51 protein-coding genes (2 of these 51 cut by a window edge) are annotated in these 56,648 nt (G+C 65.5%); 28 read left to right on the top strand and 23 right to left on the bottom strand.

What is annotated here, in order from left to right:
* The 4 genes in view from ACYQ00_RS15850 to phnW are tightly spaced (at most 38 nt apart) and all read left to right on the top strand, a layout consistent with a single transcriptional unit that may run on beyond the window.
* Positions 1-98 carry the final stretch of a putative 2-aminoethylphosphonate ABC transporter permease subunit gene (locus tag ACYQ00_RS15850; RefSeq protein ID WP_460033074.1) on the top strand. Its footprint begins 1,696 nt before the window's first position, so 98 of the gene's 1,794 nt are visible here — the last part of the coding sequence; the start codon falls outside the window, past its left edge; it ends in the stop codon at positions 96-98.
* A complete protein-coding gene (phnX, locus tag ACYQ00_RS15845; RefSeq protein WP_460033073.1) occupies positions 95-925 on the top strand; it encodes a phosphonoacetaldehyde hydrolase in 831 nt (276 codons plus the stop codon). The genes ACYQ00_RS15850 and phnX overlap by 4 nt, the downstream gene beginning before the upstream one ends.
* A 15-nt stretch (positions 926-940) precedes the next feature.
* A complete protein-coding gene (gene pbfA, locus ACYQ00_RS15840; RefSeq protein WP_460033072.1) occupies positions 941-2,314 on the top strand; it encodes a (R)-1-hydroxy-2-aminoethylphosphonate ammonia-lyase in 1,374 nt (457 codons plus the stop codon).
* A gap of 38 nt (positions 2,315-2,352) precedes the next feature.
* Complete coding sequence (phnW, locus tag ACYQ00_RS15835) at positions 2,353-3,492, top strand: 2-aminoethylphosphonate--pyruvate transaminase (protein WP_460033071.1); 1,140 nt, start codon at positions 2,353-2,355, stop codon at positions 3,490-3,492.
* Between the two features lie 85 nt (positions 3,493-3,577).
* Here phnW and ACYQ00_RS15830 read toward each other — a convergent pair whose 3' ends face one another.
* A complete protein-coding gene (locus ACYQ00_RS15830) occupies positions 3,578-4,612 on the bottom strand; it encodes an AIM24 family protein (RefSeq protein WP_460033070.1) in 1,035 nt (344 codons plus the stop codon).
* Between the two features lie 37 nt (positions 4,613-4,649).
* Positions 4,650-5,384 carry a DUF533 domain-containing protein gene (locus ACYQ00_RS15825; RefSeq protein ID WP_460033069.1) on the bottom strand — a complete coding sequence of 245 codons (735 nt, stop codon included), beginning with the start codon at positions 5,382-5,384 and terminating at the stop codon, positions 4,650-4,652.
* 118 nt (positions 5,385-5,502) lie between these two features.
* Here ACYQ00_RS15825 and ACYQ00_RS15820 point away from each other — a divergent pair, with 118 nt between their 5' ends.
* The 4 genes from ACYQ00_RS15820 (at position 5,503) to ACYQ00_RS15805 (ending at position 9,173) form a co-directional block, all read left to right on the top strand.
* Positions 5,503-6,342, top strand: coding sequence for a hypothetical protein (locus ACYQ00_RS15820; RefSeq protein WP_460033068.1), 840 nt, complete (start codon positions 5,503-5,505; stop codon positions 6,340-6,342).
* Between the two features lie 6 nt (positions 6,343-6,348).
* Positions 6,349-7,731 (top strand): protoporphyrinogen/coproporphyrinogen oxidase, encoded by a 1,383-nt coding sequence (locus ACYQ00_RS15815; protein ID WP_460033067.1) that lies wholly within the window; start codon positions 6,349-6,351, stop codon positions 7,729-7,731.
* A 2-nt stretch (positions 7,732-7,733) separates the two neighbouring features.
* A complete protein-coding gene (locus ACYQ00_RS15810; protein ID WP_460033066.1) occupies positions 7,734-8,810 on the top strand; it encodes a M24 family metallopeptidase in 1,077 nt (358 codons plus the stop codon).
* 108 nt (positions 8,811-8,918) lie between these two features.
* Positions 8,919-9,173, top strand: a complete 255-nt coding sequence (locus ACYQ00_RS15805) for a DUF4911 domain-containing protein (protein ID WP_460033065.1) — start codon at positions 8,919-8,921, stop codon at positions 9,171-9,173.
* Positions 9,174-9,176: 3 nt separating this feature from the next.
* On the opposite strand, the gene ACYQ00_RS15800 is transcribed toward ACYQ00_RS15805, so the two are convergent.
* The gene (locus ACYQ00_RS15800) at positions 9,177-9,896 is read right to left on the bottom strand and encodes a M48 family metallopeptidase (protein ID WP_460033064.1); all 720 of its coding nucleotides are present in this window, start codon (positions 9,894-9,896) and stop codon (positions 9,177-9,179) included.
* A 97-nt stretch (positions 9,897-9,993) separates the two neighbouring features.
* On the opposite strand from ACYQ00_RS15800, the gene ACYQ00_RS15795 reads away from it, so the two are divergent.
* The 5 genes from ACYQ00_RS15795 to ACYQ00_RS15775 all read left to right on the top strand — a co-directional run bounded on the left by ACYQ00_RS15795 (position 9,994) and on the right by ACYQ00_RS15775 (position 17,145).
* Positions 9,994-10,587 carry an LOG family protein gene (locus ACYQ00_RS15795; RefSeq protein ID WP_460033063.1) on the top strand — a complete coding sequence of 198 codons (594 nt, stop codon included), beginning with the start codon at positions 9,994-9,996 and terminating at the stop codon, positions 10,585-10,587.
* A 141-nt stretch (positions 10,588-10,728) separates the two neighbouring features.
* Positions 10,729-13,026 (top strand): putative bifunctional diguanylate cyclase/phosphodiesterase, encoded by a 2,298-nt coding sequence (locus tag ACYQ00_RS15790; protein WP_460033062.1) that lies wholly within the window; start codon positions 10,729-10,731, stop codon positions 13,024-13,026.
* A gap of 45 nt (positions 13,027-13,071) precedes the next feature.
* Positions 13,072-15,447 (top strand): GGDEF domain-containing protein, encoded by a 2,376-nt coding sequence (locus ACYQ00_RS15785; RefSeq protein ID WP_460033061.1) that lies wholly within the window; start codon positions 13,072-13,074, stop codon positions 15,445-15,447.
* 89 nt (positions 15,448-15,536) lie between these two features.
* Entirely contained in the window at positions 15,537-15,971 is a 435-nt protein-coding gene (locus tag ACYQ00_RS15780; RefSeq protein WP_460033060.1) for a hypothetical protein, read from the top strand.
* 25 nt (positions 15,972-15,996) lie between these two features.
* Positions 15,997-17,145: a two-component system sensor histidine kinase NtrB gene (locus ACYQ00_RS15775; RefSeq protein WP_460033059.1), complete on the top strand. Its 1,149-nt coding sequence runs from the start codon at positions 15,997-15,999 to the stop codon at positions 17,143-17,145.
* On the opposite strand, the gene phnE (ACYQ00_RS15770) is transcribed toward ACYQ00_RS15775, so the two are convergent.
* The 5 genes from phnE (ACYQ00_RS15770) to ACYQ00_RS15750 all read right to left on the bottom strand — a co-directional run bounded on the left by phnE (ACYQ00_RS15770) (position 17,138) and on the right by ACYQ00_RS15750 (position 21,542).
* Positions 17,138-17,953: a phosphonate ABC transporter, permease protein PhnE gene (gene phnE / locus ACYQ00_RS15770; protein ID WP_460033058.1), complete on the bottom strand. Its 816-nt coding sequence runs from the start codon at positions 17,951-17,953 to the stop codon at positions 17,138-17,140. The two genes, ACYQ00_RS15775 and phnE (ACYQ00_RS15770), sit on opposite strands and share 8 nt — an antisense overlap.
* Positions 17,953-18,768, bottom strand: coding sequence for a phosphonate ABC transporter, permease protein PhnE (gene phnE, locus ACYQ00_RS15765; RefSeq protein WP_460033057.1), 816 nt, complete (start codon positions 18,766-18,768; stop codon positions 17,953-17,955). Before phnE (ACYQ00_RS15765) ends, phnE (ACYQ00_RS15770) begins: the two co-directional genes overlap by 1 nt.
* A 62-nt stretch (positions 18,769-18,830) precedes the next feature.
* Positions 18,831-19,676, bottom strand: coding sequence for a phosphonate ABC transporter ATP-binding protein (gene phnC / locus ACYQ00_RS15760; protein WP_460033056.1), 846 nt, complete (start codon positions 19,674-19,676; stop codon positions 18,831-18,833).
* 11 nt (positions 19,677-19,687) lie between these two features.
* Positions 19,688-20,662: a phosphate/phosphite/phosphonate ABC transporter substrate-binding protein gene (phnD, locus tag ACYQ00_RS15755; protein WP_460033055.1), complete on the bottom strand. Its 975-nt coding sequence runs from the start codon at positions 20,660-20,662 to the stop codon at positions 19,688-19,690.
* A gap of 292 nt (positions 20,663-20,954) precedes the next feature.
* Positions 20,955-21,542 (bottom strand): arylesterase, encoded by a 588-nt coding sequence (locus ACYQ00_RS15750; protein ID WP_460033054.1) that lies wholly within the window; start codon positions 21,540-21,542, stop codon positions 20,955-20,957.
* 85 nt (positions 21,543-21,627) lie between these two features.
* Between ACYQ00_RS15750 and ACYQ00_RS15745 the strand changes: the two genes are divergently transcribed.
* Both ACYQ00_RS15745 and ACYQ00_RS15740 read left to right on the top strand, forming a co-directional pair.
* The gene (locus ACYQ00_RS15745; protein ID WP_460033053.1) at positions 21,628-22,362 is read left to right on the top strand and encodes an ABC transporter ATP-binding protein; all 735 of its coding nucleotides are present in this window, start codon (positions 21,628-21,630) and stop codon (positions 22,360-22,362) included.
* Positions 22,359-24,971, top strand: a complete 2,613-nt coding sequence (locus ACYQ00_RS15740; protein WP_460033052.1) for an ABC transporter permease — start codon at positions 22,359-22,361, stop codon at positions 24,969-24,971. The genes ACYQ00_RS15745 and ACYQ00_RS15740 overlap by 4 nt, the downstream gene beginning before the upstream one ends.
* A gap of 62 nt (positions 24,972-25,033) precedes the next feature.
* On the opposite strand, the gene ACYQ00_RS15735 is transcribed toward ACYQ00_RS15740, so the two are convergent.
* The 8 genes from ACYQ00_RS15735 to ACYQ00_RS15700 all read right to left on the bottom strand — a co-directional run bounded on the left by ACYQ00_RS15735 (position 25,034) and on the right by ACYQ00_RS15700 (position 31,525).
* Entirely contained in the window at positions 25,034-25,510 is a 477-nt protein-coding gene (locus ACYQ00_RS15735) for a response regulator (RefSeq protein ID WP_460033051.1), read from the bottom strand.
* Between the two features lie 20 nt (positions 25,511-25,530).
* On the bottom strand, positions 25,531-26,187 hold the full coding sequence (locus ACYQ00_RS15730; RefSeq protein ID WP_460033050.1) for a hypothetical protein: 657 nt from the start codon (positions 26,185-26,187) through the stop codon (positions 25,531-25,533).
* Between the two features lie 58 nt (positions 26,188-26,245).
* Positions 26,246-26,638, bottom strand: a complete 393-nt coding sequence (locus tag ACYQ00_RS15725) for a response regulator (protein ID WP_460033049.1) — start codon at positions 26,636-26,638, stop codon at positions 26,246-26,248.
* Positions 26,635-28,374, bottom strand: coding sequence for a sensor histidine kinase (locus tag ACYQ00_RS15720; RefSeq protein WP_460033048.1), 1,740 nt, complete (start codon positions 28,372-28,374; stop codon positions 26,635-26,637). Before ACYQ00_RS15720 ends, ACYQ00_RS15725 begins: the two co-directional genes overlap by 4 nt.
* A complete protein-coding gene (locus ACYQ00_RS15715) occupies positions 28,371-28,850 on the bottom strand; it encodes a NifB/NifX family molybdenum-iron cluster-binding protein (protein WP_460033047.1) in 480 nt (159 codons plus the stop codon). The genes ACYQ00_RS15720 and ACYQ00_RS15715 overlap by 4 nt, the downstream gene beginning before the upstream one ends.
* Entirely contained in the window at positions 28,843-30,102 is a 1,260-nt protein-coding gene (locus ACYQ00_RS15710; protein WP_460033046.1) for a sigma 54-interacting transcriptional regulator, read from the bottom strand. Before ACYQ00_RS15710 ends, ACYQ00_RS15715 begins: the two co-directional genes overlap by 8 nt.
* A gap of 73 nt (positions 30,103-30,175) precedes the next feature.
* On the bottom strand, positions 30,176-30,589 hold the full coding sequence (locus ACYQ00_RS15705) for a DUF1634 domain-containing protein (protein WP_460033045.1): 414 nt from the start codon (positions 30,587-30,589) through the stop codon (positions 30,176-30,178).
* Between the two features lie 36 nt (positions 30,590-30,625).
* Positions 30,626-31,525: a sulfite exporter TauE/SafE family protein gene (locus ACYQ00_RS15700; RefSeq protein WP_460033179.1), complete on the bottom strand. Its 900-nt coding sequence runs from the start codon at positions 31,523-31,525 to the stop codon at positions 30,626-30,628.
* A gap of 451 nt (positions 31,526-31,976) precedes the next feature.
* On the opposite strand from ACYQ00_RS15700, the gene ACYQ00_RS15695 reads away from it, so the two are divergent.
* Positions 31,977-33,005 carry a sigma-54 interaction domain-containing protein gene (locus ACYQ00_RS15695; protein WP_460033044.1) on the top strand — a complete coding sequence of 343 codons (1,029 nt, stop codon included), beginning with the start codon at positions 31,977-31,979 and terminating at the stop codon, positions 33,003-33,005.
* Positions 33,006-33,200: 195 nt separating this feature from the next.
* On the opposite strand, the gene ACYQ00_RS15690 is transcribed toward ACYQ00_RS15695, so the two are convergent.
* Both ACYQ00_RS15690 and ACYQ00_RS15685 read right to left on the bottom strand, forming a co-directional pair.
* The gene (locus ACYQ00_RS15690; protein WP_460033043.1) at positions 33,201-36,323 is read right to left on the bottom strand and encodes an efflux RND transporter permease subunit; all 3,123 of its coding nucleotides are present in this window, start codon (positions 36,321-36,323) and stop codon (positions 33,201-33,203) included.
* Positions 36,324-36,457: 134 nt separating this feature from the next.
* On the bottom strand, positions 36,458-37,720 hold the full coding sequence (locus ACYQ00_RS15685; protein WP_460033042.1) for an efflux RND transporter periplasmic adaptor subunit: 1,263 nt from the start codon (positions 37,718-37,720) through the stop codon (positions 36,458-36,460).
* Between the two features lie 165 nt (positions 37,721-37,885).
* On the opposite strand from ACYQ00_RS15685, the gene ACYQ00_RS15680 reads away from it, so the two are divergent.
* Entirely contained in the window at positions 37,886-40,645 is a 2,760-nt protein-coding gene (locus ACYQ00_RS15680; RefSeq protein ID WP_460033041.1) for an ABC transporter substrate binding protein, read from the top strand.
* 115 nt (positions 40,646-40,760) lie between these two features.
* On the opposite strand, the gene ACYQ00_RS15675 is transcribed toward ACYQ00_RS15680, so the two are convergent.
* From ACYQ00_RS15675 to ACYQ00_RS15665, 3 genes are read right to left on the bottom strand one after another with little or no spacing between them, the layout of a single operon-like run.
* The gene (locus tag ACYQ00_RS15675; protein WP_460033040.1) at positions 40,761-42,962 is read right to left on the bottom strand and encodes a CHASE2 domain-containing protein; all 2,202 of its coding nucleotides are present in this window, start codon (positions 42,960-42,962) and stop codon (positions 40,761-40,763) included.
* A gap of 21 nt (positions 42,963-42,983) precedes the next feature.
* Positions 42,984-43,973 carry a M48 family metalloprotease gene (locus tag ACYQ00_RS15670; protein WP_460033039.1) on the bottom strand — a complete coding sequence of 330 codons (990 nt, stop codon included), beginning with the start codon at positions 43,971-43,973 and terminating at the stop codon, positions 42,984-42,986.
* Positions 43,973-44,449 carry an SH3 domain-containing protein gene (locus tag ACYQ00_RS15665; protein ID WP_460033038.1) on the bottom strand — a complete coding sequence of 159 codons (477 nt, stop codon included), beginning with the start codon at positions 44,447-44,449 and terminating at the stop codon, positions 43,973-43,975. The genes ACYQ00_RS15670 and ACYQ00_RS15665 overlap by 1 nt, the downstream gene beginning before the upstream one ends.
* A 153-nt stretch (positions 44,450-44,602) precedes the next feature.
* Between ACYQ00_RS15665 and ACYQ00_RS15660 the strand changes: the two genes are divergently transcribed.
* Both ACYQ00_RS15660 and ACYQ00_RS15655 read left to right on the top strand, forming a co-directional pair.
* Positions 44,603-45,028, top strand: a complete 426-nt coding sequence (locus ACYQ00_RS15660) for a hypothetical protein (RefSeq protein ID WP_460033037.1) — start codon at positions 44,603-44,605, stop codon at positions 45,026-45,028.
* The gene (locus ACYQ00_RS15655) at positions 45,025-46,716 is read left to right on the top strand and encodes a hypothetical protein (protein ID WP_460033036.1); all 1,692 of its coding nucleotides are present in this window, start codon (positions 45,025-45,027) and stop codon (positions 46,714-46,716) included. Before ACYQ00_RS15660 ends, ACYQ00_RS15655 begins: the two co-directional genes overlap by 4 nt.
* 64 nt (positions 46,717-46,780) lie before the next feature.
* Here ACYQ00_RS15655 and ACYQ00_RS15650 read toward each other — a convergent pair whose 3' ends face one another.
* Positions 46,781-47,398 carry a DUF445 domain-containing protein gene (locus ACYQ00_RS15650; protein ID WP_460033035.1) on the bottom strand — a complete coding sequence of 206 codons (618 nt, stop codon included), beginning with the start codon at positions 47,396-47,398 and terminating at the stop codon, positions 46,781-46,783.
* 67 nt (positions 47,399-47,465) lie between these two features.
* On the opposite strand from ACYQ00_RS15650, the gene ACYQ00_RS15645 reads away from it, so the two are divergent.
* From ACYQ00_RS15645 to ACYQ00_RS15605, 9 genes are read left to right on the top strand one after another with little or no spacing between them, the layout of a single operon-like run.
* Complete coding sequence (locus tag ACYQ00_RS15645) at positions 47,466-47,735, top strand: hypothetical protein (RefSeq protein ID WP_460033034.1); 270 nt, start codon at positions 47,466-47,468, stop codon at positions 47,733-47,735.
* Positions 47,726-47,998 carry a DUF493 family protein gene (locus tag ACYQ00_RS15640; RefSeq protein WP_460033033.1) on the top strand — a complete coding sequence of 91 codons (273 nt, stop codon included), beginning with the start codon at positions 47,726-47,728 and terminating at the stop codon, positions 47,996-47,998. Before ACYQ00_RS15645 ends, ACYQ00_RS15640 begins: the two co-directional genes overlap by 10 nt.
* A gap of 1 nt (position 47,999) precedes the next feature.
* Positions 48,000-49,430, top strand: a complete 1,431-nt coding sequence (locus tag ACYQ00_RS15635; RefSeq protein WP_460033032.1) for a cobyrinic acid a,c-diamide synthase CobB — start codon at positions 48,000-48,002, stop codon at positions 49,428-49,430.
* Between the two features lie 15 nt (positions 49,431-49,445).
* Entirely contained in the window at positions 49,446-50,096 is a 651-nt protein-coding gene (locus ACYQ00_RS15630) for a precorrin-8X methylmutase (RefSeq protein WP_460033031.1), read from the top strand.
* Between the two features lie 2 nt (positions 50,097-50,098).
* Positions 50,099-51,199, top strand: a complete 1,101-nt coding sequence (locus tag ACYQ00_RS15625) for an FUSC family protein (protein ID WP_460033030.1) — start codon at positions 50,099-50,101, stop codon at positions 51,197-51,199.
* Complete coding sequence (cbiD, locus tag ACYQ00_RS15620; RefSeq protein WP_460033029.1) at positions 51,196-52,428, top strand: cobalt-precorrin-5B (C(1))-methyltransferase CbiD; 1,233 nt, start codon at positions 51,196-51,198, stop codon at positions 52,426-52,428. The genes ACYQ00_RS15625 and cbiD overlap by 4 nt, the downstream gene beginning before the upstream one ends.
* On the top strand, positions 52,429-53,640 hold the full coding sequence (cbiE, locus tag ACYQ00_RS15615; protein WP_460033028.1) for a precorrin-6y C5,15-methyltransferase (decarboxylating) subunit CbiE: 1,212 nt from the start codon (positions 52,429-52,431) through the stop codon (positions 53,638-53,640).
* Between the two features lie 14 nt (positions 53,641-53,654).
* Positions 53,655-54,440: a precorrin-4 C(11)-methyltransferase gene (cobM, locus tag ACYQ00_RS15610; RefSeq protein WP_460033027.1), complete on the top strand. Its 786-nt coding sequence runs from the start codon at positions 53,655-53,657 to the stop codon at positions 54,438-54,440.
* Positions 54,428-54,823, top strand: coding sequence for a secondary thiamine-phosphate synthase enzyme YjbQ (locus ACYQ00_RS15605; protein WP_460033026.1), 396 nt, complete (start codon positions 54,428-54,430; stop codon positions 54,821-54,823). Before cobM ends, ACYQ00_RS15605 begins: the two co-directional genes overlap by 13 nt.
* 64 nt (positions 54,824-54,887) lie before the next feature.
* Here ACYQ00_RS15605 and ACYQ00_RS15600 read toward each other — a convergent pair whose 3' ends face one another.
* Positions 54,888-56,648: the 3' portion of a HAMP domain-containing methyl-accepting chemotaxis protein gene (locus ACYQ00_RS15600; protein WP_460033025.1), read on the bottom strand. 12 nt of this gene lie beyond the right edge of the window; 1,761 of the gene's 1,773 nt are visible here — the last part of the coding sequence; its start codon lies beyond the right edge, outside the window; its stop codon occupies positions 54,888-54,890.

Genomic DNA, 56,648 nt, shown 5'->3' with positions numbered 1-56,648 from the left:
CCGTGAACATCCTCATCCGCACCCTGTACGTCCTGGCCAGCCGGGGCGTGCAAGCCCGCAGCCGCCGTTGGGCGCTGCGGCAATCCGGAGCCGCATGATGACCCGCCCTTACACTGGCCCCCTGAAAGCCGTGATCCTGGACTGGGCCGGCACCGCCGTGGACCATGGCTGCCTCGGCCCCATGGACGTCTTTGTCCAGGCCTTTGCCCGGCATGATATCCCGGTGAGCGTGGCCGAAGCCCGCATTCCCATGGGCCTGAAGAAGATCGACCATGTCCGCGCCGTGCTGGCCATGCCCGCCGTGGCCGAGCGGTTTGCCGAAATCAAGGGCCATCGCCCCACGGAACAGGACGTCCTGACCATCTATCAGGACACCGAAGCCATGATGGTTGCCGCCATCTCCGGCAATGCCCAGCTCATCCCCGGCCTTCTGGAGGCCGTGGCCGCCTTCCGGGCCATGGACCTGAAAATCGGCACCTCCACGGGCTATACTTCCTCAATGATGGAAATCCTCGTCCCCCTGGCCCGGGAACAAGGCTACACGCCGGATCTCGTCGTCTGCTCCACGGATGTCCCCGCCGGCCGGCCGCATCCCTACATGTGTTACAAGAACGCCCTGCTCCTGGAAGTCTATCCCCTGGAAGCCATGGTCAAAATCGGCGATACCCCCAGCGACGTCGAAGAAGGCCTGAACGCCGGCATGTGGACCATCGCCCTGACCCGCACCGGCAACGAGCTGGGCCTCTCTCTGGCCGAGCTCGCAGCCATGGAGCAGACCGCCCCCGAGGAGCTCGCCGCCCGCCAGACTGACATCGAAGCCCGCTTCCTCGCCCAGGGCGCGCATTACGCGGTCCCAAGCATCGCCGACTGCCCGCCCCTGCTGGAAGCCATCGCCCGCCGCCTCGCCGCCGGGGAACGCCCGTAACAGGGTGAACGCGGCATGAAGGCGCCCGAAATTGATCGCAGCGAAGGGGATGTGAACCTCTCGGACCGCCGCGCTCTCTGGCAGGAAGCCACGCTCTCCGACGCCGCGCGGGAGCTGTTGGCCCGGGATGCGGCCACGTTTCTGCATCAGTCCCTGTCCAGCCCCTGTCTGGATGTGCTGACCGGGGCGGAAGGCAGCGTCCTGATTTCGCACGACGGGCGCGAGATGTTGGATTTTCACGGCAATTCCGTGCACCAGGTCGGCCATGCCCATCCGCGGGTGCTGGAGGCCGTCAAAAATCAGCTGGATTCACTGGCCTTTTGCCCGCGCCGGTTCACTCATGCCGGAGCCGTGGCCCTGGCGGAACGACTGACCGGGATGATGGCCGCCGCCGACCCCCGCGGGGAGCGCTGGAAGCTCCTCCTCGCCCCCGGCGGCGCGCTGGCCGTGGGCATGGCCCTCAAGCTGGCCCGCATGGCCACCGGACGCTTCAAGTTCGTCTCCTGCTGGGGCGCGTTCCATGGGGCGTCCCTGGATGCCATTTCCGTGGGCGGGGAGGCTGTCTTCCGCCAGGGCGTCGGCCCGCTGCTCCCCAACTGCGGCCACGTGCCCGCGCCGGATCCCCGGCACTGCCTGCTCCGGCCCCATGGCGACTATCCTGACGGTGCCGACTGCGCCACCTGCGGCCTGGCCTGCGCTCGTTATCTGGAGGCCGTGTTCGAGCATGAAGGCGACGTGGCCGCGTTCATCGCCGAGCCCATGCGCTGCACCACGGTCTCCCCGCCTCCGCCGGGCTACTGGCCGGCCGTGCGTGAGATCTGTGACCGCCACGGCGTGCTGCTGATCTTTGACGAGATCCCCACCTGCCTGGGCCGCACCGGTCGTTTTTTCTGCTGGGAACACTGGGGCGCGGTCCCGGATCTGCTGCTCCTGGGCAAGGGCCTGGGCGGCGGCGTGGTTCCCCAGGCCGCCCTGCTGGCCCGCGCCAACCTGGACATCGCCGGCCACGCCGCCCTGGGCCATTACACCCACGAGAAGAGTCCCCTGGGTTGCGCGGCCGCCCTGGCCACCCTGGATATCCTCGCCGAAGACAATCTGGTGGCGCGCAGCCGGGCGTTGGGCCTACAGGCGTTGGAACGCCTCCGGGGCATGACCTGCCGCCTGCCCGGCGTGGTCGCCGCGCGCGGGCTGGGGCTACAGCTGGCCCTGGAGCTGGACACCGCTGCACGCGCCGAGGCCGTGCTCTACGATTGTCTGACCCAGGGCCTGTCCTTCAAAATCTCCGCCGGCACGGTGCTGACCCTGGCCCCGCCCCTGACCATTTCCGAAGCCGAGCTGACCCGCGCCCTGGACATCCTTGAGGCGAGCCTGACCCGCTGCAGCGCCTAGCTCCGACGCGCCACACCTTCCTTCCCGCGAGCAATGCCATGAGCACTCTTATGAAGCAGATGGAACTCGACTGCATCCCGGACAATCCCTACCTCCTGCTCACCCCCGGCCCGCTTTCCACCAGCAAACGCGTCCGCGCCGCCCTGTTTCGCGACTGGTGCACCTGGGATGACGACTACAACCACATCGTCCAGTCCATCCGCGCTTCCCTGACCGCCCTGGCCGGCGGCGGACCGGAGCGGCCAGACCTCACTGCCGTGCTCATGCAGGGCAGCGGAACCTTCAGCGTGGAGTCGGTCATCGGCTCGGCCGTGCCCCTGGGCGGCCGGCTGCTGGTGCTGGCCAACGGCGCCTATGGCCGGCGCATCGGGCAAATCGCCACCCGCATGGGCATCTCCCTGCTCGTGCAGGACGATGGCGAGTTGACCCCGCCGGATCAGGCCCGCCTGCGCCAGACCCTGACTGATGATCCAGCCATCACCCACGTGGCCGTGGTCCACTGCGAAACCACCACAGGCATGCTCAATCCCGTGGCGGACATCGGACGGATCGTCAAGGAATTCGGCAAGATTTACATCGTAGACGCCATGAGCAGCTTTGGTGGTATGCCCATGACCATGGATTCCATCCAGGCGGATTTTCTCATCTCCTCGGCCAACAAGTGCATCCAGGGCATTCCGGGATTCGGCTTTGTGGTGGCCCGACGGGAACCGCTGGAGGCCTGCGCCGGGCAGGCGCGGTCTCTCTCACTGGATCTGCATGCCCAGTGGCTGGAAATGGAGCACAAGGGCGGCAAATGGCGCTACACCTCGCCCACCCATGCCGTGCGCGCCTTTGCCGAGGCGCTGGCCGAACTGGAGGACGAGGGCGGCGTGGCGGCGCGGCACGCGCGGTATGTGGAGAACCAGCGCCTGCTCGTGGAGGGCATGGCGCGCCTGGGATTCCAGCCCCTGTTGCCGCGGCCCCTGCAGTCGCCGGTGATAACCGCCTTCCATTCGCCCAAGGTGCCAGGATACGACTTCCGCCGGTTTTACGAGTGCCTCAAGGCCGAAGGCTATGTGATCTACCCTGGAAAAGTGAGCGATGCAGACACATTCCGCATCGGTACCATCGGGCACGTCTTCCCGGCGGATGTGCGGGGCCTGCTGGCAGCAGTGGAGCGGACCATGGAGTGGTAATGCTACGCGAGGCTGGACACCAAAAAAACGGGAGCTGGCAAGCCGGCTCCCGTTTATGTGTTTTTCGGCTCTGTTGCGGCCGGTGTTAGCGTTTGTTGTCCCCGTCCAGCAGGTTGCCAATGGAGCCGAGGACCGACCCCTCCCCGCGGGAGCCGCCGCGCTGGGGGGCGGCCTGGAGCATGCGGCCGGCCAGCCGCGAGAACGGCAGGGACTGCAGCCAGACCCGGCCCGGCCCGCGCAGCACGGCAAAGAACAGGCCTTCGCCGCCAAAGAGCGCCGTCTTGATATTGCCAGCCTGCTGGATGTCGAAATCCACCTGCGGATCAAAGGCCACCACGCAGCCCGTGTCCACGTGCAGCACCTCGCCCGCGGCCAGATCGCGGAACACCACCGTGCCACCAGCATGGACAAAGGCCATGCCGTCGCCCTCCAGCTTTTGCATGATGAAGCCTTCGCCGCCAAAGAGGCCGGTCAGGATGCGCTTCTGGAAGTAAATCCCGATGGCCACGCCGCGGGCAGCGCAGAGGAAGCAGTCCTTCTGGCAAATGAGCGCCCCGCCGGCCTCGGCCAGATTCACGGGAATGATGTTCCCGGGATAGGGGGCGCCAAAGGCGGCCACGGTTTTCTCGTGCCCGCGGTTGGTAAAAATGGTCATGAACATGCTCTCGCCGGTGAGCATGCGCTTGCCCGCGCTCATGAGCTTGCCCATGAACCCGCTGCTGCCTCCTGCCGTGGAGGACGCGGCGGAGCCATCGCCGAAAATGGCCTGCATGTCCACAGCCGGGTCCTTGAACATCATGGCCCCGGCCTCGGCCACCACGGAATCGCCCGGGTCGAGCAGAATCTCCACAAACTGCATTTCCGCGCCCTTGATCTCGTATTCGACCTTGTCCGCCCCGCGGCCAAAGTGCATCCCTGGCGGCGGCGGTGCCACCGGGGCGAGCGGCGCGCCCGGGCCAGGGTCGGCCATCAGCTCGTCCACCTGCTCCATGGGCAGCCAGTCGGCAAAGCCCTCGCGCCAAGCATAGCCGGAGCAGTCTTCGCGGGCGCGGGCGCGGGCCTCCACCAGGCTCATGGGGCCTTCCTGGCTGCCGGCGTAGCTCACATACCAAAGGGACATGCGCGGTTCTCCTTGTGTGGCAGGGAAAAAATGCAACTCATTGCCGCTTCAGGGAGCGGGCGATGGAGGGGTCCAGATGCAGGCGGGCTGCCAGTTCATCCAAGAAGGCATGCTCGGCGGCGGTGTCGGCCACAATGGCCATGCAGGCCGCAGCGTACACGGCCTGGGCCGCCTCGGAGGTCGGGAGCTGGGAGGCCAGGGCCGCAATCTCCGCGGCGCTCTTGGGGGCGGCCAGCTCGCGGTGCAGAAAGGCCGTTTCCTCCGGAGTCAGCTGCAGGGAATCGAGCCCCTGAAAAATGGAGGTGCGCTCCTGACCATCCAGACTGCCATCGGCCCAGGCGGCGGCGATCATGGCCTGCAGGCAGACCACGGCCGCGGGGTCCGGAGCGGCAGGAGCGTCTGGCGACAAAGCCGAGGGTGAGACAGGCGGGGCACTTGGGCGGGCTGGTGACAGCGGTGGCGGCGGCGGTGCGGGAGGCAGGCCCTGCGCGGATGGTGCTGGCGGCACAGGCGGGCGGGACTGGACGCTCCCTCTGGACTGGAGGCTTTCTCCGGGTTCACCCTGCGTCTGCCCCAGGACATGCTCCGCAGCCTCCCAGGCCAGGCCAAGAAGCCCCAGGCCCAAGGCAGCCTTGGACGAAAAAAGGCCCCCTGCGGAGAACAAATCCCCCGCAGGCGCGTTTCCCTTGAGCCCCTGCCGAAGCAGACCGCCCAGGAGCTTTTCCGCATTGAACACGACGTCCTTCCTCCATCCCTTGCCGGCAGCATGCATACTATGATCTGCATTGTTAGCAGCGGTTCTGCAGTCTGTCCAGCACGTCTTCCATGCCGTACAACATAGACAGGACCATCTTTGCAGCGCTGCTATTGTGTGATAGAGTCCCCGCAACATGGCTAACTGTTCATCCATCACGGGTCTTTCCCCGGCCGCATCGTTTCTCCCGCTCGTCTGCGTGCTGGGAGACAACGCCTCTGCCCTGGCCGCCACACTGGAAGCCCTGCATCCCTCCCAGGAACAGGCCGCCTATCCGGTGCTGTTTTGCGGGCATTCCCTTGAACGCGCCCTGGAGTCCCTGCCAGTGCCCGGGCATGCAACCCTGGAGCTGCTGCCCACGCCCCTGGGGCGGACCATCGGGCGCACCTGGCTGGTCATGCATCCCCTGGTGCGCGCGGCGGAATGGGTCATCTTTCTGGATGCCGGCATGCTTCCGCCTCCCGACTGGCTGGGGCATCTGGCCGAGGCCGTGGCCGCCGCGCCGGACGCCCGCAGCTGGGGCTGCCGTGGCACCCGGTTTGGCGCGCTGGGGCTCGATCCCGGCCACCCTCCCCTGCCGGCATCGCCCGACCGTCTGGAAACCACCGCGTTTGCCCTGCGGGGAGTGGAGGAGGACATCTTTGGCCCCTGCGTGCATCCCTGCCTGACCATGCCCGGCGGCTGCCGGCTGTTCCGTGGCGACCGGCTGCAGGAGGATGGCGGCTGGAATCTGGCTTTTTCCGCTGGCTCAGGCCCTGCGGCCGACGTGGAGCGCGACCTGGTTCTGGCGCTGCGCCACGGCCGGCCGGCCTGCGCCTGCCAGCACTCCCTGTGCATCCCGGCCCATGGCGGCCATGCCGCCAGTGCCGACCCCCGCCCCGACGCCTTCAAGCTGGCCCACCGATTTTCCCCAGGGGAGCTGGAAACCCTTGCCATGCTCTCCCGAACATGCCACACGGCCCTGCCCGGAGAGTGAAGTTCTATGCATGTATCGCACCTGATCATCGGCGCGGGTCCCACGGGCCTGGGCGCCGGCTGGCGGCTCCACGAGCTCGGCGCACGGGATTTTCTCATCCTGGAGCGCGAGCCCCACGCCGGGGGCCTCTCGGCCAGCTTCACCGACGAGGCCGGCTTTACCTGGGATCTGGGCGGCCACGTCGTATTTTCCCACTACAAATATTTCGACCAGCTCCTGGACTCCCTCCTGGGTGAGGAGCAGCTCTGGCACGAGCGCATCGCCCGCGTGCGCATGGCCGACGGCTGGATCCCGTATCCCTTCCAGAACAATATCCGCTACCTGCCCAGGGAGCTGGCCTGGCGCTGCGTGGAAGGCCTGCTGCCAGGCCGGCGGCCCGAAACCCGGCCCGACAGTTTCAAGGACTGGATGCTCGCCGTGTTCGGCGAAGGCGTGACCGACCTGTTCATGCGGCCGTACAACTTCAAGGTCTGGGCCACGCCGGCCGAGCGCATGTCCTGGCAGTGGATCGGCGAGCGCGTCAGCATTGTGGATCTGGAACGTGTGGTCAAAAATATCATTCTGGAGCAGGATGACGTCAGCTGGGGGCCCAACAACAAATTCCGCTTTCCCCTGCACGGCGGCACTGGCGAGATCTACCGCCGGCTGGCCGCACGCATCGAAGACCGCATCCGCTACAAGCAGACCGTCGTCACCCTGGACACCGCCGCCCGCACCGTGCGCACCGCCGCAGGCGAGGTCATTACCTATGACCACCTGCTGAACACCGGGCCCCTGGATCTGCTGGTCCAGAAATGGCTGGCCGGCGCGCCGGCGGAGCTGGTGGAGGCTTCCAGACTGCTGGAACACAACGGCGTGGTGGTCTCGGGCATTGGCACAGACATCCCGACAGACACCCCGACAGGCGTCCCGACTGGCACCTCTTCTGACAACACCTGCTGGATGTACTTCCCCGAAGACAACTGCCCCTTCTACCGCGTCACCAACTTCCACAACTATTCCCCCAACAACGTCCCCGCGCGCGGGTTGCGCGGCCTGATGTGCGAGACGAGCTTCTCCGGCTACAAGCCGGAAACCCTGGAGATTGTCACCGCCACGGCCGAACAGGGCCTGCGCAACGTGGCCATGCTGGACCCCCACGCCGACATCCGCACCCGCTGGGAATCCGTGCTGCCCTATGGCTACCCCGTGCCCACCCTGGGCCGCGACCGGGCCCTGGCCGCCATCCAGCCCTGGCTGGAGGCCCGGCAGGTGTACTCCCGCGGACGCTTCGGCGGCTGGCGCTATGAGGTGGCCAACATGGACCACAGCCTGATGCAGGGCGTGGAATGGGCCGAACGCATGGTCCTGGGCACCATCGAAACCACTTACACCATCCCGGAACGCTGAACATGAACGCCGCCGAATTTGCCTCCCGCCGCGAGCGCCTGCGCCCGCTGCTGGCCGAAAAAGGCCTGGACGCCCTGCTCGTCACCTACGCTGCCAACCGCTTTTACCTTTCCGGCTTCGAGCAGTTCGACTGCCAGTGCAACGAAAGCTCCGGCTGGCTCCTCATCCGCCAGGATGGGCAGGACGCCCTCTTTACCGACCCGCGCTACGAGGACGAAGCCCTGCGGCACTGGCCCGCCAATGGTCTCGTCATCTACAAAGGCAATGAGCTGGAGCGGCTGCCCGATCTCGTCGCCTCCCGCCTGAACCCCGGCGATGTGGTGGGCGTGGAAGCGCACACCCTGAACTGGCACCAGGCCACGGAACTGGGCAAGGTCATGACCCTGCGCCCCGCCCAGGGGCTGGTGGAACGCCTGCGGCTCTACAAAAGCCCCGAGGAGCTTGAGGCGCTGCGCCGTGCCTGCGCCCTGAACCATGCCGTCATGGCCCGGCTGCCGGAGCTGCTCGTCCCCGGTAAGACCGAACGCGAACTGGCCTGGGAAATCGAGCAACTCTTTCGCGGCATGGGCGCGTCGGGCCTGTCCTTTGCCACCATTGTCGGCGTCAATGGCAACGCCGCCCTGCCCCACGCCCGGCCCGACGAAACCCGCATCGTGGATAACTGCCTCGTGCTCGTGGACACGGGCTGCCGCCTGAACCACTACTGCTCCGACCAGACCCGCACCTTCTGGGTGGGCGACACGCCCTCCCCGCGCTTCCTCGAAGTCATGGACCAGGTGCGCACGGCCCAGCAGAAGGCCCTGGACTGCATGGGGCCCGGCGTGCCGATGCTCGACGTCTACCTCGCCGCGCGCAACCATTTCGAATCCCTGGGTGTGGCCGACCGCTTCACCCACGGCCTGGGCCACGGCATCGGCCTGGAAACCCACGAAGCCCCCTCCCTGAACTCCCGCTCCACCGGCGTACTGGAGCCCGGCATGCTCGTCACCGTGGAGCCCGGCCTCTATTACCCCGAATGGGGCGGCATCCGCTGGGAATACATGGTGGCCATCACGGAAACCGGTATCGAAATCCTGTAATGGACCGCCAACCGGAGGGGGGGCCTTTTTGCGCGCCCCCTTCCTTCCCAACATACCCTTACCCGACTCAATCCACTGTACACACAGATTTTTTCCCCGGATTCCACCATGCACACCGCCCCCACCTCTCCCCGCTCGTGCCGCTGCTACCTGCGGCTGGCCGGCAAGGATGTGGCCATGGCCAAGTTCGAGCTGGAGGCCTTCGGGCATCTGGGGGTGCTGAGCGTCTTGGACCGCTGGGAGAGTGTGGCTGTGCTCAGTTACGCGCCGGGCATGGAGACCATGCTGGCGAAGTACCTGGAGGCGTTGGGGGAGCTGGTGCCCTTTGAGGTGCTGTACCGCTCGTCGCCGGCGTCTGCGTGAAGGCTACCAGGCCGCCCAGGCCGGGACATGCCGCCAGGATTCCTTGAGGGACTCGTCCAGGCGTTTGAAGTCCGGCTCGCGGGCGGCAACCTCGCGCCAGTAGGCCGGTGAGTGATTGCCGTGCAGGGCGTGGCACAGCTCATGGATGATGACGTACCGGACGGCCTCGCGGGGCAGGAAGAGCAGGCAGCAGTTCAGGGACACGCCGCCACGGCTCGAACGGCTGCCCCAGCGCGTCTTCTGCCGGCCCACGCGCACCCCGGTCACGGGAATCCCCAACTCCTCCGACACCTCCTGGCACCAGGGCACAAGATGCCGACGGCCGGCTTGCTGCAACCAGCCGCGCAACAGTTCCACGCAGCGTACGGCGTCGTCCACGCGTCCCCGAAACGCCAGGACACGCCCCACGCCGTCCTGGCGTTCGCGCAGGGTCAGGCGGCGGGGGTCGTCGGGCAGGCAGTCCACCCGATAGTCCCGGTCCACGGCGGCCAGGGTCACCCGATGGGGCAAGAGTGGCGCTTCAAAAAGCTGACCACGGGCCCGCAACTCGCGCAGGGCCTTGATGGCCCAGTCGGCCTGTTGCTCCACGGCCAGGCGGGCAAAGGCCGGGTCCACCCCGCGGGGCAGCACCACCGTGAGCCCTGCTCCGGGCGCGACTTTGAGCAGGATCCGCCGGGCCCGGGCGCTTTCCCGGATGGTGAAGGAGGGCAGGTCGTCACGCATGATGGCCCTTCCTACTCCCAGCCGCCCCTGGTGACAAGATGGTGGCAAATCCCCGGGGGGGCTTGACTGCAGCCGCCGAGAGGATCACAAGCCCCGCATGAACACCATTTCCTCCGTGTGCGTCTTCTGCGGCGCCAATCCAGGCAATTCCCCGAAATTCCTCGAATCTTCGAAGCAACTCGGCAGCTTGCTGGCCAGCCGCGGCATTACGCTGGTCTACGGCGGCGCCAGCATCGGCTGCATGGGCGCCGTGGCCAATGCGGCCCTGAACGCCGGTGGCAAGGTGACGGGGATTATCCCCAAGTCCTTGTGGGACAAGGAAATCGGACACCCTGGCCTGACTGAGCTGCTGGTGGTGGACTCCATGCACGAACGCAAGGCCGCCATGGCCGACCGCAGCGACGCCTTCATTGCCCTTCCAGGCGGCGCCGGCACCCTGGAAGAGTTCTTCGAGGTCCTGACCTGGTCCCAGCTGGGCTTCCACCACAAGCCATGCGGCCTGTTGAACGTGGACGGCTATTACGACCTGCTGAGCGCCTTTCTGGACCACACCGTGAGCCAGGGCTTTCTCAAGCAGCCGCATCGCGACATCGCCCTGATGGACGCCGACCCCGCAGCCCTGCTGGACGCCTTTGCCAGCTGGACCCCCCCGCGCACCGGCAAGTGGATTGAAAAGCCAGACCAGCTGTAGCGCTCCATAGGGATTTTCACCAGCAGCCGCGCCCATTAGGGCTTGTCACGCAGTTGTCATCATGCGGGCGTAGAGCAGGGGTGTCTTTTTACCTGCTGCGGGGCAAATGCCATGGTTGGTCTGCTGGGTGCGTTTTCCACAATGTCGGCGTCTGGCGCCGCGTTCTGGCTGCTGGCCGGGTGTGCGCTGCTGGGCCCGGCGGCCGGTGCGCTCCTGTGGCAAAAACGCCGCCTGCGCGCCAGCTTGCGCCGGGCGCACTCCAACCTCATGGCCCAGCACGTGGAGATCATCCGCCACCGTGAACAGCTGGATACCGTGCTCGGCGCCATGCGCAGCCTGGTGGTGGAAGTGGATGATCATGGCCGCATCCTGCGGCTGCATCCCACGGCTTTTCCGCACCGCACCTTGCTGCCCGACCGGACAGACCAGCTGGCCGGCCAGCCCCTGACCTCGCTGCTCCCCCTGGCCGACCCCGAGGCCCTGCCGCGCATGCTGGCTGTTTCCCGTCGCACCGCCACGCCGCAACAGGCCGAGCTGGAGGTGCTCCCTGAACGGACGGCCCTCGACGCGGAACGGCTGTGGTTCTTCGTCACCGTGTCAGCCATGGACGACTCGCGCCAGCTGCTGGCCGCCCGGGACATGACGGCCCTGCACGAAGCCCGGCGCGCCGTGGCCCGGCAGGAGCGCCTGCACGCCGCCCTGGTGGAGCACGCCGCGGATGGCGTGGCCGTGGTGGATGCCGAGGGGACCATCGCCTATCTCTCGCCCGGCGTGCACGCCGCCCTGGGCCTCAAGCATGAACAGCTGCAGGGGTTGAGCTTCGAGACCCTGCTTACCGAAGACGAACGCGAAGCTTTTTTGCGCCAGATGGCCGTGGTGCTGCCCGTACCGGGCAAGACCGCCCGGTTTGAGGCCAAGGCCCACAAGGCTGACGGCAGCACGGTGGTGTTCGAGATCCACGCAGCCAATCTGCTGCACGAGCCGGACGTGGCTGGCATCGTCCTCAATTGCCGGGACATCACCTGCCAGCGCCGGTATCAGGAAGAACTGCGGCGCCAGGCCTTCAGCGACCCCCTCACCGGTCTGGCCAACCGGGCCCTGTTCATGGACCGCCTGGGCCACGCCATGGCCCGCATGTCCCGCAAGGAGACTTACAGCTTTGCCGTTCTGGCCATTGACCTGGACCGCTTCAAACGCGTCAACGAAAGTCTGGGCCACGACAATGGGGACCAGCTCCTGCAGCGGGTGGCCCAGATTCTCAAGGGCTGCATGCGTCGGGTGGACACCCTGGCCCGCCTGCAGGGCGACGATTTTGTGGTCCTGCTGGATGAAATCGGGGACAAGCTGGAGGTCATCCGCGTGGCGGTGCGCATCCGCGCTGCCCTGGCCCAGCCCCTGATGGTGGAGGGCGTGGAGCTCTCCCTGCGTTCCAGCATCGGCATTGTGTATGGCGACACCGGCTGCACCTGCCCCGAACAAATCCTGCGCGACGCCGAAACCGCCCTGCGCTGGGCCAAAACCCACGGCGACGATGGCTACAAGGTCTTTCACGCCACCATGCACAAGCAGGCCATGGCCCAGCTGGAGATGGAGACAGACATTCGCAAGGGGCTGGAGCGCAACGAGTTTTATCTCAATTATCAGCCAATCGTGTCCCTGGATACCAACCTCGTGGTGGGCATGGAGGCGCTCTTGCGCTGGACGCATCCCCACCGCGGGGTCATCTCGCCCATGCAGTTCATCCCTGTGGCCGAGGAAAGCGGGCTCATCGTGCCCCTGGGCGAGCGGGTCCTGGAGCTGGCCCTGGCCCAGGCCGTGCGCGTGCGGGAAATTCTGGGCGAGCAGCCGTTTTATGTCTCCGTGAATCTTTCCCCCCGGCAGCTGGTGCAAAAAGAGCTGACCCAGATGGTCCGGCGGGCGCTGGAGCAGGCCGGCCTGCCTGCCAGCGTGCTCAAGCTGGAGGTGACGGAAAGTCTGGTCATGGACAATCCGGCCCAGGCCCGGGCCATCCTCAAGGAGCTGCAGTCCCTGGGCTGCCGACTGGCCATTGACGACTTCGGCACCGGGTATTCCTCCCTGAGCCACCTCTGCCAGTATCCTTTCGATACCCTCAAGATCGACCGCAGCTTCGTCTCGCTGCTGGAAGAATCCAACCTGCGCCACGAAGGCATCGTCCAGGCCATTTTGCACATGGCCCAGAGCCTGGAAATGCATGTGGTTGCCGAAGGCATCGAAACCCCTGAACAAATCGAAACTCTCACCCGCCTGGGCTGCCGCACCGGGCAGGGCTATTACTTTGCCACCCCCATGGACGCCGCGGCCCTTGAGGCGTTTTTGACCAAAACCGTCTGTGGCAAGCTGCCCGCCGATGCCATGGACCCTGCCGTTGAAAGCCCGGCGTCCTGTGCGCCCCTGCGCCGAACGCCCACTGCAGCCTGATCACCGTCCACCGCCGCCGGCCGCCGCCCAGCCAGGAGTCCGCCCATGCTCACCAGACGCCAGGCCCCCGTCTCCAGCGACGCGCAGTCCACCGACCACCCGCTGTTCGTTGCCACCCGCGCCGGACAGTCCGCCTCGGCCTGCAGTTTTGTCTCCCTGAATGCCCTGCATCAGCTGGAGCATGCCTCCCTGGCCGGTCCCGTGGGCGTGCTGTATGTGGACGTGGAGGATTTCTTCCTGCTGGTGGCCGGCCTGGGCGAGGATGCCGGCTACGCCCTGCTGGAATCCCTGCAGCATGAAACGCGCGACCGCTTTCACCTGCAGTATCCCGATGGCCGCATCCTGGCCATGGAGCCTGTGGGCGTGTCCGGTTTTGTGTTGTTTTTCCAGCAACTGGAAGACAATCCCCTCAAGGCGGTCAATGCCTTCGCCACCTTGCGCTTCACCCTGCAGGAGGCCATGCTCCTGCGCCATGCCCAGGCCCTCGGCCGGGAATTCACGGTGCTGGTGGGGCAGTCCTTCCTGCGTCGCCAGCATGGAGAAGCCCTGGACAAATGCCTCTTCCGCGCCTTTTGCGAGGCCCAGCGCATGGCCCACATCCGGCCGGATTCAGACCAATTCAGCCTGCACCGCGAGTTTGTCCGACTCATGGAAACCGGCGGTGTGGCCCTGCTGTTTCAGCCGGTCATCGACTTCACTTCCGGCGAGACCCTGGGCTGGGAGGCCCTGACCCGCGGCCCGGTGGATGGCCCGCTGTTCGACGCCGCCACCCTCTTCCGCTTTGCCCTGGAAGCAGGAGAGGTGGCCGCCCTGGACCGCCTCTGCCGCCGCAAGGCCATCCAGCGGTTTGCCGCCAGCAAGCCCGCCCTGGCCGGGGAACACAAACTGTTCCTGAACGTCCACGCCGCCTCCCTGCAGCAGCATGCTGAAATTTTTGAGGAATCCTTCACCACACTCAAGCAGCATGGCCTTTCCCCGCGCGACGTGGTCTTTGAACTGAGCGAACGGCAGTGCCAGAAGGATCCGGACCTGCTCCTGCGCAAGCTGGAAACCTGCCGCGAATACGGCTTCCGCGTGGCCCTGGACGACGTGGGCGCGGGCAACACCAGCCTGCAGCTTTTGTCCATGTCCCGCCCGGATTTCATCAAGGTGGACATCTCCCTGACCGCAGGCATCGACGCCAACCCCTTCAAGCGGGTGATGGTCGAAACCCTGGTGCTTCTGGCCGGCAAGTTCGGCGGTGCGGTGCTGGCGGAGGGCGTGGAAACCGAGACGGAGTTCTCCAGTCTGGTGTCCATGGGCGTCACCGCCGGGCAGGGCTATCTGTTCTGCAAGCCCGTGCCGCAGTTCGAAGCGCCCCAGGTCTGCATTCCGGCCCGGGCCAGTCTGCAGGACGTGGGTCGGGCGAATATCCAGTGCTCCACCCCCATCCGCGAGCTGGTGCAGGAGGCCGTCACCGCCCCGCCCCACGCGTTGGTCAAGGACATCAAGGAACAGTTGCTGCATGCAGCCGAAGAAAAAGGCCCCATTTCCAGTCTGGTGGTCGTCTCCCGCGAGACGCCCCTGGGGCTTATCATGGGCTACAGCCTGGACCGCAAACTCGGCACCCGCTACGGCGTCTCCCTCTACTACCAGCGTTCCATCGAACGCATCATGGACCCCGCCCCCCTGATCACCGACGGCGGCCTGCCCCTGGAAGACGTGGCCAAGGCCGCCATGGGCCGGCCTCAGGAACAGATTTATGACGATATCATCGTCACCGAGGGCGGCCGGCTGGCCGGCGTGGTCTCGGTCCAGCGCATGCTGGACACCCTGACCCAGGTGCAGGTGGAGCTGGCCAAGGGCTCCAACCCCCTGACCGGCCTGCCCGGCAACGTGGCCATTGAGCAGGAGATCGAGCGCCGCATCCGCCAGCAGGCCCCCTCCAGCCTGCTCTACGTGGACCTGGACAATTTCAAGGTCTACAATGACGTCTATGGCTTCAACAACGGCGACCGCATCATCATGACCACGGCCAAGACCCTCAAGGACGCCGTGCAGCAACATGGCCGGCCCGAGGACTTCATCGGCCACATTGGCGGGGACGATTTTCTGATCATCGCCCGGCCCGAGCGCGCCGGCGCCATCGCCGACGCCGCGGCCGCCAACTTCGGCCAGGTCGTGCTGGAGCATTATACCGACGAGGACAAAGCCAAAGGCTACATCGAAGCCAAGGGGCGCGATGGCCAGCCCGGCCGGTTCCCCCTGGTTTCGGCCTCCATCGGCATTCTGGACATTGCCTTCGACGCGCCCTTCACCCTGGCCGAGCTGGGCCAGCGCGCGGCGGAAATCAAGAAATTCGCCAAGTCCAAACCCGGCAACTCCGTGGTCCGCGACCGCCGGCCGGCCGTGGGCTCCCTGGCCAACGCCAGCCGCAGCTGACGCGCCCTGCGGGACGGGCAGGACGCTACAGGCAGGATCATGATGACGCCCCCCGGGGACTGGTGTATGCTGCCGGCAGGAGACGTACCATGATCCCTTGCTACATCTGCAACGCCCCCATTGGCAGCGGCTGGCTCTGCGGCCCGCCTCCGGCTGCCGCCGGGCACAAGCTCGGCCTGTGCCCAGAGCACGACACCCCGGCCAACAGGGAACTCGTCCTCACCGCCTGGGAGGCCGCCATCCAGCGCGCCCTGGGGCACCCGGCCTCGACTGGGGCAGCCGGAGCAGCCTCCCGCACCGGGCCCGCCCTGCCGGCCCTCCATGGACAACAGACCAGCGGCCATGATTTGACCGTGCAGTTCCTGGATGGCGGGTCTCTCTCCATCGCCTGCGACAGCTACGAAATCGACCAGGACCGCGCCTCCCTGATCTGCCGCAGCGGGGACAACCTGGAGTTCTTCCCCCTGCAGCACATCCGCCGTATCCGGGCCCTGCCCCGGCCCCTGGCGCCCACACTGAACTGACGCGGCCCCTAGCCCAGGATTCCCCGTGCTGCCCCTGATCCAGTCTTCCTACTTCCAGAATCTGATCAACGGTTTTCCCGACGGGGTGATCATCTTCAACATCGACGGCGTGGCCTATGTGGCCAACGCCAGCGCCCAGCGCCTGCTGGGCCTGGAGGAACAGGACATCCTTGGCAGCCGCTGGGAGACGCTCTGCGCCCCGTTTGCCGGGGGCGAGGCCCTGGCCGCCTACCTGGACGCTGCCCGCGCCTGCCCGCCCGGCGAGCTGGAGGCTCGCGCCCCGGCCCATGCCCAGTGTCGTCTGGCGGACGGCCGCACCCGTCACCTTTCCTGCACCACCTCGCACATCATCGAATACGGCAAGCTTTTCGGCATCCTCCTGGCCATCACGGACGTCTCCCACATCTTCGAGATGCACGAGCGCGAACGCCAGATGCTGGAAGAGCGCCGGGCCCTGGAACAGGAACGCGCCCGCAGCCTGGAGCATTTCTCCATGGCCGTGGCCCACCAGATCCGCAACCCGGTCATGACCATTGCCGGCTTCTCCCGCCTGCTCCTGCGCAAGGCCGAGCCGGAGTCGAATCAATTCGAACTGTTGGAAGCCATCCTCGACGGCGGTGTCCGGCTGAACGCCATTGTCCGCGCCGTGAGCGAATACACCGCCCTGCAACTGGGCGAGCCCGAGCCGGTGGATCTGCGGGACTGCTGTCACAACGCCCTGCAGGAGCTGCATCTGGAGTTTCAGCAACAAGCGCAGCCGGAGCAGACCGCGCTCCCACGCTGGGAGCTGCTGTTGCCGGACGCACCGTGCATGCTTTCGGGAAACGCCGCCCTGCTGACCCAGGCCGTGCTGGAGCTGCTCCGCAACGCCGCCGAGGCCGCGTTGCAGGGCTCTTCAGAATTGCCGGCCACGCCGGAAATCCGCCTGCGGCTGGAAGCGCAGGACGGGCGGCTGGAACTGGGCATTGAGGATAACGGCCCCGGCGTGACCGCCGCGGACCTGCCCTACGTGTTCGACCCCTTCTTCACCACCAAACCCGTGGGTGTGGGCATGGGCCTGTGCAAGGTCCAGCGTATTCTGCGGGAGCATCAGGGTCTGGTGGTGCTGGAGAACCGCGCCGGCACTCACGGCGCACAGGCGCGGGTCACGCTGCCCTCTGCGCTGCTTACATGATGGCGTGGCGGACCTTGGCGCTGATCCATTCGCTCAGCACCACCGTGACCAGCACCAGCAGCAGAATCACGGTCACCTGATTCCAGGCCAGGATGTTCAGGGAGGACTGCAGTTGCAGGCCGATGCCCCCTGCCCCCACCAGGCCAAGGACCGTGGATTCCCGGATGTTGATGTCCCAGCGGTAGACCGAAATACCCGCAAACGCCGGCAGGATCTGCGGCAGGATGGCGTAATCCAGCACCTGGGCCCGGCTCGCGCCCGTGGCCGTGACGGCCTCCACTTGCAGGGGGTCGATCTCCTCAATGGCCTCATACGTCAGCTTGCCCACAAAGCCGATGGAGCGCAGGGCGATGGCGATGATGCCCGCCAGCAGCCCGGGACCGATAATGGTCACCAGCAGGATGGCCCAGATCAGCGAATTGATGGACCGGGACGAGACGATGAGCAGCAGGGCCAGGGGCCGCACAAAGGCCCGGCTGGGCGTGGTGTTGCGCGCGGCGAGAAAGGCCACGGGAAAGGCCGCCACAGTGCCCAGCAGGGTGCCCAGGGTGGCGATATTGAGGGTGTCCCACAGGGGTTTCCAGAGCTTGCCCAGGTAGGCCCAGCGCGGAGGGGTCATGCGGTCGGCAATGTCCAGTCCCTGCGTGCCGGCATCGAGCACAAAGCTCCAGGTGGTCGCATCGCTGATGAACTTCCAGCTCACGCTCAGGGCCGCCACAAACAGCAGCCAGCCGAACCAGCGCCAGAGCTGCTGGCGCGGTTCCAGCCGCCGCCAGCGCAGGGTTCCGTGTTCAAGATACCGGGCCATTATTGCAGCCTCTTGCGGATGATGCCCGAGGCATATTCCGTCGCCAGCACAATGAGAATGATGACGATGAGAATGGCGGCGGCGGTGTCATACTCGTAGCGGTCAAAGGCCGTGTCCAGGGTGGCCCCCACCCCGCCGGCGCCCACTATGCCGATGACGGCGGATTCGCGGAAATTGATGTCCAGTCGATACACCGACAGGCCCACCAGCCGGGGCATGACCTGCGGGGCCACGCCATAGGCGATGACCTGCCACCAGGACGCGCCCGTGGCCCGGATGGCCTCCACCTGACCATGGTCGATGTCTTCGATATCCTCGGCCAGCAGCTTGGCCAGAAAACCGATGGTGGCGAAAGCCAGGGTCAGCATCCCGGCAAAGGGGCCAAAGCCGAACATGGCCACCAGAAAGATGGCGATGATCACCTCGGGAAACGTGCGGGACAGGGTGATGATCCCCCGGCAGGTCAGATAGACCGGCATGGCCGCCAGATTCCGGGCCGCCCCCAGCCCCACAGGTACGGACAGGATGATGCCCAGGGCCGTGGAAACCAGGGTCATGGCCAGACTTTCCAGGATGCCGTGGGAGATCTCCCTGTACCGGGTCAGGAAATCGGGCGTAAGAAAGCCGATGAGGATGGTCACGCTGCGGGCGGCGCCTTCGGCCACGCGCATCCAGTTGACCTGCACATCCATCAGGGCCAGGACCAGATACCCCAGCACCAGGGCCAACCCGCCCCAGCGCAGCCAGGGATCGGCAATGCGCGGCGGCTTGCGCCAGGTGGTGGGATAGGTGTTCGAGGAAGCGTCTGGCGTCACAACAAGGTCCCTTGGTTCAGGCTCTGCCACTGGCTGAATGTGCCACGTCAGGAGGCGCCATGTCAGGGATGCGCCTCGGCGGCGCGCAGGAGCAGGGGATGGCTGGACTGCTCTCCGGCGTGTTCCGCACAGTGAACGTCCGCTTCCGTGGGCAGGAGGGTGGCGCTCCAGTCTTCCTCGCCGTAGATGTCCGTGAGGGTCTGGACGGTCATTTCCTCTGGCGCACCCTGGAAGACGATCACCCCCTGCCGCAGGCCCACCACCACATCGGCAAAGTTCCTGGCCAGATTCACATCATGCAGGTTGATGATGGCCGGCAGCCTGCGCTCGCGGCACAGTTCCAGGATCAGCCGCATGATCTGCAGGGCGGTTTTGGGGTCCAGGCTGGCAGTGGGCTCGTCCACCAGCAGCAAATCCGGCTGCTGGATCAGCGCCCGGGCAATGCCCACCCGCTGGCGCTGCCCGCCGGAAAGCGCGTCGGCGCGTTTGTCCACAAACTCGCTCAGGCCCACGCGGTCCAGCAGCCGGTAGGCCTCCTCCACGGCATCGGCCGGAAAACGGCGCATGAGGCTGCGCCAGAAGCCAACATAGCCCAGCCGGCCGGACAGGACATTCTCCATCACCGTCAGGCGCTCCACCAGGGCGTATTCCTGGAAGATCATGCCGATGCGCCGCCGGGCGGCCCTGAGCGCCGCACCACGCAGGCGGGTCAGTTCCAGGTCGCCCAGATGGATGGTGCCGGAGGATGGTTCCACCAGACGGTTCACGCAGCGCAGCAGCGTGCTCTTGCCAGCCCCGCTGGGGCCGATCAGGGCCACGACCTGCCCTGGCTCGACACCCAGCGAGACCTGCCTGAGCGCTTCGTCACCGGTGGGGTACCGCTTGCAGAGGTGTTGCAGACGAAGCATGCGACCCTCAGCTACTGGCACTTGTACGAGACGCCGGTGGCGGCGTCGATGGTGCGGATGACGGCCCAATGATCCTTGAAGCTGATGGGGATGAACTTTGCTTCCTCGCTCTTGCCAAACTCCGCGGCCAGGGGGGAGCCTTCCCAGTTATAGGAGAAGAAGGCTTCCTTGATCTTGGCGGCCAGCTCGGGCTTGAGGTTGTAGACGTAGCCGTAGCCGGTGGTGGGGAAGGTCTGGGACTTGTACACGGTGAAGAGCACGTCGCCATCCACTGCCTTGCGTTCAACCATGCGCTTGAGCACGGAGTTGGCCACGGCGGCGGCGTCATAGTCCTTGTTGGCCACGCCAAGGATGGAATTGTCGTGCTTGCCGGAGAAGGCGGTCTTGAAATCCTTGTCCGCTTCCAGGCCGAATTCCGCCTTGAGGATGGCCGAGGGAGCCTTGAAGCCGGAGTTGGAGGTGGGCTGGGTAAAGGCCATGGTCTTGCCCTTGAGGTCTTCAATCTTCTTGATGCCGGAATCCTTGCGGGTGATGATTTCCATCTCATAGCCGAAGGAACCATCGGCCGAGGCCATCATGGCAAAGGGCACGAATCCGGCGCAGTTCACGGCCAGGGGGTTGGAGCCGGTGTTGAAGCCGGCGATGTGCAGGCGGCCGGCGCGCATGGCTTCCAGCTGGGCAGCGTTGGACTGGACCGGGAAATAGGTGACCTTCTTGCCGGTGACCTTTTCCATGTGCTTGAGGAAATCATCCCACACGCCGCGGTAGACTTCGGGGTCTTCCACGGGGGTGTAGGAGAAGATCAGCGTGTCGGGGTCAATGAGTTTGGCGGAATCCGTGGGGACATCGGCCACCAGGTCGCCATTGCGGTCGCAGAACCGGACATCCAGATCGCCGCGGGGGCAATCTTCCTGGGCCAGGGCCACGGTGGCAAACACGCCAAGCAGCATCACACACAACAGACACGCAGAGACAAGACGAGACATGACATCCTCTCCTGGGTTGCAGACTTCGGGGAGTTGGCAGGCTTGGGAAAGCACGCAGAACATCTTGATGCGGGGGGTGCGACAGGATGAAAGCGCAACTATCAGACTGCAGCCAGAAGTACACAACGGATGTCACAACTCAGTTGCGAACGAGTGACAAATACGTCTCCTTGCCGCTCGCTACAGATCAGACCCATCATCTTACGTAAATAGCATAAACGGATAACGACATTCGCAATATCAAGACAAGGCAGAGGGATACCCGGTCGTACCCCAGGCCGATGGCGCGGGGCTACTTGCCCGTGCGTCCCAGCAGTTCCTCCACCTTTGGCAGAATGCCTTCCACGATGACGCGGATGCCGCGGGCGTTGGGGTGCAGGCCGTCCGGCAGATTCAGGGCCGGATCCTGGGCCACGCCTTCCAGGAAGAACGGATAGAGCACCGCGTCGTACTCTTCGGCCAGGGTGGGATAGAGGATGTTGAAGGCGCGGGTGTAGTCCTCGCCGTAGTTGGCCAGGGCGCGCATGCCGGCCAGGAGCACGGGGATGCGTTTTTGCCGGAAGAGTTCCAGCATGGAGGCCAGGTTGGCCTCGGCGATGGCCGGGTCCTCCCCACGCAGCATGTCGTTGGCGCCCAGCTCCAGGATGGCCGCGTCCCAGGGTTCTTCCAGCAGCCAGGGCAGCCGGTTCAGGCCGCCGGTGGTGGTGTCTCCGGAAACACCGGCATTGACCACGGTGACGTTCCAGCCCTCGGCTCTGAGGGATTGTTCCAGGACCGCAGAAAAAGACGCCTCGGGCGGCAGGCCGTACCCGGCGGTCAGGCTGTCGCCAACGGCCAGCAGGCGCAGGGGGCGGGCTTTCTGGTGTGTATAATCGTTCATGTCAGCCATCGATGGTTGCGCCGTCATTAAAAGAAGATAGAGTGCGCCAAAGAGCACCCCGAAGCATCTCAAAGGATTATACCACATGATTGCAGACTCCGGTAACGGCTCGAACTTCACTCCCGGGCCGCCGCTCGCGGCCATGCGCGGGGTTTCCCTTACCGTACAAGGCGGCAGCGGCGCGGTCAACGTGCTGCGGGAGTTGTCCATGGACCTTGGCCACGGCGAAACCGTGGCCGTGACCGGGCCGTCTGGTTCCGGTAAAACCACCATGCTCATGGTCCTGGCCGGGCTGGAACGACCCAGCGCCGGGCAGATCGTGGTGGATGGCGAAGACCTGACCCGCCTGGACGAAGACGGTCTGGCTCGTTTTCGCCGCGGGCGCATGGGCATCGTCTTCCAGGGCTTTCATCTGGTGCCGACCATGACTGCCCTGGAAAACGCCGCCCTGCCCCTGGAACTGTCCGGCGATCCCCAGGCCACCATCAAGGCCGCCGCAGCCCTGGACGCCGTGGGCCTGGGCCAGCGCCTGCGCAACTATCCGGCCCAGCTTTCCGGCGGCGAGCAGCAGCGCGTGGCCATTGCCCGGGCCTTTACCCCCCGCCCCAAGCTGCTCCTGGCCGATGAACCCACGGGCAATCTGGACGCCGCCACGGGCGAGCTGGTCATGGAACTGCTCTTTTCCCTGCAACGCGAACATGGGGCCACGCTGCTGCTGATCACGCACGACATGGGTCTGGCCCACCGCTGCGACCGCATCCTGCGCATGCGCGACGGCGTGTTGCAGACGGCTGCCGCAGCCGGAGTGGCCACGACATGAGCGCCCTCTCTTCCCGGTCCTCCCCTGTTGCCCGCTTCCGCCTGGCGCTTCGTCTGGCCCGGCGGGAGTTGCGCTCCGGCCTGGCCGGTTTTGGCGTGTTCCTGGCCTGTCTGGCCCTGGGTGTGGGAGCCGTGGCCACGGTGGGGGTGGTTTCTTCCTCCATGGACGCCACGCTGGCCCGCGACGCCCGCGTCCTCTTTGGCGGGGATGTGAGCGTCTCCCAGACCCACCTGCCCCTGGCCGTCAATGCCACGGGCTTCCTGCGCGCCCAGGGCGCCGTGACCAACATCATCTCCATGCGGACCATGCTGCGACCCGAGCCCCGTCCCGGCGAGCCGCAGGCCCCGGGCGCGCGCCGTTCGCTTCTGGTGGAACTCAAGGCCGTGGAGCCGTCCTATCCGCTTGTGGGTATGGTCGAGATGGATGGCGGCGGCACGCTGGCCGAGGCCCTGGCAGTGCAGGACGGCATCCCCGGTGTGGCCCTGGAGCGGGCTGCCCTGTTGCGACTGAAGCTCCGGGTGGGGGATCATGTCCGCCTGGGCCGGGCCGTGCTGCGCATCGGTGGGGTGATTGCCAAGGAACCGGACCGGCCGGCCGGCTTCCTGGGCCTGGGCCCGCGGGCCATGATCGCCGCGGATACCTTGCCGGCCACGGGGCTGCTCCAGCCCGGCAGCGTGGTCACCTATGCGGCCCTGCTTCGTCTGGATGATCCGCGCCGCCTGGACGCCGTGCAGGCGGAGCTCAAGGCCCGATACGCCGAGCCCGGCTGGCGGGTGCGGAACGTCCGGGAATCCAGCCCCGGCCTCTCGCGCTTTTTCAACAACTTTGCCAGTTATCTTACCCTGGTAGGCCTGGCTTCCCTGCTGGTGGGCGGCATCGGCGTGGCCAACGGCGTACAGGGCTATCTGGCCCGCAAGGATACCACCATCGCCACCCTCAAATGCCTGGGGGCTTCCCGCCGGCTGGTCACCACAACGTACCTGCTGCAGGTGGCGGCCCTGGCGCTTGTGGGCAGTCTCATCGGCTGCGGCCTGGGCGCAGGCGGCGCCGCCGTGGTGACGCCGCTGTTGTCCGAAGCCGTGGGCATCGACGTGGCCCTGACCCTCCACCCTGCCCCGCTGCTCACGGCCATTGCCTATGGCCTGCTCACGGCCCTGGCCTTTGGACTCTGGCCGCTCTCTGCTGCAGGGAGCATCTCGCCGGCGCAATTGTTCCGGGGCTATGCCGAGGTTGGCGACGGCGACTCCCCCGGCCGGTCCTCCCGTCGTCCTTCCTGGACCGCCCGGCTGGGCAGCCTGGCCTGTGCCCTGCTGCTGGTGGGGCTGACACTGCAGGGCGCGCAACAGGGCGCCACCTTCCGCACCACCCTGGGTTTTTACGGTGGCGTGCTGGCCACCATGCTTGTCTTCCGTCTGTTTGCCTGGCTGCTCATGCGGCTGGCCGCCCGGCTGCCCCATCCAAACAACCCGCGGCTGCGCATGGCCCTGGCCAACCTGCACCGGCCCGGCGCGGCCACGCCGGCAGTGGTGTTCTCATTGGGCCTGGGGCTGACCATCCTGGCGGCCATCTCCCTGGTGGATGGCAACCTGCAGTACGCCATCGCCACCCAGTTCCCCAGCCGCGCGCCCTCGTATTTCTTCATCGACATCCAGCACACCCAGATCGACCAGTTCCGCGCCCTGGCCGCGTCCATTCCCGGTGTGGGACGCGTGGAGGACGAACCGTCCCTGCGCGGACGGATTGTCCGCATCGATGGCGTGCCCGTGGACCAGCGGGAAATCGGCGAGGACGCCCAGTGGGCCGTGCGTGGCGACCGCGGGCTGACCTTCGCCGCCACACCGCCCCGCGGCTCACGCATTACCGCCGGCGAATGGTGGCCGGCGGATTACAACGGCCCGCCGCTCATGTGCCTGGAGGCGAACATCGCCCAGGGCTTTGGCGTGGGCGTGGGGGATACGCTGACCGTGAGTGTGCTTGGCCGTGAGGTGACGGCCACCATTGCCGTCCTACGCAATATTGACTGGACATCGCTGGCCCTGAACCACGCCATCGTCTTCACCCCCAATGCCCTGGCCGGCGCGCCGCACGCCTACATCGCCACGGCCTATGCCGAGCCCGAGGCCGAGGGACCGCTCTTTGAAGCCGTGACCGAGGCCATGCCAGGTGTGGTGGCCGTGGGGGTCAAGGAGGTGCTGGCCGATGTGCAGCGCATCGCCGAAACCATCGGTCTGGCCGTGCGGGCGGCCGGGCTGGTGACCGTGGCCGCAGGCATTCTGGTGCTGGCCGAAAGCCTGCGGGCCAACCTGCAGCGCCGGCGCTACGAAGCCGTGGTCTTCAAGGTGCTGGGGGCCACGCGGTTGGACATCCTGCGCGTGCTGCTCTGGGAGTTTCTGCTTCTGGGCGTGGCGGCGGCCCTGGTAGCCGCGGCCCTGGGGGCGGGACTGGCCTGGCTGTTCACGGAGTTCGTGCTGCGGACCCAGTACGTGCTGCTGCCGGTTCCCCTGGCCGCCAGTCTGGGAGCAGGCGTGGCAGCCACCCTGGTGCTGGGGCTCTGGGCCGTGCGCAGCGTGCTGTCGCGCAGCGCCTGGGAGTTTCTGCGGAACGAATAGAACCGGAAAGAGCAAGGAGTGGGGGAACCGAATCCCCCCGCTCCTTGCCCCTCATGGGACGGCTACTTGCCGGAACGATCCTTGAGGCCGTCGTCGATCATGGACTCGTTGGCGCTGTCGAAGTCGCCGGCTTCGGCAAAGGCGGCGGCCACCATCATGCCTTCCAGCTTCTTCTGGTAGGCGTTGGTGATGGAGAAGATCAGGGCATCGATGTCCACGGGCTTTTTCATGTATTCGAAACAGCCGATGCGGGTGGCTTCTTCCTTGTCCTTTTCCGTGCCGTGCCCGGTGAGGATGATGACCTGGACCTTGGGATTGGCCTTGCGCACGTGGCGCAGCACTTCCATGCCATCGATGCCGGGCATGCGCAGGTCCAGGACCATGACGTCCGGCACGCTCTTTTTGATCATCTCCAGCCCTTCCTCGCCGGAGAGGGCCACCTGGGGCTTGAATTCCCGCAGGCGCAGCCGCTCGGCAAGGGTGTTCACAAAGCTCTCTTCATCATCCACGAGCAGCAGCTTGATATTCTTGGCAGGCATTGTACTCTCCTTGGAGTTGTTCACAGAGTGCAGTTGCAGGGACAGCCCTGGCGCAGAAGCTCCACGCGGCAAACGCGCCGTCTGCCGTCTGAGCGTGGCACATCCTCACAGGTCACCCGGAAGCCCGGCAGCCGTTCCTTGAACGCCGCGTCCACAGCGTCCAGGGGCAAGGCATCGCCGGCGTCGGTATTCCAGGACCATTCCAGGACCAGCGCCCCCCCGGCCAGGGACGGCCGCAGGAGCACATTCGCCCCCCGGGGGGCGACTACAAGGCAGACCTCCATGCTTTCCAGGCACATGAAGGCCAGTTCACTGGCAGAGACCCCGGCGCGCTCGGGGGCTTTGCATTCATCCATTTCAAGCACCAGCCGCTTGGACCGGGCCCTGCGGCGGGCCAGCTGCAACAGCTGGCGCAGCATGGGCAGGCAGGGGGCGCTTTCTTCCTCGCATTCCAGCAAGGCGCCATAGCGCTTGACGGCCTCGGCCAGGGCTCCGCCGCGGGCCACCTGTTCCTGGATGGCGGCGGCGATGCTTTCGAAGCGGGTTTTGGTGTGGGGATCCAGTTTTTTTTCCTTGGCGGCCAGCCGCAACAGGTCATGCATGAGCCCGGCGTTTTCCTCGATCACAGCCAGCACGTTGAGCATGTCGTGCATGGCCGTGGCGCTGACGCCGGTCATGAGGCAGAGCTCCCGCAGCTCCCTCGTCGGGAAGGCCTGCGGCGGAGCGGACTGCGAGTTATTCCGTGAACCCTGCGGCATCCATGGCCTCGGTAATCTTGGCGAGCAGGTCGTCTATGTTGATGGGTTTGACCATGTAATCATAGGCCCCCAGCCGCATCCCCTCCATGGCGTCCCGCGTGGCGCCATGCCCGGTAAGCAGGATGACCTGCACCTGCGGATGGCTGAAGCGCAGTGTCCGCAGCACATCCAGGCCCTTCATGCCGGGCATGAACATGTCCAGGATGACCACATGCGGGGGCCTGGCGTGAATGCGGGAAAGCGCCTCCTGCCCGTCGTGAACCACCTCGGGTTCGATGTCGCGCAGGCTCAGCCGCTCTGCCAGGGTGGAGACGAACTCCACCTCGTCATCCACCAGCAGGATCCGCCATTTGTCTCGGTCAAGGGTCATGCGTTCACTCCTCCCTGGCCGTGCGCCACTGGAAGCAAAATGGTGAAGGTGGTGCCCAGGTTGGGCTTGGAGGTCAGGGCAATATCCCCACCCAGGCGCTTGATGATGCCATAGCTGATGGACAACCCAAGCCCGGTGCCCGCGCCTTTTTTGGTGGTGAAGAAGGGTTCGAACACATGCCGCTGCACCTCGTCGCTCATGCCGCAGCCATTGTCCTTGATGGAAATGCCCACGGTATCGTCATCCTGCTTCCAGGTGGCGATGGCGATATGCCCGCCATCCTGCACGGCGGCGAAGGCGTTGTTGAGCATGTTCAGGAACACCTGCTGCAGCTGGCCGCGGTCGGACTCGATGGCCGGCAGCGCCTCTTCCAGGGTCAGGCTCAGCTCGATGTTGCGGTAGGCGCCCTCGCGTTCCAGGAAGGAAGCCGTTTCCTTGAGCACATCGTTGACCTGGATGGATTCGATGTTCACGTCCATCTGCCGGGCAAACCCGAGCATGCGGTGGGTGATGTTGCGGCAGCGGGTCACGGCAGCGGCGATGGCGTCAATCTGCTTGATAAAGCGGTCTTTTTTGGGGAACTCGGCCTCCAGGGCCAGGAGATCCTTCATCAACCCCGCTTTTTCATTGATGATGGCCAGGGGGTTGTTGATTTCATGAGCCACGCCGGCAGCCAGGCGGCCGATGGAGGAGAGCTTTTGGGAATGCTCCACATGCCGGAAGGCCAGGGCCCGGCGTTCGTCGCTTTCCTTGAGGCGGGCGATGAGGTCGCCGGTGATCTTGTACGCGACCATCAGAATAAGCAGAATACTGGCCACCAGCAGGATGGCCAGATCGGCTCGGAAGAGTCCCTTGGTGGAAAAGGCCGCGCCCTTGGGCTTGATGGCCATGAGCACGTATTCGCTATCCGGAATGTACGTGTAAGCCATCAGTGAATCCTGGCCGTCCGGGGCCTTGAAGTCCACCACCTGCGTTTCATAGCTTGTCCGCGGCATGGGGAAAGGAATGGGCTGCAAGAGCGAGCCGTAAAAGGCGGAATCCGTCTGCAAGATGCCATGCTTGTTCAGCAAAAAGGCATCACTGCCCGGGGAGATGCCCATGGCCGCGATGAGGCGCTCGTACTGGCGGGTGTCCACGGTGGCGCGCAGGGTCCACCACTGGCCATCATTGGCCAGCTGGCGGACGACGATGGCGATGTGCGGGTACTTGCGCAGGCCGGTAAAGACATCGGTGATGTAGCTGCCGTGCAACGCCGCCTCGCGGAACCAGGGCTGGTCGGAATAGTCTTTGCCTTTGAGGTCATAGGGACCGACGTAACTGACCTGCTGGCCCTGCTCGTTGATGAGCCCCATGTCCACAAACCCGCTGAACTTCTGGCGCATGACCTCGAAGATGTCCGCCAGGGCGGCATTGTTGCTCAGACGCTCCACCGGATACGCCGAGGCGATGAAGCTGACGGCCGAGGTCCGCTCCGCAAAAAACAGCTCAAAGGAATTCTTGGTCTTGCTGACCAGCGCCCGCAACGGGGCTTCGAACTCCTTGGCTACAATAGTCTGATAAATCTGATAGTTGATGACCGTCAGCACGCACAGCGGCAGCACGGCCACGCCCAGCAGCAGGGCCACAATCTTGCGGCGCAAAAGCCGATAGCGTGCGGCGGGCACATTTTCAAAGCGTTCAATCTGTTGCGCAGACATCTGGCCGCGCGCAGCCGGCTTTTCGACGATGGTCATCATGCCGCGCCTCCTTCCCCTCCCGCCACGGCGGCGGCCCCCTGCTGCGGAGGATAGAGAATGGTCCCAGCCTGCAACGTGCCGGCAGCAAAGCGCTGCAGGGCCTCCTCGGCCGGTCCCAGGACATCGTCAATCACCTCCACCCGCTTCCAGCGAAGGTAGTGGTAGTGATCTTCCGGAATGCCGTTGGCCACCACGGCCGAGACGCCATGGACCAGAATGAACTCGCACAGCTCATCGGCCGAGGCTCGCGGAAGCACTATGGTCTCGCAGGAGGCGACCATGCCGCCCTCCACCCCGGCGCCGGCCGGTATTTCCTGATCCGCCGGAACTGCCGGAACTGCCGGAGCTGCCGGGACTGCCGGAACCGCGGGATCAGCCGGGTCCAGCACTTCAGCCAGCAATACGGCCAGGGTCGCGTCGAACCGCGGGGCCACGTCCTCGCCGGCCAGAGGAATCAGCACCCGGCGGCTAGCCATGCTGCTCCCCCGTGTGGCCGCGCCCGGCGGGCTTGCCTGCTCCCGCCGCCATTGCCAGATGGGGCGGCAGGTGTTCTGCGCGGATCTGCCCGCCCTGGCAGACCATGACTGCGTATTCCACGATGTTTTTCAACTCTCTGATGTTGCCTGGGAAGACGTATTGCGTCAACGCCGTTTGTGCGTCCAGGGCAAAACCGTCGATCTTGCGGCGCAGGGAATTGGCGCTATGTTCCAGGAACCGTTGGGCAAGATACAGCACATCCCCCTCGCGTTCCCGCAGGGGCGGGATCTGGATGCGGAAGGTGTCCAGTCGTGTGGCCAGGTCCACCCGCAGTCGACCCTGGCGGATGAGGCTTTCGGGGTCGGCATTGGTCGCGGCCAGGAGCCGGCACTGCACCGGCACTGCCGTCTTGCCGCCCACCGGGGTGATGGCGCCTTTCTCCAGCATGTGCAGCAGCCGCTGCTGATGCGGCATGGGCAGGTCGCCCAGCTCGGCCAGGTACACCGTGCCCCCGCCGGCCTTGCGGAACGCGCCGGGCAGGTCCTTGTCCACCCAGGGCAGGGCGCCTTCCACCGCACCGAAGAGCTCCAGGTCCAGGAGCGTGTCCGGCATGGGGCTGACGTTGACGCGGACAAACGGCTCGCGCGACCGCGGGGAGAGCGCGTGCGCCACCTCGGCAAACACGTCCTTGCCCACGCCCGTTTCCCCGCAAAAGAACAACGGGGCGTCGCTGCGGGCCAGGGAGGGCAGCACTTCCAGGAGCTTCTCTATCTGCGCCGAGCGTCCCAGGATCCGGCCGCTGCCGCCAGGGCTGCGGAACCCCCGCGCACACCGGGCGCATTCATCGCCATTGGCGGCAATTTCTTCCATGATTTCAATCCGAAACGGACCAGCTCCCGAAACAGGCGCAAGGGGCATGCCTGTAAGCCGCACCGGCAGGACACGACGTCCGGCGGCCAGGAGATCGGTTTCCACATTGATGAGTGCACCTGGGGACTCCGGGGGCGTGCAGCCATGCATGCAGCGCCGCGTCCGCACCACCTGGGCGCAGGGCAGCCCCAGGCACTGCTGACGGGAACGGCCCGTCAGCTCTTCCATCCGGCGGTTCATGTACAGCACCCGCCGGCTGGCATCCATGACCACCACCCCGTGCGGGTAGCCGTCAAAAGCGCCCAGGAAGTCCCTGGCGCAGGTGGTCTGCGCCAGGTTCTCCAGGGGGGGAAGGCTTGTGGCATGCGGTGCGGTCATCATGAATCCTGCCCCACAGGTGTGTCCAGTTGCGTCGTGATGCGGCGAGTGCGCTTCGCCGGTGGCAGCCTTGGCCCTAGTGCGCTCCGCCGCCGACGATGCCGGAGGCGGCGAAGATGAGCACCAGCACCTCGCCCAGGGCGATGAAGGCCATGGCCTTGTCGCCCTTTTTCAAAAAGGCAGGCACCAGAGGGATATAGGCGATAATGGTCATTCCGGCCAGCAGGGCGATGCCCAGAAAATTGACAAAGTCGCCCGAGCCCAGCAGGCCAACCCAGCCCCAGCCATGGGGCACATTGCCTTCGTGCAGGTAATCCGCGGCGTTGCCCGTCCACAGGTGCATCAGCTTTTCCAGAGGGACATGCGGCTCCAGAATGCCGGACACATACAGCAGGAAGGTCAGGGCCATGAGCCCCAGACCGGCGATGTTGCCGTAATACAGCATGTTTGCGTAATTAATCTGCTCTTGGGGCGTCTTGATCTCAGACATGATATGTTCTCCTGAATGCGTTCCCGTTCGCGGAAGTTAGATGCCCAGGCCCTTCATCAGCGCCTTGCCGCCAGCAAACAGCAGCACGCCGATGACCATGTAGCGAATGAACTTGGGCTTGGCCTTGGCCAGCAGGTTCACGCCCACGAAGGAGCCGCACATCAGCCCGATGATGGAAGGAATGGTGATGAGCGGGATCACGCAGCCCTGATTCAGATACACCCAGGCGGCCGAGGTGTCCGTGATGGACAACAGGAACTTGGAGGTGCCCACGGCAATCTTGAGCGGCGCGCCCATGAGCAGGTTCAGCACCGGCACGTTGGCCCAGCCGGCGCCCAGGCCGAACATGCCGGCCATGACGCCGATGACGATGAAGAGCAACAGGCCCTGCAAGGTGCGGTGGGTCTTCCATTCCACCTGTTCACCGGTGGAGGCGTCGAAATACATGCCGGACATGCCCAGGGCCGCGCCAAGCCAGTCCTGCTTTTCCACATGGGGCTTGGTGACGTTCTTGGAGGTCAGCAGCAGGATGGCGATGAACAGGATGGTCCCGCCCAGGCAGAGCTGCACCACATTGGTAGGCAGGGCCAGACCCATGAACGCGCCCACGATGGAACAGCTGGAGGCGATGAGCGCCACAGGCAGGGCCAGACGCAGACTGGCCAGGTTGCGGCGCAGCAGGCCCGGCCCGGCGGCCAGGGCTCCGGCCAGGGCCACCATCAGGCCCGTGCCGCGCACGAAGTCGAGATGGAAGGGAAAAAAGCCACTGACCAACGGCACAAAGAGCACGCCGCCGCCCACGCCGGCCAGCACGGCGATGACGCCCAGCACAAAGCTGAACACAACCAGCGCGATGGGCCATACCCACCAGGGTGTGGTGCTCTGCGCGCCTGCCTCGGCCTGGGCCAGGGTTTCATGGGGCAGAAAGCCCAGCATGCACGCCACCGACACCACCAACAGAAGCGCCAGCAGCACTCCCGTCCTTTTCTTTTGCAAACTCATGGTTGCCACGTTCCCTCCCGGGGTGATCAGGGGTTTCGGGTGTGGGGTCCGCCTCGTTTTTGCCGCGGATAGCGCGCATCCCCGGCCAGGAGCAGGCTGGACGACCTGCCGAGTCGCGACCCCGACCATGCACCGCGCATGGCTTGTTATAATCCTCACGAGCAACCATTGTGCCAAGCACAACCCGAGCATTCATGCGGTTTTTCCTGGACACTCCCGGCAATAACCGGCAAATTACTTCCGGGATGCGGCACGGTGTTGCCGATTGCAACACCTTCGCCTGCCGAACATCCCTCCTCGCGGGGAGGTCTTTGGCGCGAAAGACTCACTCCCTGGCTTTGATTCGCATCGTGACGAGAGGAACATGCGCGCCAGGAGCTTTGCCATGTCTTCCCCAGAGGCGCTTGCCGGCAATTCTTTTCCGCTTCCGCCCCACCCGCTATTGGCTGACGTGCCCGAGACGCTTATCGAGGGCATGGACCTCATTATTTGCTCCCCGGCCATGCAGGCCACGCACCGCGTGGCCGTGCAGGTGGCCGCCTCGGATGCCCCTGTACTCATCCAAGGCGAATCCGGCACAGGCAAGGAGCTTTTCGCCCGGCTCATCCACGGCCATTCCGGCCGCAGCGCCAAGCCGTACGTGGCCGTCAACTGTGGGGTGCTCAAAGGCGAGCTGTTTGCCGACAAGTTCTTTGGCCATGAGGCCGGCGCCTTTACCGGCGCCCACCGGCTGCAAAAAGGCAGCTTTGAGCTGGCCGAGGATGGCTCGCTCTTTCTGGATGAAGTTGGTGAAATTCCACCGGAAAATCAGGTGGATTTTCTTCGCGTGCTGGAGGAACGGCGCTACAAGCGCCTGGGGGGCGAAAAGCTGCTGCCCTTCAAGGCCCGCATCATCGCGGCCACCAATCGTGACCTTACCGACATGGTCCGCCGTGGCGAGTTCCGGGCGGACCTGTTCTACCGGCTCAATGTCATCCCCATCGTCCTGCCGCCGTTGCGCATGCGCCGTGAGGAAATCCCACCCCTGGCCACCTTTTTTCTGGAACGCTTCTGCCATCGGTATCACAAGCGGGATCTGGCCTTTGCCGAAGAAACCATGGTTCGCCTGACCGCTCACCACTGGCCCGGCAATGTCCGCGAGCTGAAAAATCTCGTCGAGCGTCTCGTGCTCCTGGCCTCGGGCGGAAAAATTTTGCCGGACGACTTGCCCCTGGACATGGACGCCACCCACGCCCTCGGCGACCAGCAGCCCCCGCCTGCCTGCCTGAGTCTTGACGCTGCCGTGCGCGAAGCCGAGCTGCGGGCCATCCGCCGGGCCCTCCATGCCACCAAGGGCCGCAAGGCCGAGGCTGCCAGGCTCCTCCAGATCAGCGACCGCGCCCTACGCTACAAGATGCGCGAGCACGGGATGTGAACGGAAGAAAAGAAAGAAAAAGAGAAAGAGAGAACCGGGGGAACTGAGTTCCCCCGGGCCCCCTCCAAAAGGTGTGGGCCTACGGGGGATCATCTGATCCACCCGAAGGCCACACGCACAAGGGGGCCCAGGGGGGGATTATCCCCCCTGGTTCTCTGTCTTTTTTCCGCCTCTTCTTCCTTCGCTCTCTTCCGGCTATTTCTTGCCGGTCAGCTTGTTCACGGCGACGTACAAGGCGGGGATGACGAAGACGCCGCAGAGTGTGGCCACGAGCATGCCCGAGGCCACACTCACGCCCAGGGCGATGCGCGAGTTGGCGCCCGCGCCGCTGGCCAGCACCAGGGGCAGCACGCCGAGGATAAAGGCAAAGGAGGTCATGAGGATGGGCCGGAAGCGCAGCCGGGCGGCGTCCATGGCCGCCTCCATGACGGTCTTGCCCTGTTTGTGCTGGTCGGCCGCGAACTCCACGATGAGGATGGCGTTCTTGGCGGCCAGCCCCACAAGCATGACCAGACCGATCTGCGCGTAGACGTTCAGATCCAGCCCGTGGAGCATCTGTCCCAGGAAGGCCCCCAGGGCGGCCAGGGGCACGGAGAGCATGACTGCAAAAGGCAGAGACCAGCTCTCGTACAGCGCCGCCAGCACAAGGAAACAGAACAGCACGGCCAGACCGAAGACGAGGCCTGCCTGCCCCGAGGCCTTGACTTCCTGATAGGCCGAGCCACCCCAGTCATAGGAATAGCCTTGCGGCAGGTTGGCAGCAGAGAGTTCCCGCAGCCTGGCGATGGCCTGGCCGGTGCTCACGCCCGGGGCCGGCACGATGTTGATTTCCGCAGTGCGGTACAGGTTATGCCGCTTGGTGAATTGCGGACCGGTGATGCTGGCCGCGTCCACCAGGGTGGAGAGGGCGATCATGTCGCCAGCGGCGCTTTTCACGTAGAAGCGGCCCATGTCTTCCGGGGTGACCCGGAACTCGGGCATGGACTGCAGCATGACTCGGTAGCTTCGACCAAACATATTAAAATCATTCACATACAATCCACCAAGATAGATCTGCAGCGTCTGGAAGATTTCGTTCACCGGCACACCCAGGCCCTTGGCCTTTTCGCGGTCCACCAGGGCCTCGATCTGCGGGGTGGAGACGTTGTAGCCAGTGAAGACGGCAGCGAACATCTTTTCCTTGCGGCAGGCAGCCATGAAGTCACCGGCCACCTTGGCCAGATCTTCCGGCGTGTTGCCACCGGTATCCTGCAGCAGGTACTGGATGCCGCCCACGTTGCCCACGCCAGGGATGGGCGGCTTGGTGAAGATGAAGGTCTCGGCCTCCACCAAATCCTTCAACGCCTGGCGCGCCTTGGCCACGATGGCGTTCAGCTGCAACGCCGGTGTCTTGCGCTGGCTCCAGTCCTTCAGGTTCACGATGGCGCAGGCCACGTTGGAAGAGTTGATCCCGGTGGTCATGGAAAAGGCGCCCAGGAGAATCACATCCTGCACGCCGTCCATGGCCAGCAGGCGGTTTTCCATCTCGGCCACCACCTTCTGGGTCCGCTCCTGGGAGGCGCCCTGGGGCAGGGTCAGTTCGGCAAAGAACACGCCCTCATCTTCCTCGGGCACAAAGCCGGTGGGGAGGGATGTGCCCAACAGCCCCGAGCCGGCATACGCCGCCACCAGCACGATGGCCGTGAGTAGCAGTTTGCGGGAAAAGAGCCCGGCAAAGCTGACGTAGCCCGTGGTGGTGCGGTCGAACACGGTGTTGAACTGGCGGAAGAACCAGGCCAGTGGCCCGCGACCGCCACCCTGCTTGCCCGGTTTGAGGAGCAATGCGCAGAGCGCCGGCGAAAGCGTCAGGGCGTTGATGGCCGAGATGAGCACCGAGCCGGCCAGGGTCAGGGCGAACTGCTGATAGAGCTGGCCGGTCAGCCCGGTCATGAAGGCCAGGGGGACGAACACCGAGTTCAGCGCAAAGGTCACCCCGATGATGGCCCCGGTAATCTCGCGCATGGCTTGCCGGGTGGCTTCCTTGGGGGTCATGCCCTGCTCAATGTGATGCATGGCCGCCTCCACCACCACGATGGCGTCGTCCACCACAATGCCGATGGCCAGCACCAGACCAAAGAGGGTCAGCGTGTTGATGGAAAAGCCCAGCGGTCCGAAAAGCGCAAATGTGCCGATGATAGACACGGGCACGGTGATGAGCGGGATGATCGTCGCCCGCCAGCTCTGCAGAAAGATGTACACCACCAGGAAGACCAGGATCACGGCCTCCACAAACGTATGCACCACTTCTTCAATGGATACGGTGACGAACTTGGTGGCGTCATACGGGATGGAATAGGACAGACCCACCGGGAAGCGCGAGGAAAGCTCCTCCAGGGTGGCGGTTACCTGCGTGGCCACGTCCAGGGCGTTGGCCGAAGGCAGCTGGTAGATGATCAGCAGGGCGGAGGGTTTTTTGTTCAGATGCCCATAGGAGGTGTAATCCTTGGCCCCCAGTTCCACGCTGGCCACGTCCTTGATGCGCACGGAAGTGCCGTCCGGGCGGGCCACAAGGATGATTTCCTGGAATTCCTCGGGGGTGATCAACCGTCCTTTGACGCGGATGGGCAGCTGGAACTGCGTACCTTGCGGCGCCGGCGGCATGCCCAGCTGGCCGGCCGGGGCCTGGACGTTCTGTTCTTCGATGGCGTTGTAAATGTCCGTGGCCGAGAGCCCCAGGCGCATGAGCTTGTCTGGATCCACCCAGATGCGCATGCCATAGTCCCCCGCGCCCACGAGGTTGATGGCCCCGACGCCGGGGATACGGGCCAATGTATCCTGAATGTTGATGGAGACGTAGTTGGAGAGGAAGAGGTCGTCCAGGGAGCCGTCGGGCGAGTAGACGCTGACGACCATGACCATGTCCGGCGATTTCTTCTGGATGTTCAAGCCTTCCTTGATAACGTCCGAGGGCAGCTTGGAATTGGCCAGGCTGACGCGGTTCTGCACGTCCACGTTGGCCAGATCCAGATCGCGGCCAATCTCAAAGGTGGTGGTCAGGGTCATGCTGCCGTCGTTGGCGCTGACGGAGTCCATGTACATCATGGCTTCCGCACCGTTGACCTGCTGCTCGATGGGCGTGGCCACGGTTTCTTCCACCACCGTGGCGGTGGCGCCGGAATAGGTGGCGGAAACGCTCACCGTGGGTGGCGCAATTTGCGGGAACTGGGCGATGGGCAGGCGCATGATGGACATGACGCCCACCAGCACCATGATGATGGCGATAACCCCGGCCAGAACCGGCCTGTCGATGAACAGATTCCCTTTACTGCCTTCAGCCATGCGGTTTCCCCTCCGGAACTCGCCGTCTTGGAGTGCCTTGCATCAGCAACGGGTCGTGCGACGGGCCGTCGGGGGCATGCCTGGGCGTGTCCAGGCGGCAGCCTGCGCTCGTTGCCATTGTCGTGTGGATCAGCTTACTGCTGCTTGAGCGTGACCTTCATGCCAGCCCGCAGCCGCTGTGCGCCATCCACCACCACGGTTTCCCCGGCGGCAAGGCCTTCGGTGATGACCATGCGATCGCCCACGCGGTCCCCGGTCTTGATCTTGCGCTGCTCTGCCGTGGAGTCATCCTTGACCACGAAGACATAATTCATGCCCTGCATGGTTTGGATTGCCCGCTGCGGCACAGTGACGGCGTTTTGCAGGGTGTCCGCCTCCACGCGGATGCGGGCGAACTGGCCGTCGCGCAAGAGCGTGTCGGGGTTGGGGAACTGGACACGGATGGTCAGCGCCCCGGTGGCAGCGTCCACGGTGCTGCCGACCATGTTCAGCACGCCATCTTCACCATAATGGCTGCCATCCGCCAGGGTCAGCTGAAATGCAGTGGGGTCGCTGGCGCCTTTTTGTTTTTCGCGTTCAATGCGGCGGCGGGCCACCTGGATGTAGTCTTTTTCATCCAGCTGAAAGACGACGTAAATGGGGTCGATGGTGGTGATGGTAGCCAGCAGCGTGCTCTCGCTGCGGCCGACCAGGCTGCCGGTCTTGACCTGGGCCGTGCCGATGCGCCCGCTGACCGGGGCATACATTTTGGTATAGGAAAGATTGAGCTGCGCCTGGGCCAGTTGGGCTTCGGCAGCCTCCACCGCGGCCTGGCTGCGGGCAATCTCCGATTCCTGATTCACTTCGGCCTGGGTCAGGAGGGCCTTGTTGGCCTCCACCACAGCGGCAGACTCGCGCTCGGCAGTCACGGTCTGGTCGTATTCCTGTTTGCTGACAAAATCATTGGCCACCAGACTCTTGTAGCGCTTCACATCCAGCTGGTTGTTGGTCCAGGTGGCGATGCTCTTGGCCAGATCGGCCCGGGCTTTCAGCACCTCCACCCCGCGCTTGGCCGCCTCCAGGTCGGTCTTGGCCTGGTTCAGACTGGCCTGGGCATTGCGCACGGACTCGTCAAACTGGGAAGGATCAATGGTAAAAAGCAGGTCGCCCTTTTTGACGGTACTGCCTTCAACAAACTCGATGGAGGCCAGATACCCTTCCACCCGGGCGCGGATCTCCACGCTTTCCGCCGCTTCCACGCGGGCCGGATACTCCCGGTAAATTGGTACGTTATTGGCTGTGGCCTTTTCTGCCTGCACCTCCACGGCCTGCGGCGCCGCCTGCCCCTGGGCTGCAACGCTGCTGGCGAATGCAGGAAGACACTGGACAAAGAGTCCCAGCGCCAATATCCACAACACAAAAGGCCGCCTGTTCCTGCCACCCCGGCACATCACACGGCCCCAACCCCCCAACGCCCTCACGCCATGGCAATTCTCACGCCGCATTGTTTTCCCCTGGTAACCCGATGCCACACGCCCATAACGCGCATGCTTGCGCAGTCCTTATCCTGGATTTCCAATAGCATGATTCGCAGGTCAGGGAAACCGTTTTTCTCCTTGAATGGATGGGGGTTCCTCTTTTTCCTCCTGGCGCTGTGCCCCCTCAATGCCGCGGCGGCGCAGCCGGGATCCCAGCGCGACCCCACCTGGCGGCACGTGCTGTACCTCAATTCCTATCAAAACGGGTACAGCTGGTCCGACACCATCCTCCAGGGCGCGCGGGACCGTTTCGCCAGCGCCCCCTACAGCGTGGACCTGCAGGTTGAATACCTGGACGCCAAAAAATTCCCCCTTGAGGAACTGCAGGGCGTGTACACCGAACTTTTCCGCAAAAAGTTCGCCAACCAGAAATTCCACGCCATCATGGTCTCGGACAACAATGCCTATGACTACATCCTCGCCGAGGGCGAAAAGCTCTTTCCTGGCGTGCCCGTCATCTTTTCAGGCATCAATGACTTCAAAGCGGAAGAAATCTTAGGAAAACAGAATATTACCGGCGTACTGGAAAACGTGCCCGCCAGGGAAACCCTGGCCGCAGCCCGCCGCATGCATCCCTTTCGCTCCACCGTGCATGTGGTGGGCGACACCTCTGTCACCTCCCGGGCCATTACCGCGCAAATACGCGAAGGCGCAGCTTTTTTTTCTGATGCGATGCGGTTTTCCTACCATGAGATCACCTCCTTTGACGACCTGAACAGCCTGCTCGCCCAGGTCGACGACCAATGCATCCTCTATTACATCCCCTTTTACATCGCAGAAGGCGGGCACAGCCACAGTGTGGAGAATGTGCTCGAATACATTTACAAAAACACCTCTGCCCCCATTTACACCAGCTGGCTTTTCTTCCTCGGTCACGGGGCCCTTGGCGGCAGGCTCCTGGACGGGCACGAGCAGGGCCGCGCCGCCGCAGACATGGTGGTCCGCATTTTCGACGGGGAGCAGATGGAAAATATCCCCATCGTCAACGGTACAGCCAACCAGTACATTTTCGATTACCGCGTGATGCAGAAACTGCATGTGCGCGAGAGCATGCTGCCGCCGGACAGCCAGCTCATCAACGAACCCTCCCCCTTCTACGAACTCGACAAGCAGGTCTTCTGGACCCTGATGATCAGCATGGCCGCCATGGGCACCGTGCTGGTGCTCCTGGCCAGAACCATCATCCAACGACGGCGGGTGGAACAGCAGGTGGTGGACCAGCTCTCCTTCATGCGCCTGCTCACGGACAACATCCCGCAGCTTGTCTACTGGAAAGATCATGAATGCCGATATCTTGGAGCAAACAAATCCTTCGTGGAATTCTTTCACCTGGGGGACCCGGAAACAGTGGTGGGGCTGACCAACCGCGACCTCATGTCCAGCGACCACTACGCCGTGCGTGGCGAGGCCGAGGACCGGGAGGTCATCGCCAGCAATCAGCCGAAATACAAAATGATCTGGAACGTGGACCGCCGGGACGACGTGCCTGTGACCCTGGAGGTCAGCAAGGTCCCCTTGCATGACAAGACCGGCAACGTCGTGGGCGTGCTTTCCTCGGCCGAGGACATCACCCGCCGCGTGAGCCTGGAGCGCCAGTTGCTCCAGTCGCAAAAGATGGAGGCCATCGGGGCCTTCGCTAGTGGTATTGCGCATGATTTCAACAATCTGCTCACCACCATCACCAACTCCATCGAGCTGGCCATGCTGGATATCCCAGACAGGGCCGAGGCTTCGGACGATGCCGCCCGTGCCCTCAAGGCCGCCCGCCAGGGTCGCGATCTGGTCCGCCAGCTCCTGACGTACACCCGCCCCACCCGCGAGGGCCTGGAGCCCACGGATGTGGCCCGCGTGGTCCGCGACGCCGTCAGCCTGGTGCGGGCCAGCCTGCCGGCCGCCATCCGGCTGGAGGAGGATATTCCTGACGAACTGCCCCTGTGTCTGGTCAACCCGGCGCAGATCCGTCAGATCGTCATGAACCTCTGTTCCAACGCCTATCAGGCCATGCGCCAGACCGGCGGGGTCATTGGCGTTTCCCTGGATCTCGTGGATATTTCCGAAGACCGCGCCGACGTGTTGCGCGTGGCGCCAGGGCCCTTCCTGCGTCTGGCCGTGCAGGACAACGGCCCGGGCATCCCTCAGGAAATCATCAACAAAATCTTCGATCCCTTCTTCACCACCAAGGACAAGGGCGAGGGCACCGGCCTGGGGCTGGCCGTGGTGCAGGGCATTATCGCCGCCCACAAGGGCTCGGTCACCCTGACCAGCACGCCCTTCCTGCGCACCGTGTTCGATATCTACCTGCCGTTTCAGGAAGAAGACGCCGTGGCCGGCCCGGTGGAGGAGCTGCAGGCCGTGCCGGGGACGCAGTCGGTGCTGTTCTTGGAAGACAACCAGGACCAGCTGCGGACCATCCCCCGCGCCCTGACCCGGCTGGGCTATGCCGTGCGCGCCTTCCCGGCCGCGGCCGAGGCTCTGGAGGCCCTGGCCGGCACCGTGGGCGGCACCATTGGCTATGATGTGGTGGTCACAGACTATGACATGCCGGACATCAACGGCGCGGAATTCGCCCGGGCCCTGGAGCAGCTGTTCCCGGACATTCCAGTGCTCATGGTTTCGGGCCGTGGCACGGCCGTGGAAGCCGCCCGCAGCGTGCCGGCCATCAAGCAGGTGCTGCTCAAGCCGTACAGCGTGGCCGACCTGACCCGAGCCATCCAGGAGGTGGCGCCGCGCCAGCCGGTGGCCTCTGCGAAAATATCCTCCCGGACACTGCCCCCGGAAAAGAAGTCGCGCAAGCGGTCAGGATAGGGTTGCGCCCTCAAAATATACCTGCCCTGAGGACGCAACATCGGCCGCCAGAATCCCCGCATTCTGGCTGACGATCCTCATCTCGGGGACATGCCACGCACCATCCGGCGGAACACTACTTGCTGGTCATCACCCACACGCCGGCCCAGTCTTTGGGATGGGCTTCCTGCATTTCCAGGCATTTTTCCGCATAGGCCGCGGCCGGTGGGTCCTGGGCGGCAAGTTCCAGAAAAAGCTCGCGCGCCGCTGCAAAGCGCCCCTCGTAAAACGCCGCCAGGGCGTTCTCAAACCGCGCCAGGGCCTCGACCCGCGTGACAGTGTCGGCCACGCCAAGCAGCTCATGCACCACCACCGGCTTGGCCTTGCCCTTGACCTGCACCCGTCCCAGCTCCCGGAACCGCACCGTGGCATCAAGCGCCTGCCCGCAGGCCTCACGCGAGGCGGCAGAGCACATGGTGAAGGTTCCGAATTGTTTATTCAATGATTCCAGGCGAGAAGCCAGATTCACCGCATCGGAGATCATGGTGTAATCGAACCGCGTGCTCGATCCCAGATTCCCCACGATGGCTTCCCCGGTGTTCACGCCGATGCGCATGCGCGGGGCCGCGCCCAGCCTGGCCTGATAGCGCGGCCGGAGTTCTTCCAGCCGCTGCTGGCAGCGCAGGGCCGAACGCAAGGCCCGCGCGGCATGATCGGGCTGATCCAGCGGTGCATTCCAGAAGGCAATGATGGCATCGCCCTCGTATTTGTCCACGGTGCCGCCCTCTTCCAGAATAATCTCTGTCATGGCTGAGAGATAGTCGTTGAGGAACCGGGTGACTGTCTCGGCGTCCAGGTTCTCCGAAAGGGTGGTGAAGCCTTCCAGATCCGAAAAGAAGATCGAGAGGGTGCGCCGCTCCCCGCCCAGGCTGAGTTTTTCCGGGTGCTGGATGAGCTGCTCGATGACCGCCGGGTGCAGATACTGCTGGAAGGCGTTCTTGATGAAACGTTTCTGCTGGCCTTCCAGGGCGTAATTCATCAACGCGCTCACGGTGAAGGCGCCCAGCGCCCCGGCCGCAGGAGCCACCATGGGCAGCCACAGCCCCTGCTGATAGGCCAGCAGACTGCCGGCCACGGGCAGAGGCAGCACCAGCAGAAAGGCCCCGGCCTGACTCCAGGCTGAAACCAGCAACGCGCCGGCCATGGCCGCCAGCAGGCAGCAGACAGAAATGACGGCCCAGGCCTGCCAGGGCTCGGCCTTGCGCAGGGCGTCGCCAGAGAGCAGGTTGTCCAGCAAGGTGGCCCAGAATTCCACGCCCGGATAGGTCCCGCTCACAGGTGCGGTCCGCAGATCCATCAGCCCTGGCGCGGAAAAACCAAAAAACACGTAGCGGTCGCGCAACTCCTCAGGATTAATCGACGTATCGCCGCCCGTGCCATTGCCTGTACCTGTGCCCGGGTCCATGGCCTGGAGCACCTGGGCGGCGCTGTAGGCCTTGTGCGTCCCCGGGGGGCCGCGAAACCGCAGCAAGGCCTCGGCGGAATGGTCAATGGGAATTCTCGCACCATCCACCTCGAAAAAACGATCCGCAAAATTCAGCTGCAGCCAGCGCTGTTGCCCGCCCACCAGCAACGGTGCGAGCCCCAGGGAGGGGACCACGTGGCCATCGAACAGGGAGATGAGCGGCACCTTGCGCACCACGCCGTCCTCATCGCCGGAAGCCTGCACCGTGCCGAGCATGGCCATGGCGTTGCCCAGTTCTGGAAAAGGAAAGGCCGCGCGGGGATAGGCCAGCTGCTGCGCCAGGGCCGCGGGCATGGCCTCCAGCCCCTGGATGGCCAGCTGCGGCCGTTTGAGGCCATCGGGCCAGCGGGTGTCTTCCCCACTCTCGCGGCCGAGAAACAGCGCGCCGAGCATGCGCCCGGAGCCTGCCGCAGCCTGCACCAGGGTGGCGTCGTCCTCGGGCCGGTCGCGGGCCTGGTTTTCGGTGAAGAGCACATCAAAAGCCACGGCCCGCACGCCCTGGCTGGAAAGCCAGGAGACGATGGCCGCATAGAATTCGCGAGGCCAGGGCCAGGCGACGCCGTACACCTGCTCGGCCCAGCCCAGGCTGTCCTGATCCAGCAGGACCAGCCGGATCTGGTCCGTGGCCGCGCCAGGAGCAGCCAGGATCCGGACCCGCCAGTCCCAGGTGCTGTCTTCCCAGCTTTGGTAAAAACCTTGCTGCTGCAGCAGGATGGTCAGCAGAAAACCACCCAGGCCCGCCACCACGGCGCGCCGCCAGCGGTGATGCAGCAGGCCGGAAAGGCCCTTGCCGAACGCGCCTGCGCCTGCCACGTGGTTTCCTGCCTTTGCTCGTTACTGGCCGGCCAGCACCCCGGCCAGAGCCGCCTGGAACCGGGCCTGCCGGGCCGGCAGCGACTGCACCGGCTGGTACGTGAAGGGCACGTGTTGTTTGATGTACTTGTAGCGCTCCACGGGCGAGGGGTGGGTGTGGGAGAAGTCCTTGCGGGCCGGGTTCAGTCGTTCTTCCATGGCCAGGAGCATGTCCACCATGCCCGAGGGCGGGTAGCCGACGCGGGCAAGGAGTTCCATGGCCGCCAGGTCGGCCTCGGCCTCGGCCTGACGGGAGTAGCCGGCCACCACCAGGGCGTTGAACACATCCGTGATGGAGCCCTCAAAGTTGGAGACCAGCTGCGAAAGCTCCTGGCCGGCCTGATCCTTGAGGCTTTGCATGGCCAGGGAGGTCAGGGCGTTCTGGATGCGGGCCTGCTTGATGGCCTGGACGCCATGACGTTTTTCGATATGCCCGATTTCGTGGGCCAGCACCGCGGCCAGGGCTTCTTCGTGCGGGCAGCAGCGGATGAGGCCCTTGGTGATGAAAATGAAGCCCCCGGGCGCGGCCAGGGCGTTGATGTCATCGGAATCCAGAATCAGAAACCGGTACCCGGCAAAGGTCTCGGGCATGCTGGAGGCCGCCGCCAGGGACCGGCCCAGCAGGTTCACGTACTGGTTGGCCCTTTCATCCGGGTAGGGCTTGTAATTCCCCAGGATCATTGCACCAACAGACCGACCCAGCCAGTATTCCTGTTCCGGGGTCAGAGCCTTGTAGTTGGTCATCACTTCCTGGGTGGCGTTCAGGCCAGTCAGGGCCGGGCCGCCGGCTCCTCCACCAGCTGGATTCGCAATACCCTGCTCTTTTTGGATTTGCTGCATCAGCTGATCCATGGAAGGCAATTGGCCAGTCGGCAACTGGCCGCCGGGCATTTGGGCAAAGGCCACGCCCACCACGGCCAGCACGGTCACCGCCAGCACCAGCAACAATGTCTTGCGAGGCATCCGGGGCATCAGCCGTCCCTCCCGGGCAGGGAAAGACTGCCCTCTGCAACAAAGGCCTGCAACTGCTGCGGAGCCACGGTATTGGCCTCCATCTTGTCCAGCCAGGAATAGTCAAGATTGCCGCGAACCTGCCGGAACTTGTCCTCGACGGCTTTGGAAAATCCCTTGCCAGCCAGGGCTAGTTCGCCAGTGCTGGCGCCTGTGGCCTGCTGCTGGGCCTTGGCGATGAGGGCGCTCTGCTGGACGGCGATGGCCGTCTGGTGCATCCAGCCCATGCCGCCAGCTGCGGACACGCGCCGCCAGTCGCCCTGTTCCTCGAGTACGCTCACGCTCTGGCCGTAGGGAATTTCGGCCAGGACGCGGCTTAAAAAGGTAGGCTTCTCGCGCAATTGTCCCACCTTGACCTGCACCGCCATTTCCGTGGCGGCCCAGGCCACACCAGCTGCAACGCATGTGGCCAGCAGGGCGGAAACGAATCGTTTCATGGAGGCTGCTCCTTGCATGAATCTTCTATACACCAGCCTGCAACTGGTGAACAGCACCGCCAGTTATGTGATAATCATGAACTCTTGGCAATCAATTCCATGGTTCCGCTTCGGCAGGGACTGTGTCATACTGTCGGAAACCGGAGGCATGCCATGGGCGCGGGAGGCACCAGCGGCGGCGTGGGCCGCTTTTTCATTGGACTGGCCATGATGGTGGCTGGCGGGTATCTGTTCTTTGACGCCATCACGGTGCATGCCGGCTTCGGCTGGGGTCGGGCGCTGTTTCATGTCGGCGGCTATGGCCTCACTGGCGGCATGGTGCTGATCCCCTTCATTTTCGGAATCGGGCTCATTTTTTATGATGCCGGGAAGATGCTCGGCTGGCTCCTGGCCGGGGCCTCGCTGCTCATGCTGGGCGTGGGCGTCATCGCCTCGATCCAGTTTCGGCTCAGGTCCATGTCCTCCTTTGAATTGCTGACCATTCTCGCGCTGCTGGTCGGTGGCCTCGGCCTGTTCCTCAGCTCCCTGAAACCGCGTGGACTCGCCGTTGCGGACCGTCGCCCGGAGCATCGGTCATGAGCCGCCGCCCTTGGGCGATTCCGGCGTTGCTGCTGATGCTCGTGCTGCTGACACCTCAGGGCTGCAGCCGCTCGGCCGAGCCCGTGGAAATCCTGACCATCCTGGCCTGTCCCGAGGTCAAGGAGGTCGAGCCGGCCATTCTTCAGGCCGCCCAAGCCCGCCGCCTGGAAGTCCGCCTGCTGTACAAAAGCCCTGCGGACATCATGCTGGATCTGCAGGCCCCGCCCTTTCCCTGCGACGCCGTGCTCACGGCCAACCTGCCTTGGATCGCCCTGGGGACCACCCCGCCGGACGCCCGCCAGCAGGTGCGGGAGGCCGCCTCCATCATGCACTCCCCGGTCATCCTGGGCCTGCGGCGCAGGGTGGCCAAGTCCCTGGAATGGCGCGACCGGGCCGTCTCCACCGCGGAAATCCTGCGGGCCGTGCGCTCCGGAGCCTTGCGGTACGTCATGGCCTCGCCCACGCAGTCCACCTCCGGCGCCGCGGCCGGCATGGGCCTGCTTGTGGCCCTGGCCGGCGCGACCGAGGCGCCCGGCTCGCCCGCTGCTCCCGGCGCACTGTCCCGGGCACAGCTGGACGACCCCGTCCTGCAGGCCCAGGCCCGCGATTTCCTGGCCGGCGTGGTCCGCACCGCCGCCGGGTCCATGCTCCTGCGGGATCTGTTCCTCTCCATGCAGCCGCGGCTCGAGGCCATGCTCAACGACGAGGCCATGCTCCTGGCCGCCAACCAGCACCTCGTCAGCCACGGCGAGGAGCCACTGGACCTCATCTATCCCAGCGACGGTCTGGCCCTGGCCGACTTCACCCTGGCCTTTGTGGAGCGGGCGGACAACAAGCACAAGCTGGAACGCTTCATCGAACTGCGCAACACCCTCCTGGAGCCCGACGCCCAGCAGGCGTTCACCGCCGCGGGCTACCGCACCTCCCTCCTGGGCATGAACACCCGCCAGGCCGACCGGTCCCTCTTCAACCCGGCGTGGGGCGTGGACCTCTCCCGCCCCCTGGCGCCCATCCGCTGGCCCGAGCCGGCCACACTGCTTGACGCACTGACCCGGATACGCATGGATCTGCGCAAACCGTCGGCCACGGTCTATGTGCTGGATACCCGCCCCCCGGGCCTGCAGCAACGCAAGGACGCCCTGGCCGCCCTGCTGGATCCACACCGGGAAGACCGCACCGGCTCCGCCCTGCTCCAGCCCGGCACGCGGGACCTGACCATCGTCCTGCCCTTCGGCGCGTCCACCAATGGCACATCCACCCCGGCCCTGCCCGGCCCCGCTGTCTTGTCGGCGCAAGGCAATGACCCGGCCACCCTGGCCGCGCTGCGGGCGGAGATTGAGGCCCTGCCCGCCACCCCCTCAGGGCCGAGTGCCCTGGCACCGGTCCTCACGGCCGCGCTGGATCAGCTGCTGGCCCAGGGGGACGTGCTGACGGCCTGGCCGGGCATGCTGCCTTCGGTGATTCTGCTCACGGGCGGCAATGTTGTGCTGCCGGCCCCGGCCGCCCTGCACGCGCACTGGCGCACCCGTGGCGAGGCGGTGCCCCTGCCGCCCTGCTATGTGGTAGCCACGGATGCCGCCGCGGCCGAGGCCCTGCCCGCTCTGGCCCAGCTGGCCGCAGGCCGGCTCTTCGAGGGGCATATCCTGGGCGTGGAGGCTGCGCTGCGTCTGGCCAAGGGCGGAAACTGACCGCCCGGCCCCGGCCATCAGCCTGACTGCGAGCAAGGCGTCTCCCAGCGGCACAGCTCGTTCATTACCTCACAGCCATGAGCCAGGCCGCCTGGGCCAGACCCACCAGCACGCCGAGCACACCGCCGCTGATCTCGATGAACTTGAACTCCTTCTTCATCAGGGTCAGAAGCACGCCTTCGAGCTGTTCCATGGAGAAGGCCTCGATCTTGGCCCGCACGGTTTCCTTGACCGAGAGGCTCTCCTCCAGCTCCTGGCCCAGGGCCTGGATCAGCCGGGGGACGAGCCGTTCGAACTGCTCGGCCAGCAGCTCCTTGATCTTGGGGGCGAGGTTGTCATTCAAAAACATGGCCAGCATGGGGATGCGCGTGGGCAGGACGTCTTTGATCAGGGAATCAAGATAGTCGTCCATGAGCGCGTGCAGCCGGGTCTGGAAGGCCGGCTGTTCCAGGTAGGCCTGGATATCCTTGTGGGAGAACAGCTGCGTCTCCACCAGATGGGCCAGCCGCTCGGCCAGGGCCTGATGGCGCTTGGGGAAAACGCCCTGGATGGTCAGGAAGCGCATCCCGAGCAGCCGGACCGGCTGACGCGGACGAAAGAGCATTTTCACAGCCAACCAGTTGGTGCCCCAGCCGATGAGCCCGCACAAAAGCGGGGAACTGTAGATGGCGAGATCGTTCATGCGTATCTGGACCTTTGCCGGCAAAGGCCGTAGGATTTGCGCGTCCCCGGGACCCAAGGAGCGTCATATGAAGTACATCATGTTCGAGGATTTTCAGGGCCGTCCCCTGCCCATCATATTCCCCGACCGCATCGACCATGCCGAGATGCGCGAGCAGATGCCGTATGCCACGGTCCTGTCCGCCGGTTACGTGGACATGGAAGGCGAGGCGCTCTTCCGTTGCCACGGCAAGGCCGTGGAGCTGGGCGCTGCCGCCCGGCCCGAGGATGCCGCCATCCTGCTGCGCTCGTTCACCGCGGAAAACGGTGCGCAGAGCGCGGAGCCCGCATGCCGATAATCGACGACGCCTCCCTGGCCGGTCTCAAGGCCCAGCTGGACAGCGCGCATCAGTGGCCCTGTCTGTTTATGTTCAAATTCATTGTCCCGCAAGCCGAGGCCTCGCGGCTGCTGGCCCTGCTGGAGCCGGAACGCCACACCGCCCGCGCCTCCCGCGGCGGCAAATACGTGGCCCTGACCATGGAAATGGAAATGCGCTGCAGTGACGAAGTCTGCATGCTGTATCAAAAGGCCTCGCAGGTGGAAGGGGTCATCGCGCTGTAGCATGCGCCACCGTTTTGCGGCGGGGTGTCCGCCCCCTTTGTTGGTTGTGGCCGGAACGCATTCCGGCTGCGGCAAGACCTCCGTGGCTCTGGGGCTGATGCGCGCCTTTTCGCGCCGCGGCCTGCGGGTCCAGGCCTTCAAGGCCGGTCCGGATTTCATCGACCCCGCCCTGCACGCCCTGGCCACGGGCCGGCCATCCTGGAACCTGGACAGCTGGATGTGCCCGCCGGCCGCCCTGTACACTGCCCTGTACGAAACGGCCCAAGACGCCGACCTCTGCATCCTGGAAGGGGTGATGGGCCTGCACGATGGCGCATCGGCCGTCAGTTCCCGCGGCGCCACGGCCGAGCTGGCCCGGCTGCTGGGCGGACAGGTGCTTCTGGTGGCGGACGTGCGGGCCATGGCCCGCTCCGCGGCGGCGCTCATCCAGGGCTATGTGCAGTTCGAACCGGGGCTGGCCTTTGCCGGCGTGGCCCTGAACCGCGTGGGCTCGCCCAATCATCGCACCCTGCTGGCCGCAGCCCTGGCCGCCCACTCCCCTGGGCTGCATCTGGCCGGCATGCTCCCGCGTCAGGAGGACATCGCCCTGCCCGCCCGGCACCTGGGGCTGGCCCTGCACGACGCCGATCCTGCCTTTGCTGCCCGGCTGGACCGTCTGGCCGACTGGGTGGAAGCCGGGCTGGACCTGAATGACCTGCTGACACGCCTGCGCCCCCTGCCCGGCCAGCCAAGCGCTCTCCCTGCGCCGCCGGCACCACCAGCGCCGCCAGTGGATCGCCCCGCAGCCCGTTTGGCCGTGGCCCGGGACGAGGCCTTTTGCTTTTGTTACGAGGAAACCCTCCACCGCCTGAAACAGGCCGGCTGCGAGCTGCGCTTTTTCTCCCCCCTGCGGGATGCGGTCCTGCCCGCGGGTGCGCAGGGACTCTACCTGCCCGGCGGCTACCCCGAACTGCACGCGCGACAGCTGGCGGACAACGCGGCCATGCGCGCCGCCATTCAGAAACTGGCAGCGTCGGGCCGACCGGTTTTCGCCGAATGCGGCGGCTTCATGTACCTGCTGGAACACCTGCAGACCAGTGACGGCGTCTTCCCCATGGCCGGCGTCCTCCCCGGCACCGCCCGGATGGGAGCACGCTTCGCGGCCCTGGGTTACCGGCAGGTCGTCACCACCGCCCCCACCCTGCTGGGCCCGGCCGGCACGCGGCTGCGCGGACATGAGTTCCATTATTCCTTCCTGGTTGATCCGCAACCACTGGACGACGCCGCCCGTCGAGTCTATGATGTGACAGATCGGACCGGCGCCAGCCCCGCCGACGCCGCCAGATCCGGCGGCTGGCAGCTGGGCAACGTCCTCGGCAGCTACATCCACGTGCATTTCGGCAGCAATCCCCACCTCGCCCCCGCCCTTGCGGAGGCGTGTTCGCGCTTCTGAACCCGGTTGTGTTTCATGAACATTCTGCCCATTGCGGACCCCGCGGCCATTGAAGCCGCGTCCATGGCCATCATCGACGCAGAAGCCGGCCGGCACGCCTGGACCGGCCCGGCCTGGACCGTGGTGCGTCGCCTGATCCATACCACCGCGGACTTCGAGATGCTTGACCTCGTCCGCATGCACCCCCAGGCCATCCAGGCCGGTGTGGACCTGCTGCGGCAGGGCGCGCCCATCATCACGGACACCCAGATGTGCCGTGCCGGCATTCCGGCCCGCCGGCTTGGAACCTTCGGCAATGTCGTCCACTGCCTCATGGACGACCCCGAAGTGGCCGCCCTGGCCCGGGAGACGGGTGGCACGCGGGCCAAGGCCGCCGTGGCCGTGGCCTGCCGGCGCTTTCAAGGCCTTTCCGGCGCGATTCTGGCCGTAGGCAACGCGCCCACGGCGCTTTTGGCCCTGCTGGAGGCCGTGGACCGCGGCGAGGCCGCCCCCGGCCTGGTGGTGGCCATGCCCGTGGGTTTTGTGAACGCCGCGGAATCCAAGGCCTTGTTGATGGAGCGTTCCCCTGCGCCCTTTATCGCCATCGCCGGCCGCAAGGGCGGCTCGGCCCTGGCTGCGGCCACGGTGAACGCGCTTCTTGAACTTGCATTTGCCAACTCCCTGTAGTCATGATCAATATTATGCGGCGGCTGCCGCGTCTGGATCCCATCATGGCCCGCCATGCCCTGCGCACGGCGCTGGCCAGCGTCATCACCCTGCTGCTGGTGGATGTGTTTTCTTTCCCGCAGGGGTACTGGGCCGTCATCTCCGCGGTCATCGTCATGCAGTCCAACCTGGGGCGGGCGCTCAAGTCCGGGCTTTCCCGCGTCCAGGGCACCTTCATCGGCGCACTGCTGGGGGCCATCACCCTCTCCGTGGCCGGGGCGAACTCCGTCTCCCTGGGCATCGGCGTGTTTCTGACCATCTTCGTCTGCGCCTATTTCATGGGCCTGCACGAGAGCTTCCGCCTGGCCGCGGTGACGGCGTCCATCGTCATCCTCCTGGGCCGGGGCTCGGAGCATCCCTTCATCCTGGGCATGGACCGGTTCCTGGAAATTTCCCTGGGTGTGGGCGTGGCCATGGCCGTGTCCATGTTCGTGCTGCCCTTCCGGGCCCGGAACTCGCTGCGGCTGGGCGTGAGGTCGGCCATGGAGGCCTCGGGGCAGTTCGTGGCCGTGCTGCTGGGCCACTGCCTGGAGAGACAGTATGATGACAAGGCCATCGCCGCCCTGAAAAATGCCTGTGTGCGCGAGGTGATGCAGCTGCGCCCCGCCCTGGCCGACGCCGCCCGCGAGCCCGGGGGCCTGGGCGAAGGCGGACAGATATTAAGCACCCTGGCCACCTCCCTGGACCGACTGATGGAAGATTTCCAGGCCATGGAGCACGCCGCGAGGGAGCTGGCCGATGAGGCCCTGCATCTGGAGATGCGCCCGGATCTGGCCGCCCTCTCTCGCAGCATGCAGGCCGGTCTGACCGCGGCCGCGGCCTGTCTGAACGAACACGGCATCCGCCGACACGACCTCCGCCCGCAGATGGAAGCCCTTGAAAACACTTTGCATTCCGTGGACAACGCCATGGAAGGCATCCGCGCCCGGCAGGTGGCCCGCCGACATCCGCTGACGGAAGTGACCCACTTCTTTTCCCTGGTGTTCAGCATGCGGGAGGCGGCCCTGGAAGTTATGGAAATGCTTGCAAATTTACATGAAGTCCCGCGCGAGGGCCGGCGGTGACCGCTTTGGCGCAGGGGGCTGGCCGCGAAGGCGTGACCACCGGTTCCTGCGCTGCCGCGGCGGCCAAGGCCGCCACCCTGGCCCTGTTGCATGGCGCGTCGCCCCCACAGGTCACCATCCCCTGCCCGCCCACGGCCCATGCCCATCCCGAACGGCTCACCATTCCCCTGGCCGCCTGCGTTTCGGAACCGCCGGGCGTGCGGGCCACGGTCATCAAGGATGCCGGCGACGACCCCGACGTCACCCACGGTTGCGCCATCCAGGCCCTGGTCTGGATCGATCCGACCTTGCCCGCCGGTGCGGTACGCATCGATGGCGGCGAGGGCGTGGGGCGGGTCACCCTGCCGGGCCTGCCCGCACCCGTCGGTGGGCCGGCCATCAACCCCGCCCCCCTGGCCCAGATCGAGGCCGCCGTGCGCGAGGGTCTTGCTGCCCTGGCTGATCTGGCCGTGCTGGCCGATCTGGCTGAGATGGCTGCCCTGCATGCATCCCCCGGCGTGCCCGGCCTGCCCGGCGTACCCGGTGTGCGAGTCCGCATTGAAGTCCCGGACGGCCGGCGGCTGGCCGAAAAGACCCTCAACCCCCGCCTGGGCGTGGTGGGCGGCATCTCCATCCTGGGCACGCGCGGCACGGTGCGGCCCTTCAGTCACGGGTCCTGGAAGGAGACCATCCGCCGTCAGTTCGCGGTGCTCGCCTCGGCGGTACCGGCCGTTTCCACCGTGGTGCTGAGCACCGGCGGGCAGAGTGAGCGCCTGTGCAGGGACCACCTGCCCGGCACGCCCGAAACAGCCTTCATCCAGGCTGGCGATTTTATGGCCTTTGCCTTGCGGCAGGCCGCCAGCCGTGGCATGCTGGATGCGGCATTGGGGTTGTATTTCGGCAAATGCTCCAAACTGGCCCAGGGCATCGGCTTTACCCACGCCCGGGCCGGAGCGCTGACGCTGGGGCCCGTGGTCCGCTGGGCCGAAACGGCCGGGCTGACCCGGGCGGCCGCGCTGCTGCGACAGGCCCGCACGGCCCGGCACGCCATGGATTTGCTGGCCGCCTGCCCGGAGGGGCCGGCGTTGCTGGATCTGGTGGTCCGCCGCGCCCTGGCCCAGGGGCAGCGCATGGCCGGCTGCATGGCCGTCACCGACGCCCTGCCGCGGGAGAAACCGTTGTCCCTGACCATCCTGCTCTTCGACACCGCCAACACGCTGCGCCTGCGGCGTTCCACCCAGGACGACTAGATGCCCATCACCCTTGTCGGCCTCGGCCTTTCCTCGGACAGCCTGCCCGAGTCCCATGAAGACGTCATTGACATGGCCCAGGTGCTGGTGGCCGGCAAGCGCCACCTGGCCCTGCACGCCAGCCATCCGGCCAAGAAAATCGAGCTGACCGCCGACCTGGACAAGGCCTTTGACGCCATCCGCGACGCACTCAGGGAGAATCTCGACGTGGTGGTCCTGGCCAGCGGGGACCCGTTCTTTTTCGGCATCGGGCCGCGTCTGGCCGAGGCCTTTGCCTCCGAGGATCTCCTCTGCCTGCCCAACGTGACCACCCTGCAGACTGCCGCCGCCCGATTGAAAATTCCCTGGCAGGAGGTGGCCGCCGTTTCCCTGCACGGCCGCGATGACCTTGGCCCCCTGCTTTCCGCCTGCATGCTCAGGGACTGGGTGGCCGTGTACACCGACCCCCGGCACATCCCGGCGTCCATTGCCCAGGCCCTGCTGGACCGCGGCGCCGACGGCTTCGTCATGTGGGTGCTCTCCGGCCTGGAGACGGACAAGGAGGAGGTGGCCCGCCTCTCCCTGGCCCAGGCCAGCGAAACGCGTTTCCAGCAGCCCAATTTCGTCATCCTGGAGCGGGTGGCCCAGCCACGCAAGACCCTGGCCCTGGGCATTGCCGACGATGACTTCCAGTGCCCGGACAGCGTGCTGACCAAACAACCCGTGCGGGCTGCCGGGCTGGCCGCGCTTTCCCCCCGGCCGGGCGAAGTGGTCTGGGATGTGGGCGCGGGCTGCGGCTCCGTATCCATTGAGGCCGCGGCGGTCATGCGGCGGGGGCGAATCTATGCCATCGAGCGCCGGGGGGACCGGCTGGCCGCCATCCGCACCAACTGCCGCCAGTTCGGCGCGCTCATTGTCGAACCCGTCCACGCCACAGCTCCAACCTGCCTGGCCGAACTGCCCGACCCGGACGCCGTGTTCATCGGCGGCGGGCTGAGTGATGAACCGCAATTGCTCGACGCCGTCTGCCAACGCCTCAAGCCCGGCGGCCGGCTGGCCGTGAACTGCGTGCTGCTCTCCACCTTTGAGGCCCTGCGCCGCCGGCTGACCGAACTGCAGTGGAAAATCGAAGTCCAGCTGGTGCAGACCTCCCAGGCCAAGGCCCTGGGCAAGGATCTGCACTTCGAGGCCATGAACCCGGTGTTTGTCATCCGTGGGGTGAAGGGGGCATGAACGGCAGCGCTCCCATGACGCCCGCCCCGGCCGTCTGGTTTGTTGGCGCAGGCCCTGGCGATCCGGAACTGCTCACGGTCAAGGCCCATCGGCTCATCCGGGAGGCAGACCTGCTCCTCTACCCCGGTTCCCTGACCCCGCCGGCCATCACGGCCCTGGCCAGCCCCGGAACGCGCCTGCTGGATACTGCCCCCCTGACGTTGGAAGCAACCCACGCCGCCATCCTGGCCGCCGTGCAGGCCGGGGAACGCGTGGTTCGCCTCCAGGCCGGGGACCCCTGCCTGTACGGCACCGTTCGAGAGCAGTCCCGTCTGCTGGACGAGGCGGGCGTCCCCTGGGCCGTCTGCCCCGGTGTGACCTCGGCCACGGCGGCCGCGGCGGCAGCGGGCGTTTCGGCCACCATCCCGGAAATCACCCAGTCCCTCATCCTCACCCGCACCCCTGGCCGCACGCCCATGCCTGCGGGTCAGGAACTGGCCGCCTTTGCCGCCCGCCGCTGCGCCATGGCCGTGTACCTTTCCGGCGAGCGTCCCGAAGAGGTGGCCGCGGCCTGCCGCCTGGGCGGCCTGCCCGACAAGACGCTGGTGGTGGTGGCCCATCGCCTGGGCTGGGAAGGGGAGCGCGTCATCCGCACCACCCTGGCCGACATGGCCGAGGTGGTCCGGGCCGAGGGGCTGACGCGCCAGACGCTTTTCTTGATCCTCCCCGGCCAGGACGCCGCGCCGACGCGTTCCAAACTATATGATCCGGCGTTTGCACACGGGTTCCGGGGAAACGAGGAGGCGCCATGCACACGATGACCCTGGCCACCGCTGCCCGGCAGCAGATGGTGTCCATCACCGACCGCGTGCAACAGCTGCTCGCCGAACAGGGCTGGCAGGAGGGCGCGCTGGTGCTCTTCTGCCCCCACACCACAGCCGGCCTGACCGTGAATGAGGATGCCGACCCCACGGTGACGCGGGACATCCTGACCCACCTGGCCGCCGCGGTCCCACACCAGGGCGACTATCGACACGCCGAGGGCAATTCCGACTCCCACATCAAAACCCTGATGACCGGCCCTTCCCTGACCCTCATCGTATCTGGGGGCCGGCTGCAGCTGGGCACCTGGCAGGGCATTTTCTTGTGCGAATACGACGGCCCCCGCCAGCGCACACTCTGGGCGCAGTGGCTGGGGAAATGAAGCGCCGGCCGGAAAGCCCATGCCTTCCCGGCCGGCGGCACATGGCGTGCAGCCCTGAAGCGGGCTAGCTGCGCTTCATGTCTTCAATCACCTCGCTCAGGGCCTGCGCCTGGGAGGCCAATTCCTCCACGGCCTGGGCCGAGCGGCTCATGCTCCCGGCCATCTCACTGGAAATGTTGTTAATGTCGTCCAGACTGCGATTGATCTCCTCGCTGGTGGCGGACTGCTCTTCGGAGGCTGTGGCGATGGAGCTGACCTGATCCGAGGCCAGTTCCACCAGAACGACGATTTCGCGCAGCGCCTCGCCGGACTGCGCCGCCAGGGTCGTGGCGCTGGCCACGGCTTCCGCTGCGGCGTCCACCCCCGTGGCGCTGGTGCGCGCGCCTTGCTGGATGCCCTGAATGGCCGTGCCGACCTCCTTGGTGGCAGCCATGGTTTTTTCCGCCAGCTTGCGGACCTCGTCGGCCACCACGGCAAAGCCCCGGCCGGCATCGCCGGCGCGGGCTGCCTCAATGGCGGCGTTGAGGGCAAGCAGGTTGGTCTGATCGGCAATGTCACTGATCACGTCGAGCACCTGCCCGATGCCCTCGGCCTTTTGCCCCAGGCTGGCCATGTCTGCCTTGAGGGCCTGGGCCTGCTTCCCGACGCGGTCGATGGATTCCACCACCCGGCGCACGACCTCGGCGCCAGTTTCAGCCTTGGTCCTGGCCTGGGCCGAGGTTTGGGCGGCCTGGGAGGCGCTGCGGGCCACTTCCAGCACGGTGGCGTTCATTTCTTCCATGGCGGTGGCCGTCTCGCTCACCCGGGCGGCCTGCCGCTGGGAGCCCTGGGTGGCTTCCTCCACCCGGCCGGCCAGTTCATCCGAGGTGCCCGAAACCACGGCCACCACGCTTTCCAGACGGGCGGCTGCCTCCAGCACGCCCTGGCGGCGGGCCTGTTCGGCCTGGTTGCGGGCCTTTTCCGCATCGGCCACGGCCTGGCGGGCCCGTTCGGCCTCACGGGCGGCCTCGTCCTGGCCGGTGCGCACGTTGGCCAGCTGTGTCTTGAGTGTCTCCACCATGCTGCGCAAGGCCTGGGCAAGGCTGCCCACCTCATCGCGCTGGCGGACGTCGAGCCGGCTCTCCAGATTGCCCGCGGACACGGCAGTGGAGAACTGCAGGCACCGCCCCAGCGGCGTGGTGATGGAGCGTGTGACAAAAATCGTCAGCAATACAGCCAGTACAGCCCCGCCCCCCGTGAGCCACCACATGAAGGCCGCCACGCTGCCAACGGCTGCCTTGGCTGTGATATTGGTCTGTTCCGCAACGCCATTGTTGAGTTCGGTCAGCTCGTTAATCACGTCGCGCATGGCCTCGAACTTGTCGCGGGAGTCGCGCAGGGCCAAATCGAGCGCCAGACGACGGCCTTCGCGGGTATCGGCCTTGCGGGCATCCACCACCTGGCGGGAAACCTTCAGCCACTCGACGCGTCCTTTTTCATACTGGGCAAAGAGCGCCTTCTCCTCCGGCGTCAGGGGCAGGCTGGTGTATTTCTGCCACCGTTCCTCTGCCTGTTTGAGGTTTGTCTCATATTCCTCCAACAGGGATTTGAACACGGGGTCTTTGACATCGGCAAAAATCATGGAGCGTTCAGCCACAACTAATTGATGCAGATCCCGATCCACCTGCAGCAGCAGGTCCAGGCTTTTGACATTCACCGTGAAGATGCGGTCCAGCAGGGAACCCACCTGCTGCACGCCTGTGGCACCTTGCCACCCGAGGAGCACAACGATGATGATCAGCAAGGCGTATGAAGTGAAGAGGCGCAGGCCGAGCCGTGTATCCTT

Source organism: Megalodesulfovibrio paquesii (assembly GCF_054653055.1).
The sequence above is the reverse complement of the archived record's forward strand: the minus strand, read 5'-3'. Positions and strand labels throughout refer to the sequence as shown.

Coding starts and splice junctions, on each gene's coding strand:
- phnX (WP_460033073.1), top strand. CDS start 95: ATGATGACCCGCCCTTACACTGGCCCCCTGAAAGCCGTGATCCTGGAC.
- pbfA (WP_460033072.1), top strand. CDS start 941: ATGAAGGCGCCCGAAATTGATCGCAGCGAAGGGGATGTGAACCTCTCG.
- phnW (WP_460033071.1), top strand. CDS start 2,353: ATGAGCACTCTTATGAAGCAGATGGAACTCGACTGCATCCCGGACAAT.
- ACYQ00_RS15830 (WP_460033070.1), bottom strand. CDS start 4,612: ATGTCCCTTTGGTATGTGAGCTACGCCGGCAGCCAGGAAGGCCCCATG.
- ACYQ00_RS15825 (WP_460033069.1), bottom strand. CDS start 5,384: ATGCATGCTGCCGGCAAGGGATGGAGGAAGGACGTCGTGTTCAATGCG.
- ACYQ00_RS15820 (WP_460033068.1), top strand. CDS start 5,503: ATGGCTAACTGTTCATCCATCACGGGTCTTTCCCCGGCCGCATCGTTT.
- ACYQ00_RS15815 (WP_460033067.1), top strand. CDS start 6,349: ATGCATGTATCGCACCTGATCATCGGCGCGGGTCCCACGGGCCTGGGC.
- ACYQ00_RS15810 (WP_460033066.1), top strand. CDS start 7,734: ATGAACGCCGCCGAATTTGCCTCCCGCCGCGAGCGCCTGCGCCCGCTG.
- ACYQ00_RS15805 (WP_460033065.1), top strand. CDS start 8,919: ATGCACACCGCCCCCACCTCTCCCCGCTCGTGCCGCTGCTACCTGCGG.
- ACYQ00_RS15800 (WP_460033064.1), bottom strand. CDS start 9,896: ATGCGTGACGACCTGCCCTCCTTCACCATCCGGGAAAGCGCCCGGGCC.
- ACYQ00_RS15795 (WP_460033063.1), top strand. CDS start 9,994: ATGAACACCATTTCCTCCGTGTGCGTCTTCTGCGGCGCCAATCCAGGC.
- ACYQ00_RS15790 (WP_460033062.1), top strand. CDS start 10,729: ATGTCGGCGTCTGGCGCCGCGTTCTGGCTGCTGGCCGGGTGTGCGCTG.
- ACYQ00_RS15785 (WP_460033061.1), top strand. CDS start 13,072: ATGCTCACCAGACGCCAGGCCCCCGTCTCCAGCGACGCGCAGTCCACC.
- ACYQ00_RS15780 (WP_460033060.1), top strand. CDS start 15,537: ATGATCCCTTGCTACATCTGCAACGCCCCCATTGGCAGCGGCTGGCTC.
- phnE (WP_460033058.1), bottom strand. CDS start 17,953: ATGGCCCGGTATCTTGAACACGGAACCCTGCGCTGGCGGCGGCTGGAA.
- phnC (WP_460033056.1), bottom strand. CDS start 19,676: ATGCTTCGTCTGCAACACCTCTGCAAGCGGTACCCCACCGGTGACGAA.
- phnD (WP_460033055.1), bottom strand. CDS start 20,662: ATGTCTCGTCTTGTCTCTGCGTGTCTGTTGTGTGTGATGCTGCTTGGC.
- ACYQ00_RS15750 (WP_460033054.1), bottom strand. CDS start 21,542: ATGAACGATTATACACACCAGAAAGCCCGCCCCCTGCGCCTGCTGGCC.
- ACYQ00_RS15745 (WP_460033053.1), top strand. CDS start 21,628: ATGATTGCAGACTCCGGTAACGGCTCGAACTTCACTCCCGGGCCGCCG.
- ACYQ00_RS15740 (WP_460033052.1), top strand. CDS start 22,359: ATGAGCGCCCTCTCTTCCCGGTCCTCCCCTGTTGCCCGCTTCCGCCTG.
- ACYQ00_RS15735 (WP_460033051.1), bottom strand. CDS start 25,510: ATGCCTGCCAAGAATATCAAGCTGCTGCTCGTGGATGATGAAGAGAGC.
- ACYQ00_RS15730 (WP_460033050.1), bottom strand. CDS start 26,187: ATGACCGGCGTCAGCGCCACGGCCATGCACGACATGCTCAACGTGCTG.
- ACYQ00_RS15725 (WP_460033049.1), bottom strand. CDS start 26,638: ATGACCCTTGACCGAGACAAATGGCGGATCCTGCTGGTGGATGACGAG.
- ACYQ00_RS15720 (WP_460033048.1), bottom strand. CDS start 28,374: ATGATGACCATCGTCGAAAAGCCGGCTGCGCGCGGCCAGATGTCTGCG.
- ACYQ00_RS15715 (WP_460033047.1), bottom strand. CDS start 28,850: ATGGCTAGCCGCCGGGTGCTGATTCCTCTGGCCGGCGAGGACGTGGCC.
- ACYQ00_RS15710 (WP_460033046.1), bottom strand. CDS start 30,102: ATGATGACCGCACCGCATGCCACAAGCCTTCCCCCCCTGGAGAACCTG.
- ACYQ00_RS15705 (WP_460033045.1), bottom strand. CDS start 30,589: ATGTCTGAGATCAAGACGCCCCAAGAGCAGATTAATTACGCAAACATG.
- ACYQ00_RS15700 (WP_460033179.1), bottom strand. CDS start 31,525: ATGCTGGGCTTTCTGCCCCATGAAACCCTGGCCCAGGCCGAGGCAGGC.
- ACYQ00_RS15695 (WP_460033044.1), top strand. CDS start 31,977: ATGTCTTCCCCAGAGGCGCTTGCCGGCAATTCTTTTCCGCTTCCGCCC.
- ACYQ00_RS15690 (WP_460033043.1), bottom strand. CDS start 36,323: ATGGCTGAAGGCAGTAAAGGGAATCTGTTCATCGACAGGCCGGTTCTG.
- ACYQ00_RS15680 (WP_460033041.1), top strand. CDS start 37,886: ATGATTCGCAGGTCAGGGAAACCGTTTTTCTCCTTGAATGGATGGGGG.
- ACYQ00_RS15670 (WP_460033039.1), bottom strand. CDS start 43,973: ATGCCCCGGATGCCTCGCAAGACATTGTTGCTGGTGCTGGCGGTGACC.
- ACYQ00_RS15665 (WP_460033038.1), bottom strand. CDS start 44,449: ATGAAACGATTCGTTTCCGCCCTGCTGGCCACATGCGTTGCAGCTGGT.
- ACYQ00_RS15660 (WP_460033037.1), top strand. CDS start 44,603: ATGGGCGCGGGAGGCACCAGCGGCGGCGTGGGCCGCTTTTTCATTGGA.
- ACYQ00_RS15655 (WP_460033036.1), top strand. CDS start 45,025: ATGAGCCGCCGCCCTTGGGCGATTCCGGCGTTGCTGCTGATGCTCGTG.
- ACYQ00_RS15650 (WP_460033035.1), bottom strand. CDS start 47,398: ATGAACGATCTCGCCATCTACAGTTCCCCGCTTTTGTGCGGGCTCATC.
- ACYQ00_RS15645 (WP_460033034.1), top strand. CDS start 47,466: ATGAAGTACATCATGTTCGAGGATTTTCAGGGCCGTCCCCTGCCCATC.
- ACYQ00_RS15640 (WP_460033033.1), top strand. CDS start 47,726: ATGCCGATAATCGACGACGCCTCCCTGGCCGGTCTCAAGGCCCAGCTG.
- ACYQ00_RS15635 (WP_460033032.1), top strand. CDS start 48,000: ATGCGCCACCGTTTTGCGGCGGGGTGTCCGCCCCCTTTGTTGGTTGTG.
- ACYQ00_RS15630 (WP_460033031.1), top strand. CDS start 49,446: ATGAACATTCTGCCCATTGCGGACCCCGCGGCCATTGAAGCCGCGTCC.
- ACYQ00_RS15625 (WP_460033030.1), top strand. CDS start 50,099: ATGATCAATATTATGCGGCGGCTGCCGCGTCTGGATCCCATCATGGCC.
- cbiE (WP_460033028.1), top strand. CDS start 52,429: ATGCCCATCACCCTTGTCGGCCTCGGCCTTTCCTCGGACAGCCTGCCC.
- cobM (WP_460033027.1), top strand. CDS start 53,655: ATGACGCCCGCCCCGGCCGTCTGGTTTGTTGGCGCAGGCCCTGGCGAT.
- ACYQ00_RS15605 (WP_460033026.1), top strand. CDS start 54,428: ATGCACACGATGACCCTGGCCACCGCTGCCCGGCAGCAGATGGTGTCC.